This is a genomic window from Tepidibacter mesophilus (genome assembly GCF_002724055.1).
Classification (GTDB): Bacteria; Bacillota; Clostridia; order Peptostreptococcales; family Peptostreptococcaceae; genus Tepidibacter_A; species Tepidibacter_A mesophilus.
Window position 1 is genome coordinate 1 of record NZ_BDQY01000022.1, and the last position, 57,671, is coordinate 57,671.

The following is a 57,671-nucleotide window of genomic DNA, read 5'->3' on the forward strand; positions in this document are numbered from 1 at the left end:
CATTCCTTTCTTGGTCGTTGTTTGTCGTGATTCAATTATACCAAATGAAGGAATGTTTTTCTATTTTTTATGATGGAAACACTGAAAATCCAGGCCAACGCCTTAAAATACAAGTGCGAAAGTTGAGATCTGTTATTAATAAATTAATATTTAAAAAGTACATTTACAAAATAAATCATCTAAAAATAAAGCTTATTAAAATGTTAGCAAATGATTTAAATATTTTTGAATAAAACTTGTATTACATCGTTTGAATATTCGTTAAGAAAGTTCGTTGTCTGAGTGTAGCGAGTTTAGAACTTTTAGGATATTCAATAAGATGTAATACTTAGTTTTATAAAAACATTTAACACATTTGCGGTATTTTAATAAGCTTTATTTTAGCTTCACCACTATAAAATTTATATTTCATTTTCATTAATAGCACAAAATAGATGATTAACCAAATAAGCTAAGTAGTACTCCAGCTGCAACAGCTGAACCTATAACTCCAGCAACATTAGGACCCATAGCATGCATCAAAAGAAAATTCCCTGGATTTGCTTGTTGTCCTACCTTATTAGAAACCCTTGCAGCCATAGGCACTGCTGATACCCCGGCAGAACCTATAAGTGGATTTATAGGATTTTTAGAGAATTTATTCATTATCTTTGCTAAGATAACACCACTTGCAGTTCCTATGCTAAAAGCTATAACCCCAAGTGCAAATATCTTAAATGTCTCCAAAGTTAAGAAAGCATCTCCAGTTGCAGTTGCTCCAACTGTAATTCCCAAGAATATAGTAACTATATTCATAAGTTCATTCGATGCAGTCTTTGACAATCTATCAGTAACTCCACATTCTTTAAATAAATTACCGAGCATTAACATACCTATCAAAGTAGAAGCAGACGGTAATATTAAAGAAACTATTATAGTAACCATTATAGGGAATATTATTTTTTCCTTTTTAGATACTGGTCTTAACTGATCCATAACTATATTTCTTTCTTCCTCACTAGTCAATGCTTTCATAATAGGTGGTTGAATTATAGGAACTAATGCCATATAAGAATAAGCAGCAACTGCTATTGGACCCAATAATTCTGGTTTTAACTTTGTAGCTAGATATATAGAAGTCGGTCCATCAGCCCCGCCTATTATACCTATTGATGATGCAGCTTGAGCATCAAACCCTAAAAGTATAGCACCTATAAATGTAAAGAATATACCAAACTGAGCAGCCGCTCCTAAAAGTAAGCTCTTAGGGTTAGCTATCAATGGTGCAAAATCAGTCATAGCTCCAACACCCATAAATATCAAAGGAGGAAATATACCAAGTTCATCTCCTTGATATAGATAATGAAGAAGACCTCCTGGAAACTTGTTCTTAATATCGACAGCCCAAATTCCTTGTTGAGCCTGAAGTGCGGCTTCTTTACTATCTATAGGGTGTATATTCAAAAGAGTCTGAGGATGACTCATAATATCTGATAAAGGTAAGTTCGTAAGAATCATACCAAATGCTATTGGAACCAATAAAAGAGGCTCAAACCCTTTATTTATAGCTAGATATAATAAAAGGCAGCCTACACCAATCATTATTATCTGCTTATAGTACATTCCAAAGTCTGTAATAACATTGTATATACCCGTACTTTGTATGAAATTAAATACAACTTCTCCCATGGGTAATCCCCTTTCTTACTTTTTTAAGAAATACCTATAATAATCTCACCTGCGCTTACAGATGCGCCTTTAGTTACATGAATATCTTCCACAACCCCATCTGTTGGTGCCATTATCTCATTTTCCATCTTCATAGCTTCAAGTATCAAAAGAACTTGACCCTTAGTAACGCTATCTCCTTTATTTACCTTTATATCGTTTATAGTTCCAGGCATAGGCGCTTTTACTGTATTAGAAGAACCTGAATTATTAGATATATTCTTATTTAGCTTGACTTCTTCTTTCACAGGAATATTTTTTTCTATCTTTACTTCACTTACTTTCGATTCATTAATATATGACGTTTGTGGTTTTGAAGAAATAGAGCTTTCCTTTATTTCCTCTACCTCAACATCATAGCAAACTCCATTTACTTTAACATTAAATTTTTTTATCATATTCATATCCCCCTAGCATAGAGCTCATTTGCTCTATTCTTCCAAGTTTTGACCATGCACTATCATTATTTTCACTTTTCTTTATCTTTTTAATAACAATATTATTAGTAGTCGTATTTAAAGCGCAGGCTACAGCTGAGCTTATAACCGCAACTATCGCTTTATCATCTTTATCTTGTTTTACATCTTCTTTTACAATAATTTGTTCTTCTTTTTTAGGTTTAGAGCTAGATTTTGTCATCATTTTTACAGCTGCCATTATAATCATAAGCACTACAAATACTATAATCATAGAAAGAAGTGTAACAACTAAGCTAGCAATCAATTGCTCTGACCTTGTAAGCGACGTTATATCATTTTTCATTACATCTAATAATTTAGTCAAATTCATAGTTTCACCCCCTTATCTTAAAGTGGAATATTTCCGTGTTTCTTAGGAGGTCTATTTTCCCTTTTTGATTTTAGAACATCAAAAGCATCACAGAGCCTAATCCTAGTCAAAGATGGCTGTATAACATCGTCTACAAAGCCTCTTTGAGCTGCTTGATAAGGGTTTGCAAATTCATCTTTATACTCCTTAACTTTTTCTTCCCTAACTGATGTAGGATCATCAGAATCTTTTATATCTTTTCTAAATATTATATTAGCAGCTCCATCAGGTCCCATAACTGCAATTTCAGCACTTGGCCAAGCATATACAATATCAGCTCCTAAATCTTTAGAGCACATAGCAAGATAAGATCCTCCATAAGCTTTTCTTGTTATTATAGTAATCTTTGGAACAGTAGCTTCACTATATGCATAAAGCATCTTAGCGCCATGTCTAATTACCCCACCATATTCTTGAGATGTACCTGGTAAGAATCCTGGAACATCTACAAAATTCAAAATAGGAACATTAAATGCATCACAAGTTCTGATAAATCTAGACGCTTTATCAGATGCATTTATATCAAGACATCCAGCCATATATGTAGGTTGATTAGCTATTATTCCTACAGACTCTCCATTAATTCTTGCAAACCCTGTAAGTATATTTCTTGCGAAATAAGGTTGAACTTCAAAAAAGTCACTATTATCAACTATACTTGTTATTATATCTTTCATATCATAAGGTTTATTTGAATTGTCAGGCATTATAGTGTCTAAAATATCTATTCTTTCATTAACATCATAACACTCTAATATAGGAGCTTTTTCTAAGTTATTAGAAGGCAGAAAGCTAAGCAATTTTCTAATTCCCATTATACAATCTTCATCAGAATGAGATACAAAGTGGGCTACACCCGATGTAGCATTATGTGTCATAGCTCCACCAAGATCTTGTGCACTAACTTCTTCACCAGTAACAGTCTTTATAACTTGAGGACCAGTTATGAACATCTGGCTAGTTTTATCAACCATAAATATGAAATCAGTAAGAGCTGGTGAGTAAACTGCTCCTCCTGCACAGGGTCCCATTATAGCAGATATTTGAGGAATAACACCAGAAGCTATAGTATTTTTATAAAATACTTTTCCATAACCCGCTAATGCATCTACCCCTTCTTGAATTCTAGCTCCACCAGAATCATTAAGTCCAACCACAGGAGCTCCTACTTTAATAGCCATATCCATAACTTTTTCCATTTTTTTTGCATGCATTTCGCCAAGAGATCCTCCCAAAACAGTAAAATCTTGAGCAAATGCATAAACCAATCTACCCTCTACCTTGCCATATCCCGTTACAACTCCTTCTCCAGGAGCGTCCACTTTCTCCATTCCAAAATGATTACATCTATGTTTTACAAAAGCATCTAATTCAATAAAAGTTCCTTCATCAAATAGTATATTCAGTCTCTCTCTTGCTGTAAGCTTTCCAGAATCATGTTGCTTTTGTATTCTTTTTTCTCCTCCACCAAGCTCTATCTTAGCTCTTTTTTCTAAAAGAATATCTAATTTATTTTGTGACATTTTAGATCCCCCTTTCTAATCCCTTTGGCTTAATTCAAGCAATATACCATGAGTGCTCTTAGGATGACAAAATGCAATTTTTGCTCCACCTGCTCCGTATCTAGGTTTTTCATCTATCATTCTATATCCTTTTTGCTTAACTTCTTCTATAGCCTTTTCTATATTATCAACTCTTACAGCTATATGCTGAAGACCATTTCTTCCACCATTTTTTTCAATAAACTTAGCTATAGGACCATCTTCAGAAGTTGATTCTAAAAGCTCAAGTTCTGTATCTCCAACAGGTAAAAATGCAACCTTTACCTTTTGATCTTCGACAACCTCAGTTCCCTCACACTTTATTCCAAGAACATCCTCATAAAACTTTAAAGTTTCATCAAGATTTTTAACAGCTATACCTATATGATCAACTCTACTTATATTCATATCGAAATCCCCCTTTTTAATTAAAATTCGTCTACTCTATACAACTAATTCATTATACTAACAAATCTCACAGCTCTGTTGCTTAAAATAATTGCAAGTGTAGCTATCTTAACAAGTTATCAGCAAAACAAAAATTCCAACTGAGTTAAGTTTCACTTTATAAGCTTATTGAATATTTTTTCACTCACAGTATAAGGATCTAGTTCTTTGCTTAATGTCTTGATTATCATATCCTCTACTTCTTTTTCATTTTGTATATTTTGAATTTTATCTTCTATTTTTTTATGTATTATCTCTCTTATCTCAGATTTATTTCTCTGAATTATTTTACTTTTTAATACTTCACTTTCCTGTTGGTATCTCTTGTGGTCCATAATATTTTGAAGTAATTCATCTACTCCACTTCCATCATTTGCAACAGCCATCGAAACAGGAGGTCTAAAATTCCAATCCTTTTTAAAATCTAACATCATCTCTATCTCAATTAAAGTTCTTTTAGACCCTTCTTTATCTGCTTTATTTACAACAAATACATCACCAATTTCCATAACTCCTGCTTTTATAGCCTGTATATCATCACCAAGACCAGGAACCATGACCATAACAGTAGTATCAGCAGTTTTAACTATATCAACCTCCGATTGTCCAACACCTACAGTTTCAACGAATATATAGTCACATCCATAAGCGTCCATAACTTTTATCGCACCGTAAGTAGCCTTAGACAATCCTCCTAGGTAGCCTCTAGTTCCCATGGATCTTATAAATACACCTGAATCTAAATTTAAATCATTCATCCTTATTCTGTCGCCGAGTATAGCTCCTTTAGAGAAAGGGCTTGTTGGATCTATTGCTATAATTCCAATTTTTTTACCTTGCTCTCTAAGTTTTTTTACCAATTTATCAGTTAAAGTTGATTTTCCTGCTCCAGGAGGACCAGTTATCCCTATTACATAAGCTCCTTTTGTGTTTTTATGTATGTCTTTCAAAATGTCAAAATAACCTTCTTGTTCATTTTCTATTATAGAAATCAGCCTCGCACAAGCCAGTTTATTTCCTTCTAATAATTTTTTTATAAGATCCATATTTTCACAACCTTGTTAAGCTATTGATTTTTTTAAATTTGCTTTTATAAATTCTATAGTAGTAGTAGTAGGTGTGCCTGGAGTAAATACCTCAGCTATCCCATTTTCCTTAAGATAAGGAATATCCTCATCAGGAATAACGCCACCTCCTATTATAAGCATCTCTTCATAAACCTCTTCTTCTTTTAAAAGTTTAACAACTTTTGGAAGAAGATGGTTGTGAGCACCAGATAAAATACTCATTGCAACAACATCAACATCTTCTTGAATTGCAGTTTGAACTATTTGTTCAGGTGTTTGTCTTAGTCCTGTGTATATAACTTCCATTCCTGCATCTCTAAAAGCTCTAGCTATAACTTTTGCTCCTCTATCATGCCCATCAAGTCCAGGCTTTGCAACTAATACTCTTATAGGTCTCATATTATTTTCTCCCCCTTTATACTATATCATCACACTTTGTTTATATTCGCCAAACTCTTCCCTCATAACTCCACAAATCTCTCCAAGCGTTGCATACGAATTAACAGCATCAAGAATGTAAGGCATTAAATTGTCTTCACCCTGACAAGCCTTTCTTAAATCATCTAAATTCTTCTTAACAAGTTCATTGTTTCTTCTATCTTTTAATTCTTTCAGTTTTTCTATCTTTCTTTCTCCAACGCTAGGGTCAACTCTTAAAAGATCCTTTGGAGCTTCTTCTTCTACTTTAAATTTATTCATACCAACTATTACTCTCTCATCATTTTCTATTTCTTTCTGATATCTATATGCGCTCTCCATTATCTCTTGTTGCATATATCCCTTATCTATAGCAGAGGCAGATCCACCAAGAGCGTCTATCTTTTCTATTAATTTCATAGCCTCTTCCTCTATTTTATTAGTTAAACTCTCAACATAATAAGAACCTGCAAGCGGATCTATCGTATCTGCTACTCCACTTTCATGTGCCACTATCTGCTGAGTTCTAAGTGCTGTTCTAACAGAACCCTCAGTAGGAAGTGCCAATGCCTCATCTTTAGAATTAGTATGAAGAGATTGAGTTCCACCCATAACTGCTGCAAGAGTTTGAATAGCAACACGAACTATATTATTTTCAGGCTGCTGAGCTGTAAGAGTTGATCCTCCTGTTTGAGTATGGAATTTAAGCATCAATGATTTTTCTTTTTTAGCTCCAAATCTTTCCTTCATAATTTTAGCCCAAAGTCTTCTTGCAGCTCTATATTTACCAACCTCTTCAAATAAATCATTATGTGCATTAAAGAAAAATGAAAGCCTTGGTGCAAAATCATCTACATTAAGACCAGCATCTATAGCTGCATTTACATATGCGATTCCGTTAGATAAAGTGAATGCCACTTCTTGAATAGCTGTAGATCCAGCTTCTCTTATGTGATATCCAGATATACTTATCGTATTCCACTTCGGTACATTCTTAGAGCAATATTCAAATATATTAGTTATTAGTCTCATAGAAGGCTTTGTTGGGAATATATAAGTTCCCCTTGCCACATACTCCTTAAGTATATCATTTTGAATGGTTCCTCTTAATTTATCCATGCTAACGCCTTGTTTTTGAGCAACTGCTATATACATTGCAAGTAAAACAGATGCTGGTGCATTTATAGTCATAGATGTTGACACCTTGTCAAGAGGTATTCCACCAAATAATATTTCCATATCTTCAAGAGAATCTATTGCTACTCCAACTTTTCCAACTTCTCCCTCAGAAATAGAATCATCTGAATCATATCCCATCTGAGTAGGAAGATCAAATGCTACAGACAATCCCATAGAACCTTGCTCTATTAGATATTTGTATCTTTTATTTGATTCTTCTGCCGTTGCAAAACCAGCATACATCCTCATTGTCCAAAACTTACCTCTATACATAGTCGGTTGTACACCCCTAGTAAAAGGATACTCTCCAGGAAATCCTAAATCATCATAACTAATATCTTCTATATCAAGAGGTGTATAAAGTCTTTTCACCTCTTCATTTGATCCTGATAAGAATTGCGGTTTTCTTTCCCCGAATTTAGATAAAGTTTTTTCTAACTTTTCTTCTTCCCATTTTTTAAAACAATTTTGTAATTTATCATTACAACTCATTAACTTCGCCCCCTTATATTTAATTATGAAAGTTTATGATTTTAAAATTTCACAATAATTTAATCATGAAATTTGAATTGCATACTTATCTTATTTTCTACATTTTTTATCTAAATCCTTCTTATTTTGTTGTAATTTTTGAACTCTTTAGATAATTTGAATTTATCAAATATAATTCACTTAAAATAATTATATTTTCATACTTCCATTTTTCAAAAATCTATCATGCCATGAAAGTGCCTCTGAAATCACATGAGGTGTATGCTTGTATTTTCCATTCAATGCTTTTTCTAGATAATTATTTAACATGTCCTTATAGTCAGGATGAGCACAATTATCTATTATACATCTAGCTCTTTCAACCGGGCTTAATCCTCTTAAGTCTGCAACGCCTTGCTCAGTAACTATAACCATAACATCATGCTCTGTATGATCACAATGAGAAACCATAGGAACAATAGATGATATATGTCCTTTTTTAGCTATTGACTCCGTAGTAAATATAGTTAAATAAGCATTTCTAGCAAAATCACCAGATCCTCCTATCCCATTCATCATTCTGCTTCCCATTATATTAGTAGAATTTACATTTCCATATATATCAACTTCTATAGCTGTATTAATTGCAATTACCCCTAATCTTCTAGCTACTTCAGGACTATTACTTATTTCTTGAGGTCTAAGTATTACTTTTTCTTTATAATTTGAAAATTTTCTATAAAAGTCGTCTAGTCTTTGAGGAGATACAGTAAGTGATGTTCCAGATGCAAATTTTACCTTATTCTTATCTATAAGATCTAGGACAGAGTCTTGTAATACTTCTGAATAAATTACTAAATCCTCAAATCTCGAATTACAAAGGCCTCCAAGGACCGCATTAGCTACACTTCCAACTCCAGATTGCAAAGGTAATAAGTTATTAGGGAGTCTCCCCTTATCCACTTCCTGATTTAAAAAATCAATGAGATTTTCTGCCATTTTTTTAGATACTTCATCTATTGGAGTTACTTCTCTTGTTTTATCCTTTATATCTGTAAATACTATGCCTGCTATTTTATCAGGATTACAAGGAATATAGGTAGTTCCTATTCTATCAGTTGCATCTATAATAGGTATAGGCTCTCTATTAGGTGGATTTTTAGTTGAGTATACATCATGTACCCCTTCAAGATCTAATGGTTGAGAAGTATTAATTTCAACTATAATCTTATCTGCCATTTCTACAAGTACATTAGCATTTCCTATAGATGTCGATGGTACTATATTTCCATCCTCTGTTATTGCAACAGCTTCTACTAAAGCTATATCTATATTTCCAAAATAACCATACTTTATCCATTGAGGCACATGGCTAAGATGCATATCTGCATACTTTACATCTCCGTCATTTATTTTATTTCTAGAATCTTCATTAGTTTGATAAGGATATCTTCTTTTCATTATTCCTTTTCTAGACAACTCTCCATCTAATTCATCTCCAACAGATGCACCAGTTATAATAGTTAGTTCAATTTTTTCACCATTATCAACCCTTTTCGATAGTGCTAAAGGAATAGCCTTAGGATAACCAGCAGGTGTGAATCCGCTAGTTCCAACAACCATTCCATCATAGAATAATTTAGAGGCTTCATCAGCACTCATAACCTTATCCTTTAAACTATCACATCTTAATCTGTTTTGCATAATACCTATCCCCCCAAATAAACTTTAATTTGCCTTTATTTCATTAAATTTTTCATTGCATATTTTAAGTGCAAATAATAGAGCCTTTTTCGCACATCCATAATATCTTTCATTAAACAAGGATTCTATCTCATCATAGTTAGTTATCTTCATTCCAACCAAATTTTCTCTTACAAACCTTTTTGCTGTTGATGTTACTAATGTGCAATCTAAGTCAACAATATCTCCATTTTCTCTGTCTATCAAAAGACCTATAGCTACCACTGTATATAACTCTTGTGCCGTTATTCCAGCAGGTAATTTCGCATATCCAGTTATAAATATGTTATTATTTTGCATTTTAACAGCAGTCAAAGACTGCTGTTCACCTCCTTTGTACTTTTTATTTACATAGGTAATTTATGAAGTATTATGGTAAATAGAACCATTCCAAGCAGTGCAAATGGATAAGTAGCCCCATATCCCGCTGCCGGATCATCGCTTCCTACTGCATCTATAGCAGCTCCAAGGCCTGGAGTAGATGTCATGCCTCCGCATATAGCCCCAGACAACATAATCCAATTTATTTTAAGCACATATCTTCCTATAAAGAATCCAATCATCATAGCTACCGCACCTACAACAGTACCTACAAGTGCTAAATATGCTCCTGAACCTAATATAGCGTCAAATACTTTAAATCCATATCTAAGACCAACTATAGCCAAGAAAAAAGCGAGCGCTAGCTGTCTTATAACTCCTAAAACCTTATTACTCATTCTAAAGTTTAGATTACCTATTTTCCCTATATATCCAAGTATTAGTGATCCTATTAAAACCCCACCAGTAGATCCTAGTCCAAAATATCCTAAAGGTCCTAAATATATTTTTATTTGACCTATTAAATATCCAAATAAACAAGCTGTAGTAAATGCTATTAAATCAAAGGAAATTTCTTCTATTTCTTTAGTAGAATTACCCCTAGCTTCTTTCATTTCTCTATTAAATAGTTCTTGTTCTTTTTTTACATCAATTCTAAAAATCTTTGGGAAAAAATTAACTGCTAATATAACTATCAATACTCCGAATGGATATCCTATAGCGTGACCAACACCTATTCCGGCCTCTGCTGCTTTTATAAATTCTTCTCCTTGTTCATCTGTAAGCTTAGTAGTATTGATTTCATTGATTTTCCCAGATGGATCTAATATTTTCAGAAATTTTTTCCTCTCTTCAATGCTCATATTGTCAAATTCTTTTACCCGATCTGTTGCATGACCTCTTGCAGTTTCAATTGCTGCTGCCAATCCAGGTGAGCTTGTAAGGGCTCCTGTGTATACTCCAGATATCTCATATGGATTAGATTCTTTAGCACAAATAGTCATTCCATATGTAGCTGCTGCACCTAAACTCGTTATAAGAAATCCTAATATAACAAACTTAACACCATATTTTTTAAGAACTACCCCCATATCTTTTGCTGCTAAAAGACCTACAGCTGCAACAAACAGTATTAAAAACAAACTAAAAAAACTTTTAGAAATAACTCCGGAGTCTATCATATTTTGAGCAGACTTATATGCACTACTCGTTTCGCCTATACTTTTGCCAAACTTTAAAATCCACCACCCTATTATTAGCCCTGTAAAAAGTGCACCTGAAACTCCAAAGTTGAATTTTCCAAACTTGATTTTTCCAAATAGCAAACCTGTCACAACAGCTACAAACATGAGAACAAATGGATCCATCATAAAGCTAACAAAATCAAATTTCATTTTTCCCCCCCCTATTTTTTTTATTTTGTCTATGTTTAATTTTTATGTACAAGCTATACATTTTATGCTTTTAATTATCTAAAAGTTAGAATTTATATAGTTTATTTAAACAAAAAAAATCACGGCAAAGCAAAGGTTTAAAATTCCCTTACTATGCCGTGATTTAACTATACTCCATAATACAACTTACTATATTCCATCGAATACTAGCTATACAATGATAGTTAATAGGCTATTTCCTATTTATTTAATTTATTAATTAATATATATTATCTATAAATTAATATTATTACTTATAAATCAATTTTGATGATATCCTTTTGTAAAATTAAAATATTATACAAAAAAAAGGTTGAGAAATCTCAACCTTATTCATTATCATCTTCTTTATCAACCGATATTTCATCGTAATCTTCAAGTGATAATTCTTTGTTAAATGCTTGTTTAAACTGCTCTGCATCCAACGTCTCGTATTTTAAAAGACACTTAGCAACATAGTGTAAACTGTCTATGTTATCATCTAATAATTTTTTAGTTTTATTATAAGCATCATCTACTATTCCACTTATTTCTCTATCTATTTCCGATGCTACTTCTTCAGAGTAATTTCTCTTAGATGTGAAATCTCTTCCTAAGAATACCTCATCAGAATTATCACCAAAGGTCATAGGTCCTAATCTTTCACTCATACCATATCTTGTAACCATAGCTCTTGCTGTTTGAGATACTCTATCTAAATCATTTTGGGCCCCAGTTGATATATCATCAAGAACAAGATATTCTGCAACTCTTCCCCCAAGAAGAACTATAAGATTTTCTTGCATTTGCATCTTAGTAGCATAATACTTATCTTCTTTTGGAAGCTGCATAGTAAATCCACCTGCTCTTCCTCTAGGTATTATAGTTACCTGATGTACAGGATCTGTATTAGGTAAAAGTTGTGCAGCAACTGCATGACCAGCCTCATGGTATGCTGTTAGCTTTCTTTCTTTTTCGCTTATTACCCTAGTCTTTTTAGCAGGACCTGCGATAACCTTAGTAATAGCTTCTTCTACAGTTTCCATTTTTATTGTTTTTTCTCTTTTTCTAGCAGTTAATATAGCTGCTTCATTCATAAGATTTTCTATATCTGCTGGAGTAAATCCAGGAGTCCTTCTAGCTAAAACCTTTAAATTAACATTATCTGATAACGGCTTATTCTTTGCATGAACCTTAAGTATAGCTTCTCTTCCTTTAACATCAGGAGCTCCAACAACGACTTGTCTATCGAATCTACCTGGTCTAAGTAAGGCTGGGTCTAATATATCTGGTCTATTTGTAGCAGCCATTATTATTATACCTTCATTAACTCCAAATCCATCCATTTCAACTAAAAGTTGATTTAGAGTCTGTTCTCTTTCATCATGTCCTCCACCAAGACCTGCGCCTCTTTTTCTACCTACAGCATCTATTTCATCTATAAATATAATGCACGGAGAATTTTTCTTGGCTTGTTCAAATAAATCTCTAACTCTAGATGCTCCTACTCCGACAAACATTTCTACGAAGTCTGAACCACTTATACTAAAAAATGGTACTCCAGCTTCTCCTGCAACAGCTCTAGAAAGATAAGTTTTACCAGTTCCCGGAGGACCGACCATTAATATTCCTTTAGGTATTCTAGCTCCAAGATCTATGTATCTTTTAGGGCTTTTCAGAAAATCTACTACTTCTTGAAGATCTTCTTTCTCTTCATCTAGTCCTGCTACATCATCAAATGCAACCTTATTTTTCTCATCTCCTTTATGAAGTTTGGCTTTTGACTTTCCAAAATTCATAACACGGCTTCCACCACCCTGTGATTGTTGCATAAATACAAACCAAAATACTACGAATATAAGTATCATAAATATTGATGGTAGTATTTCAAAGAACCAAGGTGTTTGAGGTTCTGGTTTTCCTACAAGTACAAGTTTTCCTTCTGTAACTTGTTTTAAAATAATATCTGAAAGATTTTCTTTACTTACTGGATAAGGTACGTAAGATCTAAAATGCGTGTTAGTACTCTTTATTGTTCCTTCAATTATCTCATCTGTAAATGTAAGCTCTGATATATTTTCTTTAACTAATTCCTGATAAACCAAAGAAAAGTCTAAGTTTTCTATTCCTTTTGTAGGTTTACCAAGAGTTTGGACTATTGAAACTATTATTATAAATATAAGCAAATAAAAAGTTGCTCCTTTAAATAATTTCTTCAAATAGAGCCCTCCTTTCTCTCAGGTCAATAATTTTAGTTTATTCTATCATAAATAAAACACCAATACAATACAACCAAGTTATATACTCTATTTGTATTAACATTGAGGTTATAAAGCTTTAAAGCTTATTTTTAAAACATTCTCAGTATTTGAATCTATTTTATAATCTTCACTCATTCTATGTCCTATAACCCAGATGATTCCTTTTTCATCCGATAGAATCGGAATCAAATCTCTCTCTTCTTTAGGTATCTTTAAATCTATAAATAAGTCTTTTATCTTTTTGCTCCCCCCCAATCCTAATAATTTGATTTTGTCGCCATTTCTTCTATTTCTTATGTGCAAACTTCCTTTAATCTTATTGGCATCGAAAAATTTAACATATTTATCACTGCTAAATTCTTTATATTCGTCAATGCTTAATAGTTTACTCTCAACTATAGTATTTGATTCCTTTATTTTTATATATCCACTTTTAGGGATAATATAATCATAACTTATCTTTTCTTCTATCATCTCTTCATCTGTAAATATTATACTTCCATTTTTTTTATATACTAATACTCCCTTAGGTAAATCTATCCTAATATTATTTTTATCTGAATTAATTAAATCAGTTACATCCTGTATATGTTTTTGTTCTATTCCTTCTATGTTTCCTAAAACAGAATCAATACATTTTCTAATAACTCTATTTTTTAAAGCTTTATGAGTGTCTATAAATTTATCTATATCTACAAATATAGTATTTTCAGATACTTTAGAACATATTTCATCAAATACTTTATTCGATTGCTCTATTATAAAATCACTATCATCTTTTAATAAATTTGTCATTCTCGATATAGATTCCTTTAAATTAGGATTAAAATTTTTAACCATATAAGGAATTAGCTTAAGTCTTATTTTATTCCTAGTGTATATTTCTTCTAAATTAGTTTGATCTATTCTGGGGCCTAAATTATTTTGCTCACAATATTTTTCTATATCCTCTCTATCTATATCTAATAGAGGTCTTATAATACCATCTTCTCTTTTATACTGGATTCCTTTTAACCCTTGAAGCCCAGTTCCTCTCATCATTCTCATTATAACAGTTTCTGCTTGATCGTTTATGTTTTGAGCGATAGCTATCTTATCAGCCGATATTTTATCTTTTATTTCAAAGAACATATTATACCTTAGAATTCTAGCCCCTTCTTCTAATGAAACTCCTTTTTCCTTACAATAAGCTGGAACATCTATTGCTCTTATGAAGCATGGTACTCTCATAATATCACATATCTTGGCTACATACATAGCATCTTTTTGAGCCTCTATTCCCCTTATTTTATGATTTAAATGAGCTGCGTATATCTTTATATTAAATTCATCCTTTAAATAATTTAGTATATGAAGCATACATATAGAGTCTGGTCCTCCTGAAACTCCTAGTATTATTTTATCTCCATCATTAACTAAATTATGCTTTTTAATTGTCTCTCTGACTTTATTTATAATCATTATATATCCCTCTTATTTTATGCCTTTTATATAATATCTATTAATATCCTTGTACAAATCTACATTATTCATACATTCAATATAAAACTTGCTATTAAAACTGTTGTTTCTTCTATAATATTCCTTAGTCTCAAGATAACCCATATGATAATCATTAATTATCATTTTGTAATCCTCTTTATAAATATCAGTTAAATAATCAAAATAAACTCCATTTATATATATTTCTTTATATTCATATGATTTTCCTTGTATATTTTTATTTATTAATTCTTTATATTCATCTGGAAGTATAGAGTATATATATTCATACGATACCAAATTCAAATAATCCTCCGTCTTCATTGCAGATATGTAATAATCATATCTGAATTTTGATTGTTTCATAAGGTCTATTATTGCCTGTATCTCATCAGCTTTAAGATGAGAATACTTTTTTATTTTATAATAAATTAACCTTTCATTATGATTTAAATTATCAATTTTATTTTTATCTAAATCCGATATAACCATAATATATGGGAATTCTTCAATTTCTTCTTTTAATTCTTTATCCATACTTTTTATTATTCCCAAACTATTTAATGTATGCATTAATTTTTCACTATCTTTAAGTTGCAATAATAAAACAAAAGATGATGTAGTCAACAGTCCGACCATTAATATACTTAAAACAATATAAATTCCTATTTTATTTTCATTAGATTTCAAATGGATCACCTCTATAAAAGATAATTTTTTTTGTCATATTTATTCATATTTATAATAACAAATAAAAACGATAAAAGGTAGTGTAAATTGAACTACTTTTTACCGTTTTTTCTATGACTTCCTAATTTATTTTTATATTTATAGAATTTTTGCCTTCAAATAAACCGCTTATATTTAAATCATACTGTATTGTTATATCGAAATTTTTGTATGAATCTCTTCTATTTAATTCTATTTTTTTTGTTACTATCTCCATAGGAAAATTCCCATGAGGTGTTCTATACAACGTTTTAAACCTTTTGCCCACCTCAAACACTAATTCAGAGTTATTTATACCTATCTTTTTTATAATTATACAATCTTCAGTTATCTTTAACCTGCTAGTAGTACCCTTCATACCTGATATTTCAGATTCTTCATATATTACATAGGTAGCATTGTTTTTCAAATACAGCTTACCTTCTGTTATTAATTCTATATTATCTTTGTTCCCTTTGAAGTCCATTTGAATAGTGTTTATTTTTATTAAAACATTTTCTCCCATTTACTCCTCCTAATTTAAATCTTTTTAGATAGTTTTTCATCATGTCTTTTTATTGCTAAATTTATAAGCTCATCTATCAACTTATCATATGGAATTCCTGTATTTTCCCATAACTTAGGATACATACTTATATTGGTGAATCCTGGCATAGTATTTATTTCATTTATATATATATTATTAGTTTCTTTCTCCACAAAGAAATCTACTCGTGAAAGTCCACACCCATCAATTGATTTGAATGCTTTCACAGCCATTTTTCTTATTTTTTCACTTATTTTTTCTTCTAGTTTTGCTGGTATTATAAGTTTTGACGATTCATTTAAATACTTGGCTTCATAATCATAAAATTCTTTAGCAGGTATTATTTCCCCTACCACAGAAGCTTTTATTTCTTCATTTCCTAAAACAGATACTTCTATTTCCTTTGCATTTACCCCTTCTTCCAAAACCACTCGTCTGTCATATTCTAAGGCTTCTTTTATTCCTTTTATTAATTCTTCTTTATTTTTAGCCTTTGATATTCCAACACTAGATCCCAAATTTGCAGGTTTTATAAATATAGGATAAGAAAGTATGCTTTCTATTGAGCTTAATTGCCCTTCTTCATCATTATTGAATTCCCATCTTGTAGTATAAGTATATTTAACTTGAGCTATATTTTCTTGTTCAAATACTTTTTTGCAAACTAATTTATCCATTCCTACGCTAGATGCTAATACATTACATCCTACATAAGCTATATTACTTATTTCAAACAATCCTTGAATAGACCCATCTTCTCCATATGGCCCATGTAAAACTGGAAATAATACATCTATTTTTTTGAATGTATTATCCTCAAATTCTATCCCTACCTTTTGCTTTAAAGTTGGTATCAAATTTATTTTTACATTTTGTTTTGCCTCTTTTTCCCACATTCCATTCTTTATTTTTTCTATATCTCCTTCATAATACATCCAGTTTCCATCTTTAGTTATACCTATTGTATATACATTGTACTTTTCCTTATTTATATATTTATATATAGAAGAAGCAGATGATAAAGAAACCTCATGTTCTCCAGATCTTCCTCCAAATATTAAAGCTACATTAATTTTTTCCATAAAAAACACCTTCTTTCAAAATATATCTTATTTATAATTATATGTTACATAGTACATTTTTGATTATATTTTATTTTGACAAAAAAATAAAGAAGCAATAAGCTTCTTTTACATGGTTAATGTACCATCTGGATTTTTTATTAATTCAAATATTTTTTGTTGCTTTCCTGTTATAGCATCTACATATATTAAGAAATCTCTTCCCTTATACTCTACTTTAAATTCATAACAAAGCTTTTCTTTTTTACCTTCAGTAGGTATAATAGTCAATTTATTTTTTAATATTTTCGCTCCATCTATTATGCTTTGACTAGCTTTTTCAGGTGTTACTTCTGGTTTTCTTATTTTTCTATCATAGTGGCTAATTAAATATCCTTGGGATTCAACCCCTATTACCTCTCCATTATCAAGAGCCACCTTTACTTTGATTAAATCTGGATATATACTAACGCCTTCTTTTTTATAACAAAAATTAAATGTTGTAGCTCCATCTTTAGTAAGAGAATAAGTGGGAACCATATTTTTATATTCAATATCTTTTAAAAACTTTTTAGCTAATTCAAGAGCCTTTTTCTTATCTATAGAAGGTTGTCCTATCTGTCTTGTATCTATCATCCATACTATTTTCCCACCTGTCTCACTTATAGATGCACTTACATTTTCACTATTAAATATATATCCTGGTATAGAATTATTTTTTATTCTTCCATCATAATTAAGCTCTGTTATATTTTTATATTTTAAAAATTTTAAAGCTATTTCTTTTGCTTTATCTTTGTCTATTTTATCTCCTTTAAGTCTCGGTTTTATATTTCCTATATGTTCTGAAAATGGCCCATCATAGATAAGTTCAGGTGTTTCACCCATTCTCTCTTCTATTCTTATCATACTAGTTGCCATTATATTTGCATTCGACTCTTTCATTTTTTTATTTGCCTTTGATGCAATATCTGTAAACTCAATTTTATCCTTAGCTATATCTGATTGTACTTTTCCTAATTCTTCTGATAAATATTGAGCACTTTTTTGTAGTTCTGATATCTTTTTTCTTTCCTTTTCATTTAGATGTTTGTCATCTAAAGCTTCTTTAGCCAGCGTTATAGTATAGTCTCCTAACTGTGTTAAAAACTTTTCAGTCTTCATAATAGATTTATGATTAAGTGGAAGCTGAGACATTTTATCCTGAGCTGAATAAGACTGACTCATTATATCAGTAAGAAGTATTATATTTTGCTTTGTAGAAGTACTTACATTTACCTTAGATAAATCTGATTGTATAGTCTCTACATTTCCTATAACATCGTAAAACATTCTTTTATATTGAGCATCTAAACTTCTCTTGTATGCTATTTTTTGTGAATATCCCGTCATTCCCCATATAAATGAAATGACAAGTAAACCCAATAAGATATTTGTTTTTTTATTTGAATTCAAAATATCACTTCTTTCTAGTAAGTTTCTTTTGCAAACCAATGTTTGCCCACTTTAAACATAGGCTTTAATTTCCATATCCACGAACTTGTAGCTGTTGCAGGGTTCCAATAGTACACAGCCCCACCTGTAGGATCCCATCCATTAATAGCATCATTTGCAGCTTTTATACAAGACTCTGAAGGTTTCATGTTTATTTGACCATCGTCAACTGCAGTAAATGCTCCTGGTTGATATATCACTCCGGCTATTGAGTGTGGAAATCTAGAATCTTTAGTTCTATTTAATATAACCGCTCCTACACTTACTTGACCTACATAAGGCTCACCTCTAGCTTCTCCTGTTATTGCCTGAGATAACAGATATATCTCATCACTTCTAGATGTTGCCACTTTTTTAGTTTGAGTTTGTATTCCAAGTGCTTTTTTTGTTTGATTTCCAACTATTCCATCTTGTTTTAAGTTATTCTTTTTTTGAAATTTCTTTATGGATTCATAGGTTTTATATCCATATACTCCATCTATAGAACCATTGTAATAACCCCAGTTTTTAAGTTTAGTTTGAACAACTTTAACATCATCGCCTTTTGATCCCCAAAATATATTAGATTGGCCATATGATATGTAATCATCTACATAAAATGCTATAAACGATAATATTAACATAGAACATACTGAAACTAATAATAGTATTTTTTTCAAAATAAATCACTCCTATTATCTCTTAACTAAATCTAGCTTAATATTCTTGTTCTTTATTTTTTCTAATATCTCCACTATTTTAAATTTTAATTTAACATCTTTATTATCAACTAATATCATTTTATATTCTTCTTTAGTAAGAACTTTTTTTAAATTTTTCTTAGTTTTATCATCTGTTATTCCATGATTTATATCTATAAAACATAATGGTGGAAACATTACACACCACCAGTTCTTACCCTTTCCTTCTCCTATTACAACCTTTAATGCTCTATATTCTCCAGCAGGTAGTACTATATTAGAATATTTTTTTGTAGGAAAATTTGAATAACCTAAATTCGCTGTTACTGTATATTCTTTATCATTTTCTTTTATTTCATCTAAAGCTATTTTCTGTATGTTTTTAATATTTTTTGTAATAATACTTTTAGTCTCTTCTATACTTTTTGATTTTTCTAACTTCGGAGACAAGAACTCTATTATTTTATCTCTAACCTTTAGCTTTAATGCTTGATCATTTTGAGAATCACTATTTGCTATAACATGAAATCTTATTAGTTTTTCTTTATAGTTATCTCTGTTTGCATAAACATCATCTAAATAAGATATGGTACTCATAAAACAAAATAAAGATATAAAAAATACAATTAAAATTTTTCTCATAATTTATCCCCCCAAATTAATTTATTATATATCTTTATTTTGCCCTTTTTTTACCTTACTATACCTATTCTTCTAATTTTACTGTCTACATGTAAATTAACTTTCATATTTTTGAAATAATGATCAAAATCATCATTTACTTTTTTATATAAAGGTTGATTATATTTGTATAAGGTTCTTTTTACACCTATAACATCTAAGCTATCTTTTTGTAATTTAGATATTAGATTATTGATATTTTCTTTTATCTTATTGTTAGATAATTTTTCTACACCGTGAATAGCTTTATTATTTGCTATAAGCCCCTCTACTCCAAATTCATGTTGAGTTATATTTCCTTCAGTATTTATATATATATCTAATATCAAATTATTATCTTTTTCAGTTACCTTCATTTCACTTTTACTACTTGTTATTTTGTAAGCAACAGGTACATTTTTATAATCAACATGAATATCCATTATATTGTAATTATCTTTAGTAATCATATTCAAAAATTTGCATTCATAATTATTTAACTCTTGTCTAAATTTATAATCTTTTACAACAACTCCTCCAATAAGTTCTATTCTCTCATTGTTAAAAGTTTTAGTAGTCATAGGAAATACAGCACTTTCAGTTTCTTGTATCTCTCCTAATATCTTGTTTAAACTTCCATCTATTACTGTACCATTAGATACTGCTGAATTTAATATATTTGAATAATACACTCCTACAAGAGGTTGTTCGTTTGGTTTAATGGCTATAAGCTCTGAAGCATCTTCTTGTGATACCAAAATATGCATCTTTCTTGAAAAGTATCTATTTCTATCTATTCCATCAAGTGTTTGCTTAAATAACTTTTCATCTTTAAGTATTTCTTTCCCTAATACTATTACCTTATTATGAGATAATTCTAAGTCAAATGGAGATTTTGCTTCTATTTCATTTATTATAGTATCAAAGGACTCTCCTTCACCTTCCCAATAAAAAGATGGTTCCTTAGTTGGTGTTTGTTTTGTTCCAAGAAGAGCCACATTAGGTATTTTGAATGATACTTTTATTCTGTCGAATTCTTCTTTCTTTTCATCTTCTTTTAATTTATCTATTCCAAGACCTATTACAAACCCTCTATTGTTTATTTCAACCTTATCCCAACACCCTGTAATTAATACACCTGTAATCATTGTTATAATTAAAATCGTATATTTCTGCTTCATACTTTTTTCACCTTCTTACTAAATTGCGAAAATATAAATAGTATAAAAGGAATACCTGCTATGACTGTTGCTTGTAGCGCAACTACATATTTACTGCTAACTAAGTCATATAAATGAGCTAGATTATCAGGATATAAGGCTAATATATATATAATTGGTACAATAGCATAATTGAAATAATTTATTTCTTTGCAATTAGACATATCTCCAATTATTAAGGATACACAAAAAAATAAAACGCATATTGATATAAATATATTGAGAGTCCACGCTCCCATAACCAATGCATCTAAATTTTCTAAAAATGCTCCAGGTATATCTATTATCTTTACAATAGTTAATGTAGGCCACATTAGATGTGCAGTTTCAGTTTGTCCAAATACAGCTATACTTATAACTGTAAAGAATGCATATGCAATACCCGTAACTCCTAATGAGATCCATTGTATTTTAAATCCATCTTTAGGCTTTTTTATAAAAATACCTAATACAAGCATAGACTCGAATCCTGCAAATGCTAAATTAGTTAAGAATATATTTGGAAATATCTCGGATATCTTAATATTGAAAATAGGCATTAAATTAGTGAAGTCGGCGCTTTGAAGTGCAAATAAAAATATAAACATTATAGGTATTACCATCAAGAAAAATATTATCTGAGATATCCTAGCTATACCTTCTATTCCTTTTCTTGATCCGTAGGCAGATACAAATAGCATAGATATTATTATAACCTCTGTAGGGGTTTTCTTTAGCATATACATTTTTACAACCTCTGTAAATATCCGAGTTATAATAGCCATATTCACCAAGTAGTATATTATGAATACAATACATATTAAGTATCCTATTGGTTTAGTTAGAACATTTGAGCTTATCTGCATAAGAGTTTTATTTTGAAATTTATATATAACTCTATATATAAAGTATCCAAAGAGAATGCATGCGCATGTTGATATAATTATAATTATGAAGCCTGAACCTTTGACTTCATCTGCTAAGTTTCTTGGCAAAGATAAAATACCTACACCTAGTATTGTACTCATCAAAAGCGTTATCATCTGAGATGTACCTATTTTTTCTTTAGTTGAAATCATTTTTTAATATCATCCTCCCCGAATATCTCTTTTCTTTTATCATCTAATCTATTTCGATTTTTTTTTGTATACATTTTAGGTCTTGTATCCATGGATGGTATAGGTGCCCTTATAATACTATCTTTAAGATCTTTAAAATTTTCTCCAACAGAGCATAACGGCTCTAAATAAGGAATTCCAAAACTTCTTAAATTAGCTAAATCTATTAGCATAACTAAGAACACTAATATTATTCCATACAGACCTAATATAGATGCCATAATCATAAATCCAAATCTATATATCCTAAATCCTATTGCCATATTGTAACTTGGTATTGCAAAAGAAGATATTGCAGTTATAGCAACTATAATTACCATAAGAGGGCTTACTATGCCAGCTTGAACAGCAGCTTGACCTATTACAAGACCACCTACGATACCTATTGTAGATCCAATCGCTCTTGGAAGTCTAACTCCAGCTTCTCTTAATAGTTCTAATGTAGCTTCCATTATAAAAGCTTCTGTAAATGCAGGAAAAGGTACCCCTTGTCTTGTTGCTGCAAGATATACAGCAAGATCTGTCGGTAACATATCTGGATGATACGAAGATATGGCTATATACAAAGATGGCAAGAATAAAGAAAATCCCGCAGCAATCCATCTTATGATTCTTACAAAGCTAGCTATTATCCATCTTTCATAATAATCATCAGGCGATTGTAAAAATGTAGTTAGAGTAACTGGGACCATAAGAGCAAAGGGTGTATTGTCTACTAATATTGCAACTCTTCCTTCATATAAAGAAGATGCTACCACATCAGGTCTTTCTGTATTCTGTATTTGAGGAAATAAAGAATAACAATCATCTTCTATTAGCTGTTCTATATCTCCGCTTTCTTGAATTACATCTATATCTATTTCATCTAGTCTTTTTTTAACTTCTTCTAAAACGTCATTATTGACTATATCTTCTATATATAGTAGGGCTACATCCGTTTTTGACTTTTCTCCTATTGATAGATTCTTTATTTTTAGATTTGTATCCCTTATCCTTCTTCTAACTAAGGACGTATTTACTTTTAAAGTTTCAGTAAATCCATCTCTAGCTCCTCTTATTACAACTTCAGACTGCGGCTCTGATATCGAACGAGTTGGCCATCCTCTTGAAGATAATAATATAGATTCCTCGACATTATCTATAAATAAAAGAGTTTCTCCTACCAGGATATTATTAATACATTCTTTCATTTCCTTAATTTCTTTTATTTCAGTTATTGCTATAGTTTTTTTCTTTATTAAATCCTCTATATTGTTCTTTATATCATTAGGCGTAGCTACTCTAGATGAAACCATCAAATTATTTAAAGCAAATTCACTAATTAGTGCCTTATCCGTCATACCATCAATGTAGACAATAGCCATTTTGCAATCCTTATCAACACCAACATCAAATTCTCTTATAACCAAATCATCGCAATTTTCAAATTCTTTATTTATAATATCAAGCTTATATTCAAGCTTATATTCATCTTTTTTAACTTGCATTTATTCACCTCCTATTTACATAATATATATAGTATGCAGCGGACATAGCAATATAAGATATTCCTAAAAATTTGGCTATATTGTATTCTTTATTTAGCTTCTTTTTTTTCAAAATATTACAGTCCCATACCAACATATATATGCCTACTATTAAAAGTAAACCAATTATATACATATTATCCTCTCCTATAAATCCCAATTCATATACAAATTTCTATATAACTTAGTCTATCTATATATAATTTTTCCCAAAATTAAATTTAAATACATACAAAAAAATAAAAGTCCTAAAATTTTAGGACTTTTATTTTTCGCAATTCTTTCTTCTTGATTTCTCTATTATGAAGTTTTGAGCATTTTCCATATGTTCAGTAGATCTTTGCATAGCCTCTTTAGAATTTCTATTATATATAGCCTCTATTATATTTTCATGCTCCTTCACTAAATTCTTAGAAGTATCATGATCTGATATATATGTCACTCTAAATCTATAAACCTGTTCTCTTAAAGAGTTGTTTATTTGAATAAGTTTTTGATTGTTTGTTGAATTGAATATAAGATCATGCAATTCTATATCCTTTTTAACCATCATATCTATATCTCCATTTTCTAAGCTTTTCTTATACTGATAGGATATAAGTTCTAGTTTTTCTAAATCTTCATCAGTCATTCTCTCAGCTGCAACAGATGCTGCAAGCCCCTCTAATGCTGCTCTTATTTCTAAAACTTCTATTATATCTTTTAATGATACATCTGCAACATATGCTCCTTTTCTAGGGAGCATAACTACTAATCCTTCTAACTCTAATTTTCTAATAGCCTCTCTAACCGGTGTTCTACTAACCCCTAGCTGTTCGGCTAATTGAACCTCCATAAGTCTTTGTGCAGGTTCTAATTTCCCTTTTAATATTGATTCTCTTAAATATTCAAATACTATTTCCCTTAAAGGTTTGTAATTTTCTAACTTCAATTTTTCTAAGTTATCCTTCAATTTCGATTCCTCCCTTATAAGCATTAACTAAATATGTTTGTTTGTATACTTTTTGTAATTCTTCCTTTGCGTTTTGTGCATAATCTAAATTATCGAATATTCCAAATACTGTTGGTCCACTTCCACTCATCATAGATTCTAACGCCTTATATTTAATCATTGTTCTCTTTATTTCTTTTATTTCTATATATTTATTTTCAGTTACACTTTCAAGTACATTAACCATACTATCAGCTAAAGCTTGTACATCGTTTTCCTCAAGAGTGTTCACTATATTGTCCGTATTAGGTCTTCTAGATACATTATTCATATCTAGATTCTGATATACCCACTTTGTCGAAACCAATATATCTGGCTTACATATAAGTATTTTAACATTTCTTAAACCTTTTATTCTAGTCAATTTTTCTCCTATCCCTTTAGCAATTGCAGTTCCTCCCAATATGCAAAATGGAACATCAGCTCCAAGCCTTAGTCCAATCTCCATAAGTTGGTTTTGAGTTAATTTTAAATCCCATAGTTTATTAAGCCCAACTAAAACAGCGGCAGCATTTGTACTTCCTCCTGCTAACCCAGCTGCTACAGGTATATTTTTATTTATTACTATTTTTACACCTTTATCTATATTGAATTCTTTTTTTATCAAATCAGCAGCTTTGTAAGCTATATTACTAGAATCTGTGGGTACATATTCATTATCACAATCTATATATATTCCTCTATCTATCTCCTCTATATTTACATTATCATATAAATCTATAGTTTGCATAATCATTTCTACTAAATGATAATCATCTTCTCTTTTTCCAAGTACATCTATAGATAAATTTATTTTCGCTCTACATTTTAAATTCAAGCTTTTCATATACTCCTCCTAATTAATTTAAAAATAGCCTTAATTCTTTATTATATTATAATACATAATACATAGTATAACAAAGTATTATATAATTTCCTTGTATATAACTTTTTGTAAATTATATAATGGACCCAAAAAAAAGTCGCCTTAGTCTATAAATTAATTTATAAGTCAAGACAACCTTTTTTATTTATTTAAAAATATTAAGTAGTATCCCCGCTGCAACAGCCGATCCTATAACCCCTGCAACATTAGGTCCCATGGCATGCATTAAAAGAAAATTCGAAGGATTCTCCTCTACACCCATCTTTTGTACAACTCTCGCTGACATTGGCACAGCAGAAACTCCTGCTGCTCCTATCATGGGATTTATTTTTCCTTTAGTCATCTTATACATGATTTTGCCAAATAAAACGCCACATGCTGTCCCAATAGAAAAAGCCACAAGTCCAAGTGCTATTATTCCAAGTGTTTGAACAGTAAGAAAAGTATTAGCATCTGCTTTTGCACCAACTGTAAGTCCTAAAATAATTGTTATTATGTACATTAGAGAGTTTTGAGCAGTTTCAACAAGCTTTGGAACCATCTCAGATTCTTTAATTAGATTTCCAAACATAAGCATACCTATTAATGGTGCAGAAGATGGTAAAAGTAAAATTGTAAAAACAGCTACTATAATTGGAAATATTACTTTTTCCTTTTTAGATACATGTCTTAACTGTTCCATTTTAACCATTCTTTCTTCTTTTGTAGTTAAAAATCTTATAATAGGAGGTTGAATAATAGGAACTAAAGCCATATATGAATAAGCTGCAAGTGCTATAGGCCCTAAAAGGTCTTTTGCTAACTGACTAGTAAGATATATAGCTGTAGGTCCATCAGCTCCTCCTATTATTCCAATCGATGCCGCTTCAGGCCCAGTGAATCCAAGTAGTATTGCTCCTATAAATGCAAAAAATATTCCAAACTGTGCCGCTGCTCCTAAAAGAATACTTTTTGGGTTTGCGATAAGTGGCCCAAAATCAGTACTTGCTCCAACACATAAAAATATTAGTGGTGGATAAATCCCAAGCTTTGTCCCCATATATAGATAATGTAGTAGTCCGCTATCCCCCATTAAATCAGCTTTTGGCAAATTCACTAAAAGCATTCCAAATGATATTGGAATTAATAAATAAGGTTCATAACCTTTTTTTATAGCTAAATAAAGAAAGGCGAATGATATTATAATCATAATCAATTCTTTATAAGTCATAGCTGAAAATCCAGTTGAAAACCAGAACTCTTGTAACATCCTTAGCATATTAATCACGTCCTTTTTAGCTGTTATCCTATAGTAATTAAAACATCTCCCCCTGTTACACTTGCTCCTTTTGACGTATTTATTGAAGTTATTTGTCCATCTACCGGAGCAACTATTTCATTTTCCATTTTCATAGCTTCTAAAACAAGAAGTACGTCCCCTGCTTTAATATTGTCTCCTTCATTTGCTTTAACAGAAACAATCGTTCCTGGCATAGGGGCTTTTACATCTTCACCTTGGGTAGAAGTTTTTTTTGAAGGAATAGATTTTATCTTTTCTACTGATTTTGGAACAGATTTAGGTTCTACCTGAACTTCAGATTCAGTAATTTCTTCTACTTCAACCTCATATGATTTCCCATTTAAGTTTATTTTATATTTTTTCATATCTATAACCGCTCCTTCTATTCTCTTTAAATTTATGCTACCCTTTTTATGCTATTAATTCTAATTTTTGAGTTATTATGATTATTACTTGCTAAAACTGCAGCTGTAAGAGCTGCAACAAGATCTATTTCTTCATCTAATTCATTGATTTGCTCATAAGCATCATTTTTAAAATCATCCATTGATATTTCTGAATCTTTTTGCTTTTGTTTTTCTAAATCTTTTTTATAAAAAACAACTTTAAATAATTCTAAGATTTGAGAAATAAAAAAAAGACTTACAAATACTACACTCATACTTAAAAAAGTGATTTTAATACCTTCTAAAATAGTTATATTTTCCATAATATTACCTCCTTACATAATAACTTCTATATTACAAATATCATCTTTTTTATTTTCTAAGAAATCTTTAGCAACCTGAGGGAAAAGGGCAAATGACAAAATATCTTCTTCAGTTTTATATAAACCTTGTATTTCTTTTTTCACATCTTCAAATCCAGGTTCTAAAAGATCTGCTGGTCTTATAGTTATAACTTCTCCTTTTCCTATAATTTTTTCTTTTATTTCTTCTTTTATAGGAGCTGGTGATTTTCCATAAAGACCTTTTACATAATCCTTTATCTCTTTAGGCACCATTTTATATCTTTCACCTGTTAAAATATTAAATACTGCCTGAGTTCCTACCATTTGACTAAGTGGAGTTACAAGTGGTGGAAATCCTAGGTCTTCTCTAACTCTTGGAACTTCAGCTAAAACTTCTTCATATTTATCTTCTGCATTTTGTATTTTAAGCTGAGATAAAAGATTCGAAAGCATACCTCCTGGAACTTTATAGCTTAAAGTCTTAGGCTCAGTATTTAATACTTTAGGATTTAAAACTCCATTTTCTAAATATTTTTCTTTTATTGGTTTAAAATATGATGCTATTTCGTTTAAAGCTTTTATATTAAGTTTAGGATCTCTATTACTTTCTGAGAGTGCTATTGCTAAAGATTCAGTAGGCGGTTGAGAAGTTCCTCCCGAAAAAGGTGATATAGCAGTATCTATAATATCAACTCCAGCTTCTACAGCTTTCATATATGTCATTGATGCTATCCCACTAGTGGCATGAGTATGAAGTTCTATAGGAAGTTTTGTATTCTTCTTTATTTCATTTATAAGTTCATATGTGCTGTAAGGAGTAAGTATACCTGCCATATCCTTTATACATATAGAATCTGCTCCTATACTTTCCATTTGATTTACTAAATTTATATAATAATCTAATGTGTGAACTTTACTTGTCGTGTAAGATATAGCACACTGACAATGTGCTTTTTCTTTTTTTATAGTTTTTACTGAAGTTTCTAGATTTCTTGTATCATTTAAAGCATCAAATACACGGATTATATCTATACCATTCTCTATAGATTTTTGTATGAATCTTTCAACTATATCATCTGGATAATGCTTATATCCTAAAAGATTTTGACCTCTAAGAAGCATTTGTAGTTTTGTCTTTTTTACTCTTTTTCTTATTTCTCTTAGTCTTTCCCATGGATCTTCATTTAAGAATCTAAGGCATGCATCAAATGTTGCCCCTCCCCAAACTTCCATCGCATGATAATTAGCTTCGTCCATGACTTCAAGTATTGGAAGTATTTCATCAGTTGTAAGTCTTGTTGCTATAAGAGATTGGTGCCCATCTCTTAAAGCTGTTTCCATTATTTTAAGTCTATTCACTACATTCACCTCTTTATTTAATAGAATTTTCAATTCTTTTAAGTCCTTTTGTTATCTTATCTTTTGGGTATCTATCATTACTATTATTTTAACAATTTGTATTTTTTATGTACAGTTGTTAAAAAAGGATTTTTAATAAAACAATTTTATTATTTTAGTTATTTTTATGTTTTATGCTACAAAAAAAAAGTCAACCTTTTTATTATTTTTTAGTAATATTTAACATACATAAAATTAGATTTATGTTAAATCATACATTTTTCTTATATGTAAAAAATAAGGACTGTTTCGATTAGAATTTAACTTCTAATCGAAACAGTCCTCTTTTACTATATGTCTAATGTTACTTTCTTTTCTATTATTAAGTATTGACCCTCTTTTAAAGAATCCTCTTCATTCATATCATTAGTTTGAGCTATTTCTGATGCTGTTGTATTATATCTTTTTGCTACATCCCAAAGAGTATCATTTTCTTTTGCTATATATATAGTTATACTAGGTCTTGATGAAGAATCTATGTCTCCTATAATTTCTCCATTAATTACAAATGAGCTCTTCAAATCTTCTACGATTTCAAATCTAGTTTTCCCTTTTATCTTTAATTCAATTTCATTTTTTTGTATACTGTAATTTATACTATCTATGTTTATATTTGAGTACGGCTTCATGCTATCATTTATATTGCTTAAATCTATACTTTGTTTAAACGGTATTTCTTCACTCATGCTGTATATAGGTCTTAGACCTTCTACAGGAGTATATAGTATATCAACGTGAATTATTCCTTCTATATTCATTTTTTCTTCTATTATAAAATTGTCTGTTATAAATAACTTTGAATCTACATTTAATATCTCTTTTATTTCTATATCATCTCTATCATTTTGTATAACTTCATTTATTATAAAATCATCTTCACCAAAATCAACTATTTTATTTAAATCAAAACTTTTATCTTCAAGTTTTAAATCTTTATATGGACAATAAGCATCCTGAAGAGTTTCTTTTACTATATTTTCTGATACTTTGACCTTTGTACTAACAGTTGCATCAATTTCTACCAAATTAGTTTTTCCTGAATCGTCATCTTTTAAATTAAATTTAAAATCTGTTAAGTTCATATAAGAATCTTGTTTCATTCCTTGAGTAGCCCCAGCTACTTCTATAAACTGTGTAAACTCTACAGAATTAGATCTTAACTTAATCATCTCTTCTTCTTTATTTAAAACAATAGGATTCAGCTCAACTACTCCTCCTAAGATAACTTTGTTATCTGATAGCCTTGTCTCCTTTAAAAATACCTTTGGATTTAATGACAATACAGAGCTAATATCTTGATTTTCACCCAAATTTATTATTTCATTTACTATAGTTTCTGATTTTTCTATTCCTATTACGTCATCATAGTATATTTCTTTTTTGCTAGTTTGTATATCATCAATTCCAGTTATGTCTCTTATAATATCAACTTTTTCTCTTGAAAATAAGCTACCTGTAATATTTATTAAACAGCCTAGTTTTATCTTTCTTTCATTTATTATGCTACAATCTATATGCTCTATATTGCTTTGTAGTATACTCTTCATAGCTGGAGAAATATCTTCTTTTTCAACAGCCTCGTTTATATCTATTTTTCCACTTAAATTAGTAACCTGTTTGTCTTGAGTTATATAAATAGTATTATAGTTTAAATCTCCTCTTAATATTATTTTTCCTTGCATTAACTCTTCCTTCTTTAAAGATATGTAAGCATCTGCCTTTACTATCTCAAAAACATCATCCTTCGTATCAGGTACTAAAATTTCAGATTCTAAAAAAGTTTGAAATCTACCAAAATCACTTCTATTGTCTATCTTCATTATATCCTTTATTAAATCCATTCTTATCCCCCCTAGTTAAATATATACAAATATCACATTATTATTATATTTAACTAAATCAAAAAAAATTCCATCTATTTTAGATGGAATTAAGATACACTCATATTTTCACTTGTGCAAATTTGAAGTTTAACCGTAGACGTCAATACATCCGAATAACTATAGGATACTCTAGTACAATTACTATCATCTATTTTTACAACAAATATACTAGGGTACGTATTTTCTAAGATTCCTTTTCTAACAATCATCTTTTTTCTGCCTTTATTTGCTCTTAGAACTACGTTCTTTCCAACATGCTTTTCTATGTCTTTTCTTATCTGATCCAAAGTGTGTTTCGTAGCCAAAAAATCACCTTCTTCTCCATTGTATGTTTACATAATATCATATATTTGAATCTATGTCAAACATATAAAATTATATTTTATCCATTTTCATCTTTTATGTCAATATATTATTTTCATAATACTCAAGTATACTATATACTATATTATTTGCTATATTATCAATAAAATCAGACTTAGATAAAAGCTCTGATTCTAACGGGTTAGATATATATCCTAATTCACAATATACTCCATTACAAGCACTTTCTTTTAGTATATATATACTACCTTCCTTTACCCCTCTATTTTTTATATTCATTTTCTTTTTTAAATTACTGAGTATATTTTCTCCTATTGATTTTCCATTCATATCTCCCCAATAATATATAGCTTCAGCTCCGCTTACACCTTCAAATTTTGACTTATTTAAATGTATGCTAATTAAGAAATCAGGGTTAGATTTTTTAATCATGTCTACCCTTTTATCTAAAGATATATATTCGTCACTAGATCTTGATAAATATACACATGCCCCTACCTTTTCTAGCTTTTCTTTTAACTTCAATGTTACTTTTAATGAAATTTCTTTTTCTGTTAATGATCCATTAGTATAACCTGTATCCTCTCCTCCATGACCTGCATCTATAAATATTTTTTTATTTTTGATAGGTAAATCTAAACTAAAATCATCTAACTTATATATTGTAACGTTCGTATAGTAATTATTTAAAATTTTTTTATAGTCCCAATTATTTTTTGCTTTTTCATTGGCTCCATATTGACAAAGACCTAATCCATGCCCTATTCCCTTTGTATAGAATCTTATTTTTATAGGTCTAAATCCAAATCTAGAAGATTCTAAATTTAAATTTTCACTAAATACACTTCCTTTAATCTCTTTATTAAAAACTAGTATATTCTCTATTCTATTTCCATTGGTCTTTTTCAAGATCTTCAGCATATTATTTATAGAATACTCATTCATTAAATTTTGAGACATATTGCATTTGAATATTGATTCAAGTTCTTCTAAATCCAGATCTACTATACTATCAGATTCTTTATTCAACATACATTCCTGACAAGTAATTCCTCTTAAATAATCTATTTTTGTATTTAATAAATACTCACTATTTTCTGTACTTCCACCACAACAAGCATGGTAATATGCACAAATTGGAAAATCATTAAACATTATCACTAAATTTTTAGTATTATCAACGGCTTCAAGCGCTTTATCGTATATATCCTCTATATTAAATTCTTGTTTTTTAAAATTCCCATCTGATATATTCCTGAATATATTAGTTCTCTCTATAATGGCTTGACACATAATGGCCTGAATATGAAACTCTTTCGAAATATTTTTAGATACTTTATAGGCTATAAGATTTCTAAATTTTCTATCCATAGTATCACCTCTATTCATATAGAGATTTAGGTAATCCAGACCTATACTTTCCTCTTGTCTCAAAACCACCTACACCTTTTATTCCTGTTATAGTATTTTGAAAAACCTCTTCAAGGTGCATTACTTTATCAATCCTTGTATAAGCTATTTTTTCTACTATCAAAACAGGGTCTAAGCAATGTATTAATATTCTGCTAGGAGAACTTGCAAAATTTGCTCCTGCACTTAATATAGCCTCATAATATGATTGACATGCTCCTGCAAAGATAATAAGTTCATCCATAGCATTTTCATATTTTCTAGCTTCTGAAACTGCTTTTATGAAATTTCGAGAATTTCTATAATTATTTAAATCTTTAATATCATGATTAGAATTTAGTATAGAATCATGACCTGTAATGACTAATATATCTGGTGAATGTTCTTTCAAAAGCTCTCCCACTACTTTATGTTGGTCCGATTCTGCGACCACCTTGCCTACAGCTTCAATGTCTAGCTTTTTATAAGCTTCTAAGCATATTTTTAAATATTCACCATCACCATCTAAATGAAGTACTTTCCCAGGTCTTCCAAAACCATTCCTATAATTCTTTTTTTGTTTATCACTTCGATTTCTTACAGCTCGTGTTAATAGACTTTCTATATGTCTGTTGAACACATACTGCCTAAAATCTTCTTGACCTACCATTTCTAAATCATCTATAGATGAATCAGCCATCAACCTAAAATCTATACCCTTTAAAATAACTTGATTTTTTTTATTTTTACTTTCCAAAATATCGGTTATCCTGAACAAAACATCTTTTCCATGTGATTTTCTAACAACTAAATCTCCTATCTTCATCATATTCCTCCTGCCTAGTGGGATTAATATATTTTATGTTTGCAAAAAAATAATGTTCCCCTGTATGGAGAACATTGAGATTTAATTATATTAGAGAATCATTATTTTATAATTAATGTACCTGTTTTTCCTTGTATTCCATCACTTGCTTTTTCAAGAGATGTTATAAGAGATTTTCTTCCTTGTTTAGACTCTGCAAATTTTATAGCAGCTTTAACCTTAGGCAGCATAGATCCAGGTGCAAAATGACCTTCATCAATATATTTATATGCTTCATCAACATTTAATGTATCTAATAATTCTTCATTTTCCATCCCAAAGTTTATAGCTACCTTTTCTACAGCTGTAAGAATTATTAGATAATCAGCATCTAATATTTCTGCAATTTTCTCACTTGCAAAATCTTTATCTATAACAGCAGGGACTCCTATTAAAGATTTATTATCCTCTATAACAGGAATACCTCCTCCTCCAACAGTTATAACTACATGTCCATTATCAACTAATGTTTTAACAGTTTCCTTTTCTGCAATATCTGTAGGCATAGGAGATGGCACAACTCGTCTATATCCTCTCCCTGCATCTTCTTTCATATCATATCCTTTTTCTTCTTCCAGTTTTTTAGCCTCTTTCTCAGTATAAAAAGCTCCTATAGGCTTTGTAGGATTATTAAATGCTTCATCATCTTTATCTACTATAACCTGAGTTATTACTGTACATACAGGAATATCCATATTTCTATTTGAAAACTCTTCTCTAATTGCATTTTGAAGATGATAACCTATATATCCCTGACTCATAGCTCCACATTCTGGGAAAGGCATTTCAGGCATAGCCAAATTTATCATTCCAACTTGTGGCCCATTCCCATGAGCTACAATTACATTATTTCCTTCCTGTATCAAATCAACTATAGGTTTTGCTGTTTCTTTAACCAATTCTAATTGTTCTTTAGGATTTTTGCCAAGAGCATTACCTCCAAGCGCAACAACTATCTTGTTACTCATAGTAAAGCCTCCTTTTTATTCTATAAGAAATTATATAGTTTTGAATGTATTTAATAAACTATTTCTAAGCAACAGAGTCGTAAGACTTGTTGAGGCCATGAGCCATGCGTTAGCATGAGGCAAATTTTTATAGATTTCCTATAGTTGCAACCATAACAGCCTTTATAGTATGCATTCTATTTTCAGCTTCATCGAATACCTTAGAATACTTAGATCTAAATACTTCATCTGTAACTTCCATCTCTTTAAGACCAAATTTTTCATATATCTCTTTTCCCACTACAGTATTTTGATCGTGGAAGGAAGGTAGACAATGAAGGAATATAACGTCGTCATTCTCAGTTCTCTTTATCATATCCATATTAACTTGATACGGAGTTAATAGTTTTATTCTCTGCTCAAATTGATCTTCTTCTCCCATAGAGACCCAAACATCTGTATAAATAACATCAGCACCTTTTACATCATCGACATTCTCACTAAGCTTAATTACAGCTCCAGTTTCTTTTGCAACTTCATTCATCTCATCTACTAATTCTTTAGAAGGCCATAGCTCTTTTGGAGCAAGTGCAACGAATTCCATTCCCATTTTAGCTGCACCTATCATAAGTGAATTACCCATATTATTTCTAGCATCTCCAACATACACGAACTTGACTTTATTAAGGCTTTTATTTACATGCTCTTTTACAGTTAAAAAGTCTGCTAGAATTTGAGTTGGGTGATATAAATCAGTAAGTCCATTCCATACACTAACTCCTGCATACTTTGCTAAACAATCAACAGTTTCTTGTTTAAACCCTCTAAATTCAATTCCATCATAATACCTTCCTAACACTTTAGCTGTATCTTCTATAGATTCTTTTTTACCCATCTGAGAATTTGTTAAAAATGTGACATTGGCACCTTCATCAAAACCAGCAACCTCAAATGCACATCTAGTTCTAGTAGATGTCTTTTCAAATAATAAAACAATATTTTTACCATCTAACAGGTTGCCCTTTATACCTGCTCTTTTCTTATTTTTTAAATCCATAGATAGATCCAACATATATCTAATTTCATCTGGTGTAAAATCCTTTAATGTTATAAAATTTCTTCCTTTTAAATTTACTGGCATTAAAAAAACCTCCTAATTTATAGCTTTAGTTTATCGTAAATTTTCTCTAACAAGTGGCATAGACATGCACCTTGGACCACCTCTGCCCCTTGATAATTCCGAAGACGGCATGACATGTAACTTAATTCCATTCTCCTCAAGTAGCCTATTAGTAACATGATTTCTAGAATAAACAATTACCTCTCCAGGAGAAATTGCCAAAGTATTAGAACCATCATTCCACTGCTCTCTTCCAGCATCTATAATATTTCCTGCACCACATCTTATTAATGTTATATCCTCAACCTCTAAATATTTTTTTAAAATATCACTAAGTTTCATAGTTTCTTTTTTAATATCAAGCTTTAGCTTTTCATCGCCTCTTCTTATTGAATATACAGTTAATGGGCCTTCTATTTCAGGATGTATAGTAAATTTATTGTAATCTACCATCGTAAATACAGTATCAAGGTGCATAAAAGCTCTTTTTTTAGGTATATCAAAAGCAAGAACTACTTCAAACTTTTCATCTTTTTCCAATATATTCTTAGCTACAGACTCTATAGAATAAGCATCTGTTCTCTCAGATATACCAATTGCTATAACCTTATCACTTAATATAAGTTCATCTCCACCCTCTATAGATGTTTTATTGTCTCTATCAAACCATATAGGTATATTTTTATCTTTATACTCAGGATGATATTTGAATATATATTTAGCAAATAAAGTTTCTCTATTTCGTGTTACTGTTCTCATATGATTTAATGATATTCCTTGTCCCATAGTTGCAAACGGGTCTCTTGTAAAATATAAATTCGGCATAGGATCAACTATAAATGGATAATTCGAACTCACAATATCTGTTAATGAAGTTTTTTTATAATCTCTTATCTCTTCTTTTCTAATTCCCTCCATCATCTTATCTATCATGTCTCTTTCGTTTGAAAATCCTAGAATATACTCTTTAACAAGTTCTCTTTTTTTGCTACTATCTATATTTGCTTCCTTTATAAATTCATCTACAAAAATCTCTTTTATTCCAAAGTCCTTTATAGATTCTGCAACCATATTCTCTAAATAGAGTACCTCAACATCATTTGATTTGAGTATATTGGCAAACGCATCATGTTCCTGCCTTGCAACCTCCATATATGGAATATCATCAAACAGCAACCTATCCATTAAGTCAGGAGTTAAATTTTCGATCTCTTTACCTGGTCTATGTAAAAGAACTTTTTTTAACTTTCCTATTTCAGAATATACATTCAAAACATTTTCTTTTAACATCGCCTTCTCCTTCCTGATCTAAATTTTTAATACAAATGATATGTATGTTTTTAGTATAGTTTCCATTCATTGGTAATGTCAATTATTTTTTTTATTATTTTTTTGTTTTAATTTTCATTCGTTATTTTTATATGCGAATCGACATTTTTTTCATAAATTACATTTGTTTTAGATTTATTTTTAACGACATTTTTCTACATAAAAATCAATTGTAATTATTTAAATCACAACTTATTATGTACATTTTTCTACTTTTAATTCTAAATTCAAACTTTGTGTTTGATTTAACACAATAAAATTTATATACTATTGTTATTGAGGTCTCATTTAAGTATATAAATTTATATAAATGAGCAAAATCTTATAATAAAAGGAGATGATTTTTATGAATATAGATTTAAGTGTTGAAAATATTAAAGATGATTTAATTAAATCTATACAAGAAATAGTAAAAATACGTAGTGTAATATCTGATAAAACAGACAAATTCCCGTTCGGAGAAAATATTGATAATGCACTTAGAGCGACTTTAAATTTATGTGAATCTTTAGGATTTAAAACCTATTATAAGGATGGATATTATGGATATGCAGAAATAGGACAAGGAAATGAAATGATAGGTATACTTGGCCATCTTGATGTTGTACCTGAAGGAGAGATAAACGATTGGAAACACGATCCTTATAGTGCAGTAATAGAAGATAATAAGTTATACGGCAGAGGAACTCAAGATGATAAAGGTCCTACAATAGCAGCTATATATGCAGTTAAATCACTTATGAATCTGAATATAAAGTTCAATAAAAGAATAAGATTTATATTCGGTACAGATGAAGAAAATCTTTGGGGTGGAATTTCTGAATACGTTAAGAATGAAGAGATACCTTCTTATGGATTCACACCTGACTCTGTATTCCCTATGATAAATGCAGAAAAAGGGTTATTACAAGCTAATATAAAATGTACAAATTCATCTAATATAAAATTAAGTGGAGGAAATGCATATAATGCTGTTCCAGATAGAATATCTTATCATGGAGATAACTTAGACGAGCTATCCAAAGAACTTGATAGATTAAATTTTGAATATAAGTCTGATTCAAATTCATTAACAGTTATAGGAAAAGCTTCTCATGCATGTAATCCTCATTACGGAATAAATGCTATTTCTAGACTATGTATAGCCTTAAATAACATAGGTATTAAATCTAATTCAATAGAATTTATATCAAATGTGATAGGTGAAACTTATAATGGAGATAATATAATTCCTAACTGTGAGGATCAAGCTTCAGGAAAACTTACTCTAAATATAGGAAAAATAAACATAGATGAAAATAAAGAACAAATTGGAGTTGATATAAGAATTCCAGTTACAATTGAAAAAGATATAGTAGTAAATGCTTTAAAAGAAAAACTAGCTAAATACAACTTAGAATATGAAGAGTATGATTATTTAAAATCAATATACGTTCCAGCCGATCATTTTTTAATTAAAACATTACAAAAGGTTTACGAAGAAGAAACAGGACTTGACTCTACTCCTCTATCTTCAGGTGGAGCTACTTATGCAAGAGCTATAGATAATTGTGTAGCTTTTGGATGTGTATTTCCTAACAAACCTAAAGTTGAGCATCAAGCAAATGAATATATAGAAATAGAAGATCTAATTAAAGCAACTAAAATATACGCTAAAGCCGTATACGAACTAACAAAATAGCAAATAATTTTACTACAAGGAGGTATATTTATGAAAAAAATCAAAATGCCAAGTGCTTACACAATATTGTTTGCAATAATAATATTTGTAGCTTTACTAACGTGGATTGTTCCAGCTGGTAAATATGATTATACACCAGAAAACACTCCAATACCTGGTTCATACCATTTAGTTGATCCAACACCACAAGGTCCCAAAGATGTTGCTTTATCACCTATTAACGGTTTTTACGGTGCTGTTGATGTAGCCCTATTTGTTATAGTAATAGGTGGATTTTTAGGTGTAGTAATGAAGACAGGAGCTATAGATGCTGGTATAGCACGAGTAGTCCACAATTTACAAGGTAGAGAAAAAATAATGATTCCATTTTTGATGATACTATTTGGATTAGGAGGAACCAGCTTTGGTATGGCTGAAGAAACTATAGCCTTTTACCCACTTCTTATTCCTGTATTCATAGCTGCTGGATACGATACATTAACTGCTGTTGGGGTAATACTTTTAGGTGCTGGAATGGGTGTTTTAGGATCTACTGTAAATCCATTCGCAACAGGTATAGCCTCTGGTTTTGCAGGTATATCTTTAGGAACCGGTATTGGTCTTCGATTATTAATTTTAATTATAGGTGAAATAGTAGCTATAATATACGTAATGAGATATGCAGCTAAAGTTAAAGCTGATCCTTCGAAATCTCTAGTTTACAATATGCATGAGGACAACAAGCAACACTTTTTAGCTAAAGATAGCGAAAATGAGTTTCCTAAGCTTAACAGTAAAAGGAAGTTTGTTCTTGCTTTATTCTGCTTAACATTTGCTATAATGATATATGGTGTTATACCATTTTCTGACATTGGTATAACTGCTATTCCTACTCTAGGATGGTGGTTTGGAGAATTAACATCTTTATTCTTGGTATTCTCTATAGTAATAGGTCTTGTATATGGTATGGGTGAAGATGAATTAATATCATCATTCGTAGCTGGGGCTAGAGATCTTTTAGGTGTTGCTCTAATCGTTGGACTATCCCGCGGTATAACGGTAGTTATGAATGCTGGTAACATGACAGATACAGTATTAAGTCTAGGAGAGCAGGCTTTATCAGGTCTGAGTTCATCTGTGTTTGCTATTCTTACTTATTTATTCTATATACCTATGTCATTCTTAATACCTTCAACATCAGGTCTTGCTACGCTTTCAATGCCTATAATGGCTCCACTTGGTGACTTTGCTGGTGTTTCAAGAGATATAGTTATAACAGCATATCAATCTGCATCCGGTACAGTTAACTTATTAACTCCTACAAGTGCAGTTGTCATGGGTGGGCTTGCTATAGCAAGAGTCCCTTATAATACTTGGCTTAAATTCGTTTTAAAATTAATATTTATAGTAGTAATTATGATTATAGCAATACTTGGTATAAGTGCTGTAATATAGATAACAAAAGACTTCTCAAAACGAGAAGTCTTTTGTTATCTATGAGGAAACTATATGATTTTGAATCTGTAAATAACATGGATTAAAGAACTACGCTTGCAACTATTTTTAAGCAACAGAGTCGTGAGACTTGTTGGCGTCATAAACGCATGTGAATTTTGAGAACGGAACCCGTTAAGGAATCGTTAGCGACATGAGTCAACGCGTAGCGACTAGACGAATTTTTTGTATATTTAAATTTATTATTGAAAAAATAAAAAGAGTATGTTATACTTTTTGTAAACAAAAGTTTATAATCTAAACAGAAGCTTGGTGATTAATTTGACTAGTAGAGAAAAACAAATTTTAGAATTTATAAGAAACAACCCGTTGATATCTCAACAGGAAATTGCTGATTATTTTGGAATAACTAGATCTTCTGTAGCTGTCCATATAACCAATTTAAGTAAGAAAGGTTATATAAAAGGAAAAGGCTATATATTAAAAAATGAAGATTATGTAACCGTAATAGGAGGAACTAATATAGACCTTCAAGGGTTCCCAAATGAAAACTTAATTTTAAATGATTCAAATCCAGGCCAAATGAAGATTTCTCTAGGTGGAGTAGGTCGTAACATAGCAGAAAATCTCGTAAAAATGGATATAGATACAAAATTAATATCAGCTCTTGGCAAAGATATATACGGTGAGGAAATCCTAAAAGAAAGTAAATTAGTTGGAATCGATATGGAAAATTGCTTAATATCTACTGATTATGCAACATCAACTTATCTATCTATATTAGACGAAAGTGGTGATATGAAGGTAGCTATAGCTTCTATGGATATATTTGATAAAATAACCATAGATTTTATAAAACAAAAATCGAATATAATCAAAAATTCTAAAGTAGGTGTTATAGATACTAACATGCCAAAGGATGTAATTGAGTATCTATTGTCAAACTTTAAAGAAGTAGACTTTTTCCTAGATACAGTTTCAACTAAAAAAAGTGAAAAAGTCAAAGATTTAATAGGAATGTTTCACACTATAAAACCCAATAAATATGAGGCTGAATCACTTTCAGGTATAAAAATAAATACAGAAGATGACCTTGATAAATGTGCTAAATATTTCTTGGATAAAGGCGTTAAAAAGGTATTTATAAGTCTTGGTAAAGATGGAGTATTTTGTTCAAATAACCAAGAGTCTAGTATTATAAGGAATCCAAAAGTCAACGTAGTTAATGCTACAGGTGCAGGTGATGCATTTATAGCAGGGCTTGTTTATAGTCATATAAATAAATACGATTTGACTTACAGTGCTAAATTTGCGATGAGCGCATCTATACTTGCTCTATCTCATCAAAATACAATAAATCCAAATATGTCAACTCAAAATATAGAAAAAACTTTAAGGGAGATGAAATTATGTTAGAAAAATATTTAAAATTAAATCCAGAAGTAAAAAAAGCATTAGATGAAGGAACTCCAGTAGTAGCTCTTGAGTCTACTATAATATCTCATGGTATGCCTTATCCTCAAAACATAGAAATGGCTAAAACTGTTGAATCTATAATAAGAGAAAATGGAGCAATACCTGCTACAATAGCAATTCTTAATGGAGAATTAAAAGTCGGACTTAACCCCGAAGAGCTTGAGTACCTAGGTAAAAGTGATTCTGTGTTAAAAGCTAGTAGAAGAGACTTACCTTTTATAGTTGCAAAAAAATTAGATGGAGCAACAACAGTTGCATCTACTATGATAATAGCAGCTCTTGCTGGAATAAAAGTATTTGCAACAGGTGGAATTGGTGGAGTACACAGAGGTGCACAGCAAACATTTGATATATCTGCAGACCTTCAAGAACTTGCACACACTAATGTTGCAGTAGTATGTGCTGGCTGCAAGTCAATCCTAGATATAGGCTTAACTTTAGAATATTTAGAAACTAATGGAGTTCCCGTTGTAGGTTATAAAACACAAGAATTCCCGGCTTTCTATACTAGAAAAAGCGGATTTAATGTTGATTACAAAGTAGATAGTGAATCTGAATTAGCTTTAGCTTTAAAATCTAAATGGGACTTAAACTTAAACGGAGGGGTTGTAGTATCAAATCCTATACCAGAAGAATTTGAAATGGATTACGACACTATAACTAATGCCATAGAAGATGCTTTAAAAGAAGCTGATGAGAAAGGTATCAGAGGAAAAGAATCTACTCCATTCTTACTTGGAAAAGTTAAAGCAATAACTGCTGGAAAGAGCTTAGATTCTAACATCCAATTAGTTTACAATAACGCAAAAGTTGGAGCAAAACTTGCTGTAGAACTTTCTAAACTTGATAAATAGGAAAAAGGCTGTATCATTCGATACAGCCTTTTTTACATATTATTTCAGTTCGTAGCAACTAGACGAATTTTTCTATTTGAACTCATTTATATAATCACTCATATTCTTAGTCATATCAGTCAATTCACTAGCAGTAGATGATACCTGCGTTATGGACTCACTCATTTGTGATGAAGAAGCTGATATTTCCTGTGTTGTTGCTGATATTTCTTGTGCAATAAAAGATGCTTCTTCTATCTTTTCAAGTATAATATTTTTTTCATCATTAAGACTTGTAGCAGATTTATTTATTTCATCTATTTTAGGAATTATATCATTTATTCCTAAAATAGTTTTATTAAATGAATTCATAGCTGTATCTATGTCTGTTTTTTGATTTGAAAGTTCAGTATTAACTATACCACTAGTCGCTATCATACTTTCTGTTGCATTTGATATTGTCTGTATCAATTCATCTATATTCTGAGATGAATATTTTGTTTGCTCTGCAAGTTTCCTTATCTCATCAGCTACAACTGCAAATCCTCTCCCCTGCTCTCCAGCCCTAGCTGCTTCAATAGATGCGTTAAGAGCTAATAAATTAGTCTGATCTGCTATTTTATTTATTAATGAAGTTATTTTATTTATTTCATTTATGTCTTGACCTACTATAGATATTTTTTCTATTAATTCTTGAAATACAATTATAACATTCTCAACTGACGATATAACCTTCCCAACATTTTCTGTACTATCACTTATAGTTGAGCTTATCTCCTTTGAATTAGAATCAACATCCTTTATATCATCGATTATGCCTGTAAGCTTGTATGTAAAGTTATTAAGTGTTTCATTAATATTCTCAAGGCCATATGACTGAGATGTCGTTCCATCAGCTATATTTTGTATAGCTAAAACTATACTTTCAATTCCTAGAGTCATTTCCTTGGATATACAAGTCAATTGATTAGACATATCATCTGTACTAGACGCTTGAGATTTTACATTATCTACTATTGATTTAAGGCTAGTTATCATATTCTTAAAGTTATTACATAATACAGCTGTTTCATCACTAGATTTTACATCTATATCATATACAAGCTCACCTCTAGCTACTTTTTGAGATGAATCAACAAGATTTTTGATAACATTTAATATATTATTTGAAATAGTATAAAGTATTATAGATGATATTGCAAATGCTATTATACCTACAATTATAGACATCTTTATATTTGAAGCTACAGCCTTATTGACATTCTCCATAGAGATAGATACATTTAAAAAACCTATATTAACATCATCTTTATACATAGGAACTAATATATCATATACATATCTACCTAAATCTTTATCATAGTACTTACTAGGTCTCATTTCTTGTTTATCTATATCAGTTTTAGCTTTTTCATTCTTTATTACAGTTCCTATTTCTTCTTTTTTAGAAGAACTTGTTATAATGTGGTTCTTATCTGCTAAAAATACCGATTCTATATTTTCTTCATCAGCAAGTTCATCTAATAAACTTTGTATACTCAAGCTCTTTTTTAAATCTTCCACTTTATTTGCAAGTATTCCTACCTGTATCATTCCACCATTAGGCATTTTTATATATCCATATTTATAATAATCATCCGTTTCTCTTGATTTTCTTATATTTTCCATAAATTCACTGTCGCTTCCATATTGAACACATGATGATATATGATCCTCTCCAAAATTAGCACCTATACTACTTTCAAGATTTGAATAAATTATATTCCCATTAGGCTGTGTTACATTTATTTCATCTACATTAAATGTATCTGCTATATTCTTTAAGTAATCATTGTTAATTAAGTTATAGTTATCAGATAAAAAACTTCCTATATTTCTTATGTTATCTTCTATACTCTCATTTATGATTTGTATAGATTGATCATTGTTTTGAATTTGGTTAAATATTTGATTCGCAAGATTAATTCCATCAAGCTCCATTTGGTCTATTAACCTGGTTTTAGATATATTTATATTTATAAAAGATATAGTAGATATTATTATAAACATAATTATTAACGGAATTGTAAGTATTTTAAACCTTATAGTATCAAGCTTTAAGAATTTTTTAAACATTTTCATTCTCCTTTTTCTTAATCATCTTTTAAGTTTGGTACAACTCTTTTTATTTCTTCTATTTGATGCCACATTTTTTTTATATTTTTTTGATTCATATAAGAATCTAACTCTTGTTTTGTTTCGAATTCTTTAATAGTCAAATCATCACAGTTAATAAATTTCAATTTATACATAATATTTCCTCCATTCTTATATTTTCCCACAATATATATATTAACATTTTTTTGTATTATTTTAAATTAAATTGAAAAATTATAAAGAATTAAACATAATTTATATAATACATTTTATATAAATATATGTTAAAATAGTTCTAAAGGACTATTTTTTTGAAAAGGTGGAATAAAATGTTTATAAAATTCTTATTTATACTTTTTTTGATTAGTTTTATATTGATTGTAATATATAGAAATATAAAGTTGATGTCTATAATAAATAAAATTCATAAAATCAATAATTCTATTTATGATATAAGCGAAGATACTGTATATTCAGATAATATAGAAGGTGTATATTTATTAATATTAAAAGAACTATTAAAAATAATTAAAAATGGATCAAAAGCTTCTTTTTTAGTATATAACGAGGAAGAAAATATTTTAGAATATAAAGCTACGATAGGTTATGATTTTGAGCAAATAAAAAATATATCTTTCAAAATTGAAGAATTATATTATTACGATAAATTCAAGCTAGAAAAGCCGTTTATAATGCGTAATCCTCAACAATATAATGATCTCCATTTAAGTTTTGATAAATATAATGCATTGATGAAAATGGGTGCATTAGATATAAAATCAACATTATCTATTCCAGTTCATATTGATAACAAATTTTCAGGTATAATAAATATAGACTCATCATATAATTCATTATCAAAATACGATTTAAAACTCGGAGGCTTTATAAAATCACAAATAGAAAAATCATTAAAAATTATAAATCTTTTATATAAATTAAATACTAATGCTAACTATGATTATTTGACAAAAACTATGAATATTAGATTCTTCAAAGAAAAATTTAACACAATAGATTCAAACTGTAAGTGTGTATTAATGCTTATAGACTTAAATAATTTCAAATCCATAAATGATACTTTTGGACACCATGAAGGAAACAATATATTAAAAACATTTTCAGATACAGTTAGAAATTTTATACGTAAAGATGATTTGTTTGCAAGATGTGGCGGAGATGAATTTTTAATACTTCTAAAAGATATAAATCTAAATACAGCTCAGATTAGAATAAATCAAATACGAGAATCTTTAAAAAACGTTATTTCATTTGGTGTAGGTATGCAGGAAATTACTTTTAATGAAGATGTATGTTTAGATGATGTTTTTAAAATTATAGATAAAAAGATGTATGAAGACAAAAAAAATAAGCCTAATTATTAGGCTTATTTCCCACAACACTTCTTGTATTTTTTACCACTATTACATGGACAAGCGTCATTTCTTCCTATTTTTTCTTCATTAACTACAGTTTTAGAAGACTTGTACTTCTTTTGAAGTTCTTTTCTTTTTTCTGCAGATAAAATATCGTTCCATCCCTCTAGATTATATAACCAATGAGCTTCTACCGCATTCATATTATAGTATAGTTTTTCAAAATCTATTTCTACAGTTATTTCAGTATTTGATTCTAAATTTTCTAATTTAATTTCATTCTTTGTACTTTCACTGATTCCATCTAAGAATCCCATGAAGTATTCTTCACTAATTTCATATTGCTTCGCTAAATCAGAAATTTTTCCTTTTATTATCTCAGTTTTATTGTTTAATATTTTATCGTATACTCCAGCTTCTAATTTCAAATATTCTTCCCAAAACTTAACTTCTTCTTGTTCACTTGTATGATTCTCAGCTAATTGCTGCCATTTTTTGAATAAACTCATAATTATTCCTCCTTAATTAATAAATCACCTAAATATTAATTATATCAAATATATTCTTAATTTCAATCAAAATTTGAATATATCTTTTAATACATTTATTGCATATTCTTGATTTATAAAAAACGGGCTTGTAGCTATAGTTATTACATTTGATTTATTTATTAATTCTCTTATTTTAGTTATTTTCAAATCATAGTCTATATAATCCATATCTTTAGAGAATATATCCAAATCTACGTCCAGAACTATTTCCTCATCTATTTGCTCATTAAAACTACTTAAATTATCCATTATAAATACCTCAGAAAATATTCCTATATTTAATGCAGGTTTTATAAAGTTTCCTACATTAAGTTTAAAATTAGTATAATTAAAGACTTCTTCTATATTATCTATATTATTTATATATTCTTCAGGCTCTCTCATATCTTTATGTTGATCTATGTGAATTAACTTTATTCCTTTTTTAAATTTTTTATTTTTTAATGATTTTATCCAAAAATAAAATGCATGATTATGATTATCAAATATATATATATCCTTTCCATTAAAATCGTATATGATAAAATTTTCAAGACCTAAATTCTTTATTTCTTTATCAAATTCAATTTCACAGAAGGCTACATGCTTCCCTATTTTTACATCATCTAATGTTCCAGCTTTTAATGGTGCAACATATATATTTTTTTGTTTTCTGTCTTTATTAGAAAATATATTATTTCCTATAGGTTTGTCTATAAAAAAACCTTTATAATAATTCATCTATATCACTCCAATAATTTATTAGTTTCTTGTTTATCCTAAATCTAAAAATTCTATTTGAATTCAGTCTCACTTTAATAATAAAAGGTTGTATATATTTGTAAATAGAATATATAATAATAGAGATATTCATTTTATTATATTATATATTTAAATGTTTACTAAGGAGGAATTTTCTTTGAATGAATTTATTAAAGCTTTTGTTTTAATAACATTAGCCGAAATGGGAGATAAAACTCAACTTCTAGCTCTTGCATTTGCATCAAAATTCAAACCATGGCATGTCCTTGTAGGTATTTTTATAGGATCTTTTTTGAATCATGGAATAGCTATAGCTCTTGGTAATTATGTAAGTAACTTTGTTCCAATAGAACAGGTTCAGCTATTTGCATCTTTGTTATTTATATTATTTGGTTTATGGTCTTTAAAAATTGATATCGAAGATGATGAAGATGAAGATATCAATTCTAAGTATGGACCTATATTAACTGTAGCCTTTGCTTTTTTTATTGGAGAACTTGGAGATAAAACTCAACTTACTGCTATGACGCTTGGTGCTAACTCTAAATTACCTTTATTAGTTTTATTCGGAACCGTAACTGGTATGGTGTTAACTGGTGGTCTTGGGATATTAGTTGGAAAATTACTTGGTAAAAAAATTCCTGAGGTCACTATGAAATTAATAGCTGCTTTTGTTTTTATGTTCTTCGGTACAATTGGATTATATACATATCTTCCTGCTATATACATAACACCTTTAACTATAGTAAGTTATTTTACAATTCTTATTCTATTGATAGTTCTTATTTTAAGATTAAATATAATACAAAAAGATAGATACTACGAAGTAAAGCTAGCAAGGGTTTTAACTAAATGCAAAAACTGTGGACAAGAACATATAGAATCATGTCCAATAAACCAAGAACGAGTTATGATAGAAAAAGAGTATTTAGGAGAAAATGTACCTTATTTAGGGAGTGTTATAAAATATCTAGAAAGCTTGAAATATATGAATATAAATCTTTATGAAAAAGTTCATAAAAGCTACAAAAAAAATAAAGACTAAAAAGTAAGATGCCTTTTTGCATCTTACTTTTTTTAATATTTTAAACCTTTTTCTTAATTAAATTAATTTTTTTTATTTTTTTCTTATTTAAATTAAGTTTATATTGTGTTATACTTAAAAAAGTTAATATCAATAATTGCAATAATATTTTTTATAAGGAGAAAACTATATGAAAAAATTCAAATCTTTATCTGAAAGCTTAGGACTAATGATAATTATTTCTATGATAATTGGAATAGTAGTTGGATATTTTATCTATAAGACTAATGTTGGGATGTTTTTTGCTTCAAATATTTGTTCTAACCTTGGAGATATATTTATGCAGCTTCTTAAAATGGTAGTTATCCCTTTAGTTGCAACGTCTATAATATCAGGTGCCGCATCTATTGGAAATACTAAATCTGCTGGTAAAATAGGTGGAGCTACATTTGCTTATTATATGTTTACAACAGCATTTGCAGTTGTACTCGCTTTAATAATAGGGAATTTAACTCAACCTGGAGTAGGTGTTGATAGCTCTATAACGTCAATGTTTTCTAATGAATATGCTGACAAAGGAGATTTACCTGGTTTTTGGGAAACTATTAAAGGAATAATTCCCACTAATCCTATAAAAGCACTTGTAGATGGTAATATGCTTCAAATACTATTCTTCAGCTTATTTTTAGGATTTGGTATATCTAGTCTCAACGATGAAAAAAAAGAATTTATATTGAAAGTTTTTGATTGTATAACAGATGCACTTATTTGGGTTATAAATAAAGTATTGTTATTTGCTCCAGTTGGGGTTTTTGCTCTTATGGTTTATTCGATAGCTACATTTGGATTTGATTCTTTAAAGCCTATATTTAAATTATTTGGAGTTTATATAGCAGCTCTTGCTATTCATACGTTTGTATTTTATCCTTTAATGGTGGGAATGCTTTCTAAAATTTCTCCATCTTTATTCATAAAAAAGGTTATGAAACCTTTTTCAGTAGCTTTTTCTTCAGCTTCTTCTATGGGAACACTACCTATAACTACGGAAACTTGCGAAGATGAGCTTGGAGTATCTAAAGAGGTAACTTCTTTCGTACTTCCACTTGGGGCTACTATAAACATGGATGGTAACTCTATATACTACGCTCTTGTAGCAGTATTCTTTGCTCAATACTTTGGAATAGAACTTACTATGGCATCATATGTAGCTATAATTATTACAGCAACTGTTGGTTCTATAGGTCAAGCTGGAGTACCTGGCCCTTCTTTATTAGTTGTTGCAGTTTTACTTGCTGCTAATATACCTGTAGAAGGTCTTCCACTGTTATTTGGATTAGATAGAATATTTGATATGTTAAGAACCGCAGTAAATGTAACAGGAGATGCTTCTTGCGCTGTTATAATAGAGAATTTAAAGCAGAAAGAAGAAATGAAGGCTTTAGCTAAATAGTCAAGTTAAAATAGAAAAGAATCCTAACGGATTATATTATTAGAATTAGTATATAGATTTTCTTGAGTACGGAAATGAAGGTCATTAAAATACCGATACTGTATTAAATATTTTTATAAAACTACAAATTATGCCTTATTAAATATCCTAAAAATTCTAAACTCGCTTAAGCTCAAACAACGAATTTTTTCAACGGATATTTAAACGTCATAATCTAAGTTTTATAAAAAAATATTTAAATCAGTATCTAACATTTTAATGACCTTCATTTTAAGTTGATTAGATTTTTTTATAATGCTATCGCACTTTCTAAAGATTTTATATATCTAAATATATTTTATTAAAAAGTTGTTTATAGCAGGGTAAACTGTATTTTATATTATAGGTATCAATATTAAAAAACTGTCTATAGAAATGTTAGTGAATGCTTTTAGATATTTTTGACTAATAGAACTTAGGTTTTGGCGTTTAATAATATGTTAAGAAATTTACATGTTTGACCGTAGGGAGTTCGTAAATTTTAGTATTATTAATAAGGCAAAAGCTTAGTTCTATTCAAAATATCGTTGCATTCACGGTATTTTTATAGATAGTTTTTATTACCCACATAAAACAAAAAATAGTTACCTAAATTTCATTTATACAAAATTTAGGCAACTACTTTTATTTATATATCAAACAAATTCCAAGGATACTCATTAGGTGGCATACATCTAAATTTCATATCCTCTTTAAGTGTAGGATGCATAATCCCCATTTCATAAGACCAAAGTGCAATTTGTTGTCCATGTTGGTTTACATCTTCACCATATCTTTGATCTCCGTATAAGGCATTTCCTCTACTTGCGAATTGAACTCTTATTTGATGCGGTCTACCTGTTTTTAATTTTATTTTAACTAAACTTAAGTTTTTATCATATCCTATAACTTCATAATCAAGTATAGCTTGTTTAGCTCCTTTAAAATTTTTATCTACAACCCTAGACATATTAGTCTTAACATCTTTGTATAAATAGTCTTTTAAAGTGCCACTTATACCTTCTACAGTACCTCTTATTATAGCTAGGTATGTTTTTTCAAAGCTTCTGTTTCTAACTTGTTCTGAAAGTCTTGAGGCGGCTTTTGATGTTTTAGCAAACACCATACATCCTCCAACTGGTCTATCAAGCCTATGTACAAGTCCTAAATATACGTTTCCAGGCTTATCGTGCTTCTCTTTTATATATTTCTTTACCATAGATAGCATATCATTATCGTTAGTATTGTCTGCTTGTGATAATATATTTACATCTTTTTTTGCTACTATTATGTGATTATCTTCATATAATATATTCATTATTTTGACTCCCATCTTCCTAATATTCCACACGGAAGAACATATCCTGTTTTAGTTACAGGTATTCCTATTTCTCCAGATGTTATTTTTCCATCATATTTTTGTCCTATAGATGCTCTTAATATATTCTCAATAACTACTGGCGAAAAACCTGATGTATATGAATTTACAAGCAAGAATAACGGGTCATCCGATAATACATTCATGCAAAGCTGTATGAATTCACATAGTTTTTCTTCTATTTTCCAAACTTCTCCTCCAGGCCCTCTTCCATAAGATGGAGGATCCATTATTATAGCATCGTACTTTCTTCCTCTTCTTATTTCTCTTTGGACAAACTTGAATACATCATCTACTATAAATCTTACTTTTCTATCTCCAAGACCTGATAATTCAACATTTTCTTTAGCCCAGTTAACCATTCCTTTTGCAGCATCAACATGACATACTTCGGCAGCTCCTGCATAAGCTGATGCAACTGTTGCTCCACCTGTATATGCAAATAGGTTAAGTACTCTTATTGGTCTATTAGCTTTTTGTATTTTATTTATTATCCAATCCCAATTTCCAGCTTGTTCTGGAAATAGTCCTGTATGCTTAAATCCTGTTGGTTTTATGTAAAAAGATAATTCCTTATATTTTATAGTCCACTTCTCAGGAGTTTTCTTTTTGTATTCCCACTCTCCTCCACCTCTATTACTTCTATGATAGTGTCCATGTGGATTTTTCCATAATTTATCTTCATCTTTAAGCGGCCATATTATTTGAGGATCTGGTCTTCTTAATACATATTCTCCCCATCTTTCTAATTTTTCTCCGTCTCCAGTATCTATCAATTCATAATTTTTCCATTCATTTGCAAGTAGCATCATTTAATTTTGACCTCCTAGTATTTTCTTCAGTTTAATCATTATATATAATATAATATCCGTTTTCAATAAAAAGTAAAAGTCTCTCTTAAATTTAAGAGAGACTTTTTGTTATGCTTTTTTAGTTCTTTTTGTTTTCTTTCCAGATAATACATTATAAGATTGTACAATAAGTATTAATGAAAGAACTAGTAATAGCACTGCAAATATTACTATTATAAATTTTCCTGATGCTATATTCGTCTTTATAAGAAGCATTAGAGCACTTATAGTAACAGCAAACATAAATACCATAGGACCTAAAATCATCTTATTAGATTTACCTGTATTTGCAAGCCAAGCTGCTATTGCAAGTAAAGCTAAAGCCGCAAGAAGTTGATTTGCTGAACCAAATATTGGCCATATAACACTATACCCCATAAATGCTAATGTACCTCCAAATACAACAGTTATACCTGTTGATACATATCTATTAGTCAAAACTGTACTAGCTGCTTCTTTAGAGTCAAAATATTCTTGGAATATAAATCTTGCAAGTCTTGTTGATGTATCAAGACTAGTTAATGCAAATGCTGATATAGATAAAGCCGTAAATGATTTCCCAAGTTCAAATGGAACTCCAAATGAATACATGAAGTTCGCTATCCCATCCGCAAATACATTTATAGGTCCACCTTGAGATAGTAATTCTTTTAACTTATCTGCTCCTAAATAAGTTGCTGTAATTATAGCAATTATTGCAAGTAATGATTCTATTAACATTCCACCATAACCAATCTTCTTAGCATCTGATTCTTTATCTAATTGCTTTGATGATGTACCAGATCCGACTAAAGAGTGAAATCCTGATATAGCACCGCAAGCTACTGTCACGAATAATATTGGGAATAAATAGTTTCCACCTACATTAAAACCTGTATATCCACTCATTTGAATTACAGGCTTTGTTATAACAATACCTAATACCGCACCTATAATCATTGCATATAATAAGAATGAGTTTAAGTAATCTCTCGGTTGAAGGAGTATCCATACAGGTGTTACAGATGCTATGAATATATATCCAAGAAGTATTATTATCCATGTCTCTTTACTTAATGAAATAGGGAACTTAATACCTAGATACATACATATAATCAAGAATATTACTCCTATTACGCTACCGATTCCTAGAGGGACTCCTTTTCTATATACTAAAAATCCAAATACGACTGCAAGTAATATAAATAATAAAGATGAAGATGCTGCTTGAGGTGTTGATGCAAATGTTGCAGCAACTATATTTGTAAATGCTGCAATTACTAACAGAAGAGTCAACCATGCAAATATTGCAAATAATTTTTTACCCGTTCTTCCTATATTAACTTCTATTATTTCACCTATAGATTTACCATCATGCCTTATAGATGCAAATAAAGAGCCAAAATCTTGTACCCCTCCAAAGAATATTCCACCTATTAATATCCAAAGAGTTACTGGTATCCATCCAAATATTGCAGCTTGAATTGGTCCAACAATGGGTCCAGCACCTGCTATTGATGCAAAGTGATGTCCTAATAATACTGGTGCTTTAGCTGGCATATAGTCTACACCATCATTTTTTGTATGAGCTGGAGTTACATTTTTATCATTTACTCCCCATTTTTTTGCAAGGTATCCTCCATAAGATATATACCCTATCAGAAGTATTATGCCTCCAACTAATAATAATGTTAACGAATTCATATTAATACCTCCTTATAAAAATCTATAATTTCTTTTGATGATTTGTTGAATATAAGGTCCTTGTTAATGTAGTCAAATACTATAACTCTGACATCACTCCAGCCTTTTATTCCCCACATATAACTTTTTTTGATAGATATATTTTTAATATTTTTTTTAATATTTTCATCTATATCAGAGCTTTCAACAAATACAGTTATATGTGTAGACATATGATTTTCTGTCAGATTTACAAACTCATCCATGGCATTTTCAGCTATCTTTTGTATTTCATCTACATCACCTTGAGTTATCGTTTCTATTTTTTTAGCAAGAACGTATTCTCTATTTTCATATCCCCATACTACATTTTTCTTGTTCAAAAAATATTTTTCGTTTTTCAATATAAACTCTGCCATAAAATCAAAATTGAACTTTCCTAATTTATATTCTTCGTTTATATTAAAGTTTGGTGCCATGGCTTCTTTTAGATGTGAAATAGTTATTATAATTCCTCCTCTCATACACATATATGTATATTATAAAATATAATATACAACTTTAACCATATTTTCAATAATTTTGGTAGTTTTTATAATCTTATTTTTTAATAGTTTGAAATATAACTGTTATGTGTATATAATTAAAATGAATAGATTAATTTTTCCAGGTTAAATTATAAAGAGTATATTTTAAAGGGAGGTATTTTTTATGGGTAATAAAAGAGTAATAGATGCACTTAATGCTCAGCTTCAAAAAGAATTTTATTCACAGTATTTGTACATAGCTATGGAGGCTTACTGCTCAGATCAAAATTTAGATGGATTCGCTAATTTTTTCCATGTTCAAGCCCAAGAAGAACAAGCTCATGCTTACAAAATATTCAACTTCATAGGAAGAATAGGAGGATCAGTAGAACTTGAATCTTTAGCTAAACCAAAGAATGATTTTGAATCTGCTCTTGAAGTATTTGAGCTAGCTCTTAATCACGAAAAAGGAATAACTAAATCTATACACAATTTAATGGATATAGCTTTAGAAGAAAAGGATCATACAACTACAGCTTTTATCCAATGGTTCATAACAGAACAAGCAGAAGAAGAAGAGTCAGTTGAAAAAATTGTTAAGAAGTTAAGACTTATGAACAACAATCCAGCTGGTCTTTTAATGATAGATCAAGAGTTAGGACAAAGAGTTTTCAATCCGATACCACTTGATGCATAATAGATTATAAAGAAGGAGATATCTCTACGGTATCTCCTTTTTTATGTGGGTTATCAAAACTTTCTATGAAAATACCATGAATACAACTAAGTTTTTAGTATTAGTTCTACTATTAGGTAATATCCTACCCCTTTCCAAAGAATAAAAATATTTATATCTTTCTAAGATTTTTTCTTAAATCTAATTAATTCTAAAAAGCTAAACTCAAAAATGATGCTCATTTAAATGTTAGCTACTTTTGGTTAACTTTTTACTATCAAACTTAGATCATGCTGTTAAGATATCCGTTAAGAAAGTTCTTTGTTTGACCAAAGGGAGTTTAGAACTTTTAGGATATTTTATAAAGCATAATCTGTAGTTTGATTAAAAAGTTGACTAAGTAGCGTTATTTTAATGAGTTTCATTTTCGCTCACCTAATAACATCCTTTAAAAATCATAAGAACCTTTTTTGAATGTATTTTATAAAATGATATTAAGGACATTTATAAGGAGGTTAATATATATGAAACTTGCAAGACCCTATATATGTATACAAAAATATATGTGTATGTATCCTTTAAGCAAAGGGTTTAAAAGAGGAACTATTTTTCCAGAACTTTATAAACCATATAAAAAAGGCTCTAATAATAAAAAGTGTAAAAAATAGATTGTCTTGAAATTAATTTTAAAAGAAATAAGCTAGGAGGAAATAGTTATGGAAGATATGTCTAGAAATGATTTATTGACTAAAATTCAAGAAGTAGAATTTGCTTGTGTTGATCTTAATCTATACTTAGATACCCATCCTAAAGATCAAAAAGCTTTAATGGATTTTAATATGTTTGCAAAAGAAGCTTATAGACTAAGACAGATTTATGAAATGAAATATGGGCCACTTACTAATTTTGGCTTTTCATTGGCTAAATATCCATTTAATTGGCTAAATGACCCGTGGCCATGGGAATATCAATAAGGAGGATTAACTTATGTGGATTTATGAAAAAAAATTAGAATATCCTGTTAATATAAAATGTAAGAACATCGAAATGGCAAAATATATAGTAACTCAATTAGGCGGTCCAGATGGAGAATTAAGTGCATCTATGAATTATCTTAACCAAAGGTATACTATGCCAACTAATAAAGCAAAGGCTCTGCTTACAGATATAGGAACTGAAGAACTTGCTCATGCAGAAATGATTGCCTCTATGGTATATCAGTTATTAAAAGGAGCTACCCCTGAAGAATTAAAAGCAGCTGGTCTTGGTGCTCAATATACACAACATGATCATGGAGTATTTCCTTCTGACGCAAATGGAATTCCATGGACTGCATCTTATATATCAGTTTTAGGTGATCCTATTGCTGATTTACACAATGATTTGGCAGCTGAGCAAAAGGCACGTGCAACATATGAACATCTTATGAACCTTACAGATGATCCAGATTTAATAGATGCACTTAGATTTTTAAGAGAACGAGAAGTTGTTCACTATCAAAGATTTGGAGAAGCTTTAATGGATGTATACGACTTTAATGATTGTAAAAAAGTATATTAGATATAAAAATAAAAGCTGTGGAATCACAGCTTTTATTTTTTATACTCTATATTATATTTTAATATTCTATCTACTATAGTAGCCATCTCTGCCCTAGTTAAATTTCTATTTGGATAAAACATACCTTCTTCATAACCATTTAGTATATTCATATTTCTCATTTTATTTATATAATTATACGACCACATTTTATCATTCACATCGCTAAATTCCATATTGTAATCACTATAATTATCTTTTATAAGTCTGCTGAGCATAGCTGAAATTTCTTCCCTTGTTATAGGGGCATCTGGATAGAATTTATTCTTTTCTTTTCCATTAATAAGACCGTATTTCTTAGCTAATTCTATCTCATTATATGCCCAATAATCTATTGATACATCATTGAAACTATTAGAAGTGATATATTCATCATCTATTCCAAGAAGTCTTGTCAATATAACAGCAGCTTGAGCTCTTGTCAAATTGTTATTGGGAGCAAAATACATACTTGATATTCCATTCATTATTTCATTATCTATCATACTGTATATACTATTACGAGCCCAGTGATTGTATATATCAACTAAATACTCACCATCTAGCCACATTGAATAATAATTCCAAATTTCCTTATTCTCCTGTCCTAAGCTCCAGCTTCCACTTCCCTTTAAATCGTATTTTTGAACAAGTCTTAACTTTTCTATTATAGACTGTTCATTTTCATACCAATATATATAAGTTTCATCGTCTTTATAAACAGTTGCCTTTACAGATTTTGATTCTTCATCAAATACAACATCAGATGGATACTTCTTTACAGTTTCCTCTATACTCTTTAAACTAGAGCCATTTCCTCCATAAGAAGCGCCAACCTTCCAGTATCTTCCGTAAAATGGTATCCCAAGTATAACCTTATCATTATCAACATGCTTAAGTAGTTCTTTTATAGACTTTTCAACAAAAGATATACTAGCAACAGGCCCTTCAGGCCCTCCTATATAACTCTCATCATATGCCATCAAAAATATATAATCACTATAAATAGCTAGCTTTTCATAATCATAAGAACCATGCCACCCACGAGTCCATCCATTTGGATTAGCAGCAACTGCTACTGAAATTTCTTTATCCCCACTTATATTTTCACTCAACCTTTTGACAAAATCAGTGTAAGATTCTTTATCTACATCAGTAACATTTTCTATATCTATATTAACTCCATCCAAATCATATTTTTCAATAGCTTCTGCAATTTGATTAACTAAATTATATCTATTAGAAAGAGCCTTTCTTCCTAAACTTCTATCCCAATGATTACTAATAAAG

General features: G+C 29.8%; 57 protein-coding genes (1 of these 57 running past the window's edge). 12 read left to right on the plus strand and 45 right to left on the minus strand.

The genetic code is table 11. From position 1 onward, the window contains the following. Positions 1-233, plus strand: a 233-nt coding sequence (locus Tmeso_RS16745) for a hypothetical protein (protein WP_207653858.1), incomplete at its 5' end; no start/stop codon positions are given. A 205-nt stretch (positions 234-438) separates the two neighbouring features. On the opposite strand, the gene Tmeso_RS12385 is transcribed toward Tmeso_RS16745, so the two are convergent. The 36 genes from Tmeso_RS12385 to arcA form a co-directional block, all read right to left on the minus strand. Further along, complete coding sequence (locus tag Tmeso_RS12385) at positions 439-1,668, minus strand: sodium ion-translocating decarboxylase subunit beta (RefSeq protein ID WP_099191653.1); 1,230 nt, start codon at positions 1,666-1,668, stop codon at positions 439-441. Between the two features lie 23 nt (positions 1,669-1,691). Then, entirely contained in the window at positions 1,692-2,105 is a 414-nt protein-coding gene (locus tag Tmeso_RS12390) for a biotin/lipoyl-containing protein (RefSeq protein ID WP_242967922.1), read from the minus strand. After that, positions 2,089-2,496, minus strand: coding sequence for an OadG family protein (locus Tmeso_RS12395; protein WP_099191655.1), 408 nt, complete (start codon positions 2,494-2,496; stop codon positions 2,089-2,091). Before Tmeso_RS12395 ends, Tmeso_RS12390 begins: the two co-directional genes overlap by 17 nt. Positions 2,497-2,513: 17 nt before the next feature. Then, positions 2,514-4,058 carry a methylmalonyl-CoA decarboxylase subunit alpha gene (mmdA, locus tag Tmeso_RS12400; RefSeq protein ID WP_099191657.1) on the minus strand — a complete coding sequence of 515 codons (1,545 nt, stop codon included), beginning with the start codon at positions 4,056-4,058 and terminating at the stop codon, positions 2,514-2,516. A gap of 15 nt (positions 4,059-4,073) precedes the next feature. Beyond that, positions 4,074-4,484, minus strand: a complete 411-nt coding sequence (gene mce / locus Tmeso_RS12405) for a methylmalonyl-CoA epimerase (protein WP_099191659.1) — start codon at positions 4,482-4,484, stop codon at positions 4,074-4,076. 152 nt (positions 4,485-4,636) lie between these two features. Beyond that, positions 4,637-5,569 (minus strand): methylmalonyl Co-A mutase-associated GTPase MeaB, encoded by a 933-nt coding sequence (meaB, locus tag Tmeso_RS12410; protein ID WP_099191661.1) that lies wholly within the window; start codon positions 5,567-5,569, stop codon positions 4,637-4,639. A gap of 15 nt (positions 5,570-5,584) precedes the next feature. Further along, positions 5,585-5,989, minus strand: coding sequence for a cobalamin B12-binding domain-containing protein (locus Tmeso_RS12415; RefSeq protein WP_099191663.1), 405 nt, complete (start codon positions 5,987-5,989; stop codon positions 5,585-5,587). Between the two features lie 21 nt (positions 5,990-6,010). Further along, positions 6,011-7,678 (minus strand): acyl-CoA mutase large subunit family protein, encoded by a 1,668-nt coding sequence (locus Tmeso_RS12420; RefSeq protein WP_099191665.1) that lies wholly within the window; start codon positions 7,676-7,678, stop codon positions 6,011-6,013. A 189-nt stretch (positions 7,679-7,867) separates the two neighbouring features. After that, positions 7,868-9,361 carry an acetyl-CoA hydrolase/transferase family protein gene (locus Tmeso_RS12425; RefSeq protein ID WP_099191667.1) on the minus strand — a complete coding sequence of 498 codons (1,494 nt, stop codon included), beginning with the start codon at positions 9,359-9,361 and terminating at the stop codon, positions 7,868-7,870. 24 nt (positions 9,362-9,385) lie between these two features. Beyond that, positions 9,386-9,700 carry a DUF3870 domain-containing protein gene (locus Tmeso_RS12430; protein WP_145993161.1) on the minus strand — a complete coding sequence of 105 codons (315 nt, stop codon included), beginning with the start codon at positions 9,698-9,700 and terminating at the stop codon, positions 9,386-9,388. A 47-nt stretch (positions 9,701-9,747) separates the two neighbouring features. Further along, on the minus strand, positions 9,748-11,115 hold the full coding sequence (locus Tmeso_RS12435; RefSeq protein ID WP_099191671.1) for an aspartate-alanine antiporter-like transporter: 1,368 nt from the start codon (positions 11,113-11,115) through the stop codon (positions 9,748-9,750). A gap of 368 nt (positions 11,116-11,483) precedes the next feature. After that, on the minus strand, positions 11,484-13,352 hold the full coding sequence (gene ftsH, locus Tmeso_RS12440) for an ATP-dependent zinc metalloprotease FtsH (RefSeq protein ID WP_099191673.1): 1,869 nt from the start codon (positions 13,350-13,352) through the stop codon (positions 11,484-11,486). Between the two features lie 108 nt (positions 13,353-13,460). Continuing rightward, positions 13,461-14,855 carry a tRNA lysidine(34) synthetase TilS gene (gene tilS / locus Tmeso_RS12445; RefSeq protein WP_099191675.1) on the minus strand — a complete coding sequence of 465 codons (1,395 nt, stop codon included), beginning with the start codon at positions 14,853-14,855 and terminating at the stop codon, positions 13,461-13,463. 12 nt (positions 14,856-14,867) lie between these two features. Next, positions 14,868-15,566, minus strand: coding sequence for a hypothetical protein (locus Tmeso_RS12450; protein ID WP_099191677.1), 699 nt, complete (start codon positions 15,564-15,566; stop codon positions 14,868-14,870). Positions 15,567-15,687: 121 nt separating this feature from the next. Further along, the gene (locus Tmeso_RS12455) at positions 15,688-16,110 is read right to left on the minus strand and encodes a DUF1934 domain-containing protein (RefSeq protein ID WP_099191679.1); all 423 of its coding nucleotides are present in this window, start codon (positions 16,108-16,110) and stop codon (positions 15,688-15,690) included. Positions 16,111-16,124: 14 nt separating this feature from the next. Beyond that, on the minus strand, positions 16,125-17,213 hold the full coding sequence (locus Tmeso_RS12460) for a D-alanine--D-alanine ligase (RefSeq protein ID WP_099191681.1): 1,089 nt from the start codon (positions 17,211-17,213) through the stop codon (positions 16,125-16,127). Between the two features lie 108 nt (positions 17,214-17,321). After that, entirely contained in the window at positions 17,322-18,686 is a 1,365-nt protein-coding gene (ypeB, locus tag Tmeso_RS12465) for a germination protein YpeB (protein WP_099191683.1), read from the minus strand. Further along, positions 18,662-19,345: a spore cortex-lytic enzyme gene (gene sleB, locus Tmeso_RS12470; protein ID WP_330400352.1), complete on the minus strand. Its 684-nt coding sequence runs from the start codon at positions 19,343-19,345 to the stop codon at positions 18,662-18,664. The genes ypeB and sleB overlap by 25 nt, the downstream gene beginning before the upstream one ends. A gap of 15 nt (positions 19,346-19,360) precedes the next feature. After that, positions 19,361-20,008, minus strand: a complete 648-nt coding sequence (spoIIR, locus tag Tmeso_RS12475; RefSeq protein ID WP_099191685.1) for a stage II sporulation protein R — start codon at positions 20,006-20,008, stop codon at positions 19,361-19,363. A 50-nt stretch (positions 20,009-20,058) separates the two neighbouring features. Beyond that, complete coding sequence (locus Tmeso_RS12480; RefSeq protein WP_099191687.1) at positions 20,059-21,207, minus strand: Ger(x)C family spore germination protein; 1,149 nt, start codon at positions 21,205-21,207, stop codon at positions 20,059-20,061. Beyond that, positions 21,204-22,304, minus strand: a complete 1,101-nt coding sequence (locus Tmeso_RS12485) for a GerAB/ArcD/ProY family transporter (RefSeq protein WP_099191689.1) — start codon at positions 22,302-22,304, stop codon at positions 21,204-21,206. Before Tmeso_RS12485 ends, Tmeso_RS12480 begins: the two co-directional genes overlap by 4 nt. Continuing rightward, on the minus strand, positions 22,301-23,830 hold the full coding sequence (locus tag Tmeso_RS12490) for a spore germination protein (RefSeq protein WP_099191691.1): 1,530 nt from the start codon (positions 23,828-23,830) through the stop codon (positions 22,301-22,303). Before Tmeso_RS12490 ends, Tmeso_RS12485 begins: the two co-directional genes overlap by 4 nt. A 4-nt stretch (positions 23,831-23,834) precedes the next feature. Continuing rightward, positions 23,835-24,005: a CLC_0170 family protein gene (locus Tmeso_RS16500; RefSeq protein WP_187296342.1), complete on the minus strand. Its 171-nt coding sequence runs from the start codon at positions 24,003-24,005 to the stop codon at positions 23,835-23,837. Positions 24,006-24,134: 129 nt separating this feature from the next. After that, a complete protein-coding gene (locus Tmeso_RS12495; RefSeq protein WP_099191693.1) occupies positions 24,135-24,845 on the minus strand; it encodes a GntR family transcriptional regulator in 711 nt (236 codons plus the stop codon). Then, positions 24,811-25,686 carry a 4-(cytidine 5'-diphospho)-2-C-methyl-D-erythritol kinase gene (gene ispE / locus Tmeso_RS12500; RefSeq protein ID WP_099191695.1) on the minus strand — a complete coding sequence of 292 codons (876 nt, stop codon included), beginning with the start codon at positions 25,684-25,686 and terminating at the stop codon, positions 24,811-24,813. Before ispE ends, Tmeso_RS12495 begins: the two co-directional genes overlap by 35 nt. A gap of 184 nt (positions 25,687-25,870) precedes the next feature. Next, positions 25,871-26,983 (minus strand): sodium ion-translocating decarboxylase subunit beta, encoded by a 1,113-nt coding sequence (locus Tmeso_RS12505; RefSeq protein ID WP_099191697.1) that lies wholly within the window; start codon positions 26,981-26,983, stop codon positions 25,871-25,873. Between the two features lie 23 nt (positions 26,984-27,006). Next, complete coding sequence (locus Tmeso_RS12510; protein ID WP_099191699.1) at positions 27,007-27,369, minus strand: biotin/lipoyl-containing protein; 363 nt, start codon at positions 27,367-27,369, stop codon at positions 27,007-27,009. Between the two features lie 32 nt (positions 27,370-27,401). Then, a complete protein-coding gene (locus Tmeso_RS12515; protein ID WP_099191701.1) occupies positions 27,402-27,713 on the minus strand; it encodes an OadG family protein in 312 nt (103 codons plus the stop codon). A gap of 12 nt (positions 27,714-27,725) precedes the next feature. Next, on the minus strand, positions 27,726-29,093 hold the full coding sequence (locus tag Tmeso_RS12520; protein WP_099191703.1) for an oxaloacetate decarboxylase subunit alpha: 1,368 nt from the start codon (positions 29,091-29,093) through the stop codon (positions 27,726-27,728). Between the two features lie 329 nt (positions 29,094-29,422). Next, on the minus strand, positions 29,423-30,973 hold the full coding sequence (locus Tmeso_RS12525) for a DUF3794 and LysM peptidoglycan-binding domain-containing protein (protein ID WP_099191705.1): 1,551 nt from the start codon (positions 30,971-30,973) through the stop codon (positions 29,423-29,425). A gap of 89 nt (positions 30,974-31,062) precedes the next feature. Beyond that, positions 31,063-31,320 (minus strand): Veg family protein, encoded by a 258-nt coding sequence (locus Tmeso_RS12530; protein WP_099191707.1) that lies wholly within the window; start codon positions 31,318-31,320, stop codon positions 31,063-31,065. A 94-nt stretch (positions 31,321-31,414) separates the two neighbouring features. Beyond that, on the minus strand, positions 31,415-32,728 hold the full coding sequence (locus Tmeso_RS12535) for an N-acetylmuramoyl-L-alanine amidase (protein WP_099191709.1): 1,314 nt from the start codon (positions 32,726-32,728) through the stop codon (positions 31,415-31,417). After that, a complete protein-coding gene (yabG, locus tag Tmeso_RS12540; protein ID WP_099191711.1) occupies positions 32,721-33,554 on the minus strand; it encodes a sporulation peptidase YabG in 834 nt (277 codons plus the stop codon). The genes Tmeso_RS12535 and yabG overlap by 8 nt, the downstream gene beginning before the upstream one ends. 101 nt (positions 33,555-33,655) lie before the next feature. Continuing rightward, positions 33,656-34,561, minus strand: a complete 906-nt coding sequence (gene arcC / locus Tmeso_RS12545; protein ID WP_099191713.1) for a carbamate kinase — start codon at positions 34,559-34,561, stop codon at positions 33,656-33,658. Positions 34,562-34,688: 127 nt separating this feature from the next. After that, entirely contained in the window at positions 34,689-35,681 is a 993-nt protein-coding gene (gene argF / locus Tmeso_RS12550) for an ornithine carbamoyltransferase (protein ID WP_099191715.1), read from the minus strand. A gap of 30 nt (positions 35,682-35,711) precedes the next feature. Continuing rightward, on the minus strand, positions 35,712-36,950 hold the full coding sequence (arcA, locus tag Tmeso_RS12555) for an arginine deiminase (protein WP_099191717.1): 1,239 nt from the start codon (positions 36,948-36,950) through the stop codon (positions 35,712-35,714). A gap of 385 nt (positions 36,951-37,335) precedes the next feature. Between arcA and pepV the strand changes: the two genes are divergently transcribed. The 4 genes from pepV (at position 37,336) to Tmeso_RS12575 (ending at position 42,434) form a co-directional block, all read left to right on the plus strand. Then, positions 37,336-38,670, plus strand: a complete 1,335-nt coding sequence (gene pepV / locus Tmeso_RS12560) for a dipeptidase PepV (RefSeq protein WP_099191719.1) — start codon at positions 37,336-37,338, stop codon at positions 38,668-38,670. Between the two features lie 30 nt (positions 38,671-38,700). Then, positions 38,701-40,104, plus strand: coding sequence for a YfcC family protein (locus tag Tmeso_RS12565; RefSeq protein WP_099191721.1), 1,404 nt, complete (start codon positions 38,701-38,703; stop codon positions 40,102-40,104). A gap of 312 nt (positions 40,105-40,416) precedes the next feature. Then, a complete protein-coding gene (locus Tmeso_RS12570; protein WP_330400353.1) occupies positions 40,417-41,520 on the plus strand; it encodes a PfkB family carbohydrate kinase in 1,104 nt (367 codons plus the stop codon). Beyond that, positions 41,514-42,434 (plus strand): pseudouridine-5'-phosphate glycosidase, encoded by a 921-nt coding sequence (locus tag Tmeso_RS12575; protein WP_099191725.1) that lies wholly within the window; start codon positions 41,514-41,516, stop codon positions 42,432-42,434. Before Tmeso_RS12570 ends, Tmeso_RS12575 begins: the two co-directional genes overlap by 7 nt. Positions 42,435-42,506: 72 nt before the next feature. Here the strand turns inward: Tmeso_RS12575 and Tmeso_RS12580 are convergent, their stop codons facing one another. After that, positions 42,507-44,528 carry a methyl-accepting chemotaxis protein gene (locus tag Tmeso_RS12580; RefSeq protein ID WP_187296343.1) on the minus strand — a complete coding sequence of 674 codons (2,022 nt, stop codon included), beginning with the start codon at positions 44,526-44,528 and terminating at the stop codon, positions 42,507-42,509. 17 nt (positions 44,529-44,545) lie between these two features. After that, the gene (locus Tmeso_RS16505) at positions 44,546-44,704 is read right to left on the minus strand and encodes a hypothetical protein (protein WP_099191729.1); all 159 of its coding nucleotides are present in this window, start codon (positions 44,702-44,704) and stop codon (positions 44,546-44,548) included. Positions 44,705-44,878: 174 nt separating this feature from the next. Between Tmeso_RS16505 and Tmeso_RS12590 the strand changes: the two genes are divergently transcribed. Next, a complete protein-coding gene (locus tag Tmeso_RS12590; protein ID WP_099191731.1) occupies positions 44,879-45,934 on the plus strand; it encodes a sensor domain-containing diguanylate cyclase in 1,056 nt (351 codons plus the stop codon). Between the two features lie 2 nt (positions 45,935-45,936). Here the strand turns inward: Tmeso_RS12590 and Tmeso_RS12595 are convergent, their stop codons facing one another. Together Tmeso_RS12595 and Tmeso_RS12600 are read right to left on the minus strand one after the other, a co-directional pair. Next, a complete protein-coding gene (locus Tmeso_RS12595) occupies positions 45,937-46,434 on the minus strand; it encodes an SEC-C metal-binding domain-containing protein (RefSeq protein ID WP_099191733.1) in 498 nt (165 codons plus the stop codon). Between the two features lie 66 nt (positions 46,435-46,500). Further along, complete coding sequence (locus tag Tmeso_RS12600; RefSeq protein WP_099191735.1) at positions 46,501-47,196, minus strand: peptide arginase family protein; 696 nt, start codon at positions 47,194-47,196, stop codon at positions 46,501-46,503. A 178-nt stretch (positions 47,197-47,374) separates the two neighbouring features. Here Tmeso_RS12600 and Tmeso_RS12605 point away from each other — a divergent pair, with 178 nt between their 5' ends. Further along, entirely contained in the window at positions 47,375-48,262 is an 888-nt protein-coding gene (locus tag Tmeso_RS12605; RefSeq protein WP_187296344.1) for a TMEM165/GDT1 family protein, read from the plus strand. A 169-nt stretch (positions 48,263-48,431) separates the two neighbouring features. Beyond that, positions 48,432-49,691 carry a dicarboxylate/amino acid:cation symporter gene (locus Tmeso_RS12610; protein WP_099191740.1) on the plus strand — a complete coding sequence of 420 codons (1,260 nt, stop codon included), beginning with the start codon at positions 48,432-48,434 and terminating at the stop codon, positions 49,689-49,691. A 667-nt stretch (positions 49,692-50,358) separates the two neighbouring features. Here Tmeso_RS12610 and Tmeso_RS12615 read toward each other — a convergent pair. From Tmeso_RS12615 to Tmeso_RS12630, 4 genes are all read right to left on the minus strand, one after another. Continuing rightward, positions 50,359-51,042 carry an RluA family pseudouridine synthase gene (locus Tmeso_RS12615; protein ID WP_099191742.1) on the minus strand — a complete coding sequence of 228 codons (684 nt, stop codon included), beginning with the start codon at positions 51,040-51,042 and terminating at the stop codon, positions 50,359-50,361. Beyond that, positions 51,027-51,899 (minus strand): class I SAM-dependent methyltransferase, encoded by an 873-nt coding sequence (locus tag Tmeso_RS12620; RefSeq protein ID WP_099191744.1) that lies wholly within the window; start codon positions 51,897-51,899, stop codon positions 51,027-51,029. Before Tmeso_RS12620 ends, Tmeso_RS12615 begins: the two co-directional genes overlap by 16 nt. Positions 51,900-52,007: 108 nt before the next feature. Next, on the minus strand, positions 52,008-53,621 hold the full coding sequence (locus tag Tmeso_RS12625) for a carbon starvation CstA family protein (protein ID WP_099191746.1): 1,614 nt from the start codon (positions 53,619-53,621) through the stop codon (positions 52,008-52,010). Next, positions 53,618-54,130, minus strand: coding sequence for a hypothetical protein (locus Tmeso_RS12630; protein WP_187296345.1), 513 nt, complete (start codon positions 54,128-54,130; stop codon positions 53,618-53,620). The genes Tmeso_RS12625 and Tmeso_RS12630 overlap by 4 nt, the downstream gene beginning before the upstream one ends. A 181-nt stretch (positions 54,131-54,311) precedes the next feature. Here Tmeso_RS12630 and Tmeso_RS12635 point away from each other — a divergent pair, with 181 nt between their 5' ends. From Tmeso_RS12635 to Tmeso_RS12650, 4 genes are all read left to right on the plus strand, one after another. Then, complete coding sequence (locus tag Tmeso_RS12635) at positions 54,312-54,824, plus strand: ferritin (RefSeq protein WP_099191750.1); 513 nt, start codon at positions 54,312-54,314, stop codon at positions 54,822-54,824. A gap of 503 nt (positions 54,825-55,327) precedes the next feature. After that, positions 55,328-55,471, plus strand: a complete 144-nt coding sequence (locus tag Tmeso_RS12640; protein ID WP_242967925.1) for a spore coat associated protein CotJA — start codon at positions 55,328-55,330, stop codon at positions 55,469-55,471. A 48-nt stretch (positions 55,472-55,519) separates the two neighbouring features. Beyond that, on the plus strand, positions 55,520-55,777 hold the full coding sequence (locus Tmeso_RS12645; RefSeq protein ID WP_099191754.1) for a spore coat protein CotJB: 258 nt from the start codon (positions 55,520-55,522) through the stop codon (positions 55,775-55,777). Positions 55,778-55,790: 13 nt separating this feature from the next. Further along, positions 55,791-56,363 (plus strand): manganese catalase family protein, encoded by a 573-nt coding sequence (locus Tmeso_RS12650; RefSeq protein ID WP_099191756.1) that lies wholly within the window; start codon positions 55,791-55,793, stop codon positions 56,361-56,363. A gap of 32 nt (positions 56,364-56,395) precedes the next feature. Here Tmeso_RS12650 and Tmeso_RS12655 read toward each other — a convergent pair whose 3' ends face one another. Beyond that, positions 56,396-57,671: the 3' portion of an S-layer homology domain-containing protein gene (locus Tmeso_RS12655; RefSeq protein WP_099191758.1), read on the minus strand. It continues 275 nt past the right edge of the window; the window shows 1,276 of its 1,551 coding nt (coding positions 276-1,551); its start codon lies off the right edge, out of view; the stop codon is at positions 56,396-56,398.

Bases quoted from the DNA above. Each gene is read 5' to 3' on its own strand.
- Tmeso_RS12385 (WP_099191653.1), bottom strand. From the start codon at position 1,668: ATGGGAGAAGTTGTATTTAATTTCATACAAAGTACGGGTATATACAAT.
- Tmeso_RS12390 (WP_242967922.1), bottom strand. From the start codon at position 2,105: ATGATAAAAAAATTTAATGTTAAAGTAAATGGAGTTTGCTATGATGTT.
- Tmeso_RS12395 (WP_099191655.1), bottom strand. From the start codon at position 2,496: ATGAATTTGACTAAATTATTAGATGTAATGAAAAATGATATAACGTCG.
- mmdA (WP_099191657.1), bottom strand. From the start codon at position 4,058: ATGTCACAAAATAAATTAGATATTCTTTTAGAAAAAAGAGCTAAGATA.
- mce (WP_099191659.1), bottom strand. From the start codon at position 4,484: ATGAATATAAGTAGAGTTGATCATATAGGTATAGCTGTTAAAAATCTT.
- meaB (WP_099191661.1), bottom strand. From the start codon at position 5,569: ATGGATCTTATAAAAAAATTATTAGAAGGAAATAAACTGGCTTGTGCG.
- Tmeso_RS12415 (WP_099191663.1), bottom strand. From the start codon at position 5,989: ATGAGACCTATAAGAGTATTAGTTGCAAAGCCTGGACTTGATGGGCAT.
- Tmeso_RS12420 (WP_099191665.1), bottom strand. From the start codon at position 7,678: ATGAGTTGTAATGATAAATTACAAAATTGTTTTAAAAAATGGGAAGAA.
- Tmeso_RS12425 (WP_099191667.1), bottom strand. From the start codon at position 9,361: ATGCAAAACAGATTAAGATGTGATAGTTTAAAGGATAAGGTTATGAGT.
- Tmeso_RS12430 (WP_145993161.1), bottom strand. From the start codon at position 9,700: ATGCAAAATAATAACATATTTATAACTGGATATGCGAAATTACCTGCT.
- Tmeso_RS12435 (WP_099191671.1), bottom strand. From the start codon at position 11,115: ATGAAATTTGATTTTGTTAGCTTTATGATGGATCCATTTGTTCTCATG.
- tilS (WP_099191675.1), bottom strand. From the start codon at position 14,855: ATGATTATAAATAAAGTCAGAGAGACAATTAAAAAGCATAATTTAGTT.
- Tmeso_RS12455 (WP_099191679.1), bottom strand. From the start codon at position 16,110: ATGGGAGAAAATGTTTTAATAAAAATAAACACTATTCAAATGGACTTC.
- Tmeso_RS12460 (WP_099191681.1), bottom strand. From the start codon at position 17,213: ATGGAAAAAATTAATGTAGCTTTAATATTTGGAGGAAGATCTGGAGAA.
- spoIIR (WP_099191685.1), bottom strand. From the start codon at position 20,008: ATGAGAAAAATTTTAATTGTATTTTTTATATCTTTATTTTGTTTTATG.
- Tmeso_RS12480 (WP_099191687.1), bottom strand. From the start codon at position 21,207: ATGAAGCAGAAATATACGATTTTAATTATAACAATGATTACAGGTGTA.
- Tmeso_RS12485 (WP_099191689.1), bottom strand. From the start codon at position 22,304: ATGATTTCAACTAAAGAAAAAATAGGTACATCTCAGATGATAACGCTT.
- Tmeso_RS12490 (WP_099191691.1), bottom strand. From the start codon at position 23,830: ATGCAAGTTAAAAAAGATGAATATAAGCTTGAATATAAGCTTGATATT.
- Tmeso_RS16500 (WP_187296342.1), bottom strand. From the start codon at position 24,005: ATGTATATAATTGGTTTACTTTTAATAGTAGGCATATATATGTTGGTA.
- Tmeso_RS12495 (WP_099191693.1), bottom strand. From the start codon at position 24,845: ATGCTTATAAGGGAGGAATCGAAATTGAAGGATAACTTAGAAAAATTG.
- ispE (WP_099191695.1), bottom strand. From the start codon at position 25,686: ATGAAAAGCTTGAATTTAAAATGTAGAGCGAAAATAAATTTATCTATA.
- Tmeso_RS12505 (WP_099191697.1), bottom strand. From the start codon at position 26,983: ATGCTAAGGATGTTACAAGAGTTCTGGTTTTCAACTGGATTTTCAGCT.
- Tmeso_RS12510 (WP_099191699.1), bottom strand. From the start codon at position 27,369: ATGAAAAAATATAAAATAAACTTAAATGGGAAATCATATGAGGTTGAA.
- Tmeso_RS12515 (WP_099191701.1), bottom strand. From the start codon at position 27,713: ATGGAAAATATAACTATTTTAGAAGGTATTAAAATCACTTTTTTAAGT.
- Tmeso_RS12525 (WP_099191705.1), bottom strand. From the start codon at position 30,973: ATGGATTTAATAAAGGATATAATGAAGATAGACAATAGAAGTGATTTT.
- Tmeso_RS12535 (WP_099191709.1), bottom strand. From the start codon at position 32,728: ATGAATAGAGGTGATACTATGGATAGAAAATTTAGAAATCTTATAGCC.
- yabG (WP_099191711.1), bottom strand. From the start codon at position 33,554: ATGAAGATAGGAGATTTAGTTGTTAGAAAATCACATGGAAAAGATGTT.
- arcC (WP_099191713.1), bottom strand. From the start codon at position 34,561: ATGAGTAACAAGATAGTTGTTGCGCTTGGAGGTAATGCTCTTGGCAAA.
- argF (WP_099191715.1), bottom strand. From the start codon at position 35,681: ATGCCAGTAAATTTAAAAGGAAGAAATTTTATAACATTAAAGGATTTT.
- arcA (WP_099191717.1), bottom strand. From the start codon at position 36,950: ATGTTAAAAGAAAATGTTTTGAATGTATATTCTGAAATAGGAAAGTTA.
- pepV (WP_099191719.1), top strand. From the start codon at position 37,336: ATGAATATAGATTTAAGTGTTGAAAATATTAAAGATGATTTAATTAAA.
- Tmeso_RS12565 (WP_099191721.1), top strand. From the start codon at position 38,701: ATGAAAAAAATCAAAATGCCAAGTGCTTACACAATATTGTTTGCAATA.
- Tmeso_RS12575 (WP_099191725.1), top strand. From the start codon at position 41,514: ATGTTAGAAAAATATTTAAAATTAAATCCAGAAGTAAAAAAAGCATTA.
- Tmeso_RS12580 (WP_187296343.1), bottom strand. From the start codon at position 44,528: ATGTTTAAAAAATTCTTAAAGCTTGATACTATAAGGTTTAAAATACTT.
- Tmeso_RS16505 (WP_099191729.1), bottom strand. From the start codon at position 44,704: ATGTATAAATTGAAATTTATTAACTGTGATGATTTGACTATTAAAGAA.
- Tmeso_RS12590 (WP_099191731.1), top strand. From the start codon at position 44,879: ATGTTTATAAAATTCTTATTTATACTTTTTTTGATTAGTTTTATATTG.
- Tmeso_RS12595 (WP_099191733.1), bottom strand. From the start codon at position 46,434: ATGAGTTTATTCAAAAAATGGCAGCAATTAGCTGAGAATCATACAAGT.
- Tmeso_RS12600 (WP_099191735.1), bottom strand. From the start codon at position 47,196: ATGAATTATTATAAAGGTTTTTTTATAGACAAACCTATAGGAAATAAT.
- Tmeso_RS12610 (WP_099191740.1), top strand. From the start codon at position 48,432: ATGAAAAAATTCAAATCTTTATCTGAAAGCTTAGGACTAATGATAATT.
- Tmeso_RS12615 (WP_099191742.1), bottom strand. From the start codon at position 51,042: ATGGGAGTCAAAATAATGAATATATTATATGAAGATAATCACATAATA.
- Tmeso_RS12620 (WP_099191744.1), bottom strand. From the start codon at position 51,899: ATGATGCTACTTGCAAATGAATGGAAAAATTATGAATTGATAGATACT.
- Tmeso_RS12625 (WP_099191746.1), bottom strand. From the start codon at position 53,621: ATGAATTCGTTAACATTATTATTAGTTGGAGGCATAATACTTCTGATA.
- Tmeso_RS12630 (WP_187296345.1), bottom strand. From the start codon at position 54,130: ATGTGTATGAGAGGAGGAATTATAATAACTATTTCACATCTAAAAGAA.
- Tmeso_RS12635 (WP_099191750.1), top strand. From the start codon at position 54,312: ATGGGTAATAAAAGAGTAATAGATGCACTTAATGCTCAGCTTCAAAAA.
- Tmeso_RS12640 (WP_242967925.1), top strand. From the start codon at position 55,328: ATGAAACTTGCAAGACCCTATATATGTATACAAAAATATATGTGTATG.
- Tmeso_RS12645 (WP_099191754.1), top strand. From the start codon at position 55,520: ATGGAAGATATGTCTAGAAATGATTTATTGACTAAAATTCAAGAAGTA.
- Tmeso_RS12650 (WP_099191756.1), top strand. From the start codon at position 55,791: ATGTGGATTTATGAAAAAAAATTAGAATATCCTGTTAATATAAAATGT.